Consider the following 57671-nt stretch of genomic DNA (forward strand, 5'->3'; position numbering starts at 1 on the left):
ACTTGGGTGTCATCAAAGGCCCTCTAGAAACCTTGGGACTAGAGAGTGAATATGACATCTTGGTGAAAGCTGAAGGTGGTGGTTTGACCGGACAAGCTGATTCTATTCGTTTGGGTGTAGCTCGTGCTTTATGCCAACTAGATCCAGATAACCGTTCACCTTTAAAAACAGAAGGTTACCTAACCCGCGATCCTAGAGCTAAAGAACGGAAGAAATACGGTTTACACAAAGCTCGCAAAGCACCTCAGTACTCAAAACGTTAGGGCATGGGGCATTGGGCATTGGGCATTGGGCATTGGGCATTGGGCATTGGGCATTTTTAATTATCTAGCCCCTAGCCCCTAGTCTCTAGTCCCTGCCATCATCTGAAAGTTATAATTGATATAGATTCACCACAAAAGGAACAATGGCTAAATCTGATATTCATCCCAAGTGGTATCCAGAAGCAAAAGTTTACTGCAACGGTCAAGTAGTGATGACTGTTGGCTCTACTAAGCCAGAACTGCACGTAGATGTTTGGTCTGGAAACCATCCTTTTTACACCGGCACTCAGAAGATTATTGATACTGAGGGTCGAGTAGAACGCTTCTTGCGTAAGTACGGTATGAGCAGCACTCAAAGCGCTGGCGACTCAAACAAAAAGTAGCGGGTTGGCTCTGCGGTTAACGACGACCCTGCAATCAGCTGGGTCGATTGTCATTTAATGCTTGAGCCAATTTGTTATTTTAAGGAGCGATCGCACTCATCATGGCTGAATCATACCTGCTGGACAAACTAAAATCTGTTGAACAAACTTTTAATGAATTAACTCGTCGTCTTGGTGACCCCGATACCGCGAGAAATCCTGACGAGTTTCAACAAATTGCTAAATCTCGTTCTTCTTTGGAAGAGGTAGTTAATACCTATGAAACTTGGAAAGTAGCTCAAGAAGATTTGATCGGAGCGCGTCAGGTTTACAAAGAATCGGCGAGCGATCCGGAGTTGCAAGAAATGGCAGCGCTGGAAGTAGACGAACTAGAACAAAAAATAGAATATTTAGAGAACCGCTTAAAAATATTATTGCTACCCCGCGATCCCAACGATGATAAAAACATCATGTTGGAAATTCGTGCTGGTACTGGCGGCGATGAAGCGAGTATTTGGGCTGGCGATTTACTGCGGATGTACTCTCGCTACGCTGACAGCCAAGGTTGGAGAGTGAAACTAGTGAGCGAGTCACTAGGGGAAATGGGCGGTTTTAAAGAAGTAATCCTGGAAATTCAGGGTGAGAGTGTTTACAGTAAGCTGAAGTTTGAAGCCGGAGTCCATCGGGTGCAGCGCGTACCAGCAACAGAAGCAGGCGGAAGGGTTCACACTTCTACAGCCACAGTCGCTATCATGCCAGAAGTGGATGATGTGGAAATCCACATTGACCCTAAGGATATTGAAATGACTACGGCTCGTTCTGGTGGCGCTGGTGGACAAAACGTCAACAAGGTGGAAACTGCTGTTGACTTGATGCACAAACCTACCGGAATTCGGATTTTCTGTACAGAAGAACGCAGCCAGTTGCAAAACAAAGAACGGGCGATGCAAATTTTGCGGGCGAAACTGTATGAAATGAAGTTACGGGAACAACAAGAAGCTGTAACTTCGATGCGGCGATCGCAAGTTGGTACAGGATCGCGATCGGAAAAAATTCGCACCTACAATTATAAAGACAACCGCGTTACCGATCACCGTCTGGGACAAAACTATTCTCTTAACCCTGTATTGGAAGGCGATTTAGAATCAGTTATACAATCTTGTATCTCTCAAGACCAGCAGGAACGTTTGGCAGAGTTAGCGGCTTCTGGTGCTACAAGCTAATTGTTCGTTTGATAATTTATCTTCAACCGCTTGTTGTGATGTTATTTTTAACACCGATAAGCGGTTTTCTAATGCAGTAGAAATTGCCTCTACCATTTCCTGAAAATATTGATAGTAAAGAAATTCATGCTTCAGAATATGATTTAATATTTTCCAATCACTCAGTGTTTGGCAGGTATCAATTAATTTTTCTACTTCCTGTTGCCAACGCTGAAAAATTCTGTAGCTGAAAAAGCTGCTGCAAATATTACCTTTTTCATCCCAATAGGAAATACAAACTTGATGCTTCAGGGAATGGATTTTCTTGATTTGCTTCACCTTGTAGCCTTTAGCGTTTAAAGCTGCTTTCGCCTCAGGATGAGAAATAAACCATTGTTCTGGTTTAATTTTATTAGACCTAATCAGGCTGTGACCTTTACGGCGATAGGAGTTAATTTTGCGCGGACTACACAACATAATGCACCTTTTAAGCAAGTAACAGTCATGGCACAAATTTACTATTGGCGTTATCTCAATATTTAAAGGAAAATTGTTATATTAAAACTTAAACTTTAATATACTATTGACAACTATCAATGTCAATTGAAAATTAAAATTGTAAAGATTGCTGATTAAACTTGTAAATAACGCAGTTGAATAGCTAAACAAGCAGTGAACATTGAAAGCAGAGAAAAACTGATTGAAATTATCAAATTAGCTCGTGGTTCCATGAGTCAGCGAGCATTTGGCAAGCTTTTGGGAGTTTCGGCTACTGCTGTTCAATTGTGGGAAAAGGGTGTAAACGTTCCAGATACAGAGTATTTAGCGAAAATAGCAGCTAGAGCAGGCTATACATTAGAAGAATTACTCGGTTGCTTAGATGGCAAACCAATACCAGAAACTTCAGATTTAAGTTTGATTTTGAGACAAATCAAGCACATGCCTCTTAACCAAGTGGCGCAAATTGTTCAGGCGGCGGCTGATAGACTGGCTGCTGTAGCCCAAGCGTCTGAAGATGAAGCCAAAGCTAGTTGAACCAATCCATAACATGATTTTGCGCGGCTTACGCAACATGATGCACCTTTTTCCCCTAATTTGACCAAAGAGGCGGAGGGGCAGGGGGCAGGGAGCAGGGGGAGCAGTCCCCTGTCCTGGAGCCGTGGAGCGGAGCGGAACACGGGTATGAAGCCCCGCCCTTGTTTGTTCGCTCTTACTGGGGCGGAGTCTGAGCTTCTGTTCCAAGTCTTCCCCCTTGCCCCCTGCTCCCCTGCTTCTTGTGACAGCTTGCAGTCTGTAACGAATTTCCGCGATAAAATGGATGAGTATCGTTAATTTAGACAATTTTATATTTAAACTTGTAATTGTAAAGCCTAGATTTAATTTACCGTTGGCAAGTAAACTTGTAAATGCCTAAATGCCTAAATTAAATATTTATTTATCGCTGAGAATAAACTAGTCAATTCAGGGGAAAAATACTACAGCAGTGGATTTAGAAGCTAGAAAGAAACTGATTGAAGTCGTGAAAATGGCTCGTGGCTCGATGAGTCAAAGAGCTTTTGGTAAACTTCTGGGCGTTTCGGCTACTGCGGTGCAATTGTGGGAAAAAGGCGAGTCGATTCCAGATACACAAAATTTAGCCAACATTGCAGCGAGAGCAGGCTATACGATGGAGGAATTGCTGAACTACCTTGGTCTTAAGCCAGTGTCAGAATCCTCTGATGTAAATCAGATTGTCAAGTACATCAAATCTATGCCGTTAAGCGAAGTCGCCATTATTGGCAGAGTAGTAATGGATAGATTAGCAGCAGCTGCGGAAGCTTCGGTAGATGAAGTTAAAGCAAGTTAAATAGTTAGTTGAATGTTTGTGAGCGATCGCGCTTCTGTTTACAAGTAAACTTGTAATTTTATTGACATGAATATACGAAAATATTAAATTTTATTACAAATAAATAATAATAAATACAAATTTTATCAAAGTCTTGCTTTTTATTTGTTGTGCATAAGATAGCACTGGTGGAGAGAAAAGTAAGCCAGCATTGGGTGTGGAAACCTCTGGAATTAATTGAGATAATGTGAAAAAATTTTATTTTTTTGAGGTGTATTTATGTCACTACCTAATGAACCTTCAGCTTGGCAAGTAGAATCAAGCGATGCTTTTGTACCAGTTTATTATAAAGGTGATTTAGCTGGGTTTTTCAAAAAAGAATATGCTCATGACATTATTAAGTTTTTAAATGAGGAAGAAGTTTTAAAAAAAGCACTGAAATTGGCTTGTATTGATTTAGTTAAAGAAACTAATGGTGATAGCAAAGAAGTAAGCAATTTGATCAAAAAATATATCAAAATGAGTAGGCGTCCCAAGTACGGAACGAGAGCGATCGCGCTTTTATTAGCTGAAAGACAAAAGGCGCTTGATTTGAGTAGTCAGGAGTTTGCTAAATTCTGCGATACATTTAAACTTTCACCAGATGCACTCAATAATATTTATGCTGGCGAAGCTATTGAAGATAATTTATTAGCACCGCTTTCTAGGATACTAGGTATAACAAAAGAACAGTTACTAGAAGTGCGGGATGGTTCAAAAGAATAAGGGACTTACAACTAAAAAAATATACTAACACTTTTTAGGCAGAGGGGCAGGGGGCAGGGAGCAGGGGGAAAAATAAAAATATTTTCTCTCAGAACTTCTACATATCATATTGGTAGAATCTTGTGAAAACTGACATTATATTTTATCGGCTATTTCTTGAAATACCGAGTATTTTCTTTGAACTGATTAGCAATCATCCTGAGGAAGCCAACAATTATCAGTTTGCATCCGTTGAAATTAAACAAACTTCATTTCGGATTGATGGTGTATTTTTACCTGTAGAAACCATTGATAAACCGATTTACTTCGTTGAAGTGCAATTTCAACAAGATGACGAAATTTACTCAAGACTGATAGCAGAAATATGTTTATACCTGCGTCAGAACAAACCCCAAAATGATTGGAATGCTGTAGTTTTATATCCGAACAGGAATGTAGATACAGGAGATATAAAACACTATCGGGAATTTTTTGATAGTCAAAGAGTAAGAAGAATTTATCTCGATGAATTAGGTGATAATGCAACATTACCAATTGGCATAGCTACTGTTAAATTAGTAATTGAAGACAAAGATATAGCTATTAACCAAGCAAGGGAGTTGATCGCCAGAACTAGACAAGAGACAAACTCTCAATTACAGCAACAATTATTACAATTAATAGAGACTATTTTGGTTTATAAATTCCCCAATATGAGTCGGGAGGAAATTGAAGCAATGTTTAGCTTGAGCGAGTTAAAACAAACTAGATTTTATCAGGAAGCTTTTCAGGAAGGGAAGGAAGAAGGCATAGCACAAGGTGAGCGGACTGGTAAGTTAAAAGCAATAATACCAATGTTGTCTGCTGGGTTGACTGTAGAGCAAATAGCTCAAGCTTTGGAATTGAGTGTAGAGGAAGTTAGCCAGATAGTACAGCAACAGGCTTCTAATTCCACAAGCAGCGAAGCATAGCAGCAGAATTTGAATAATAGGGTAGACGAATGTCGAAATGGGGGCTGTAATTTAGGTATATATAACTTAATTAGATGTGAGTGTGACAATCTCAGACTCTTTTTTTATCATTGCTGAAAATTTCCCTGACGAAATATTAATTAAATTTTGTTAAGATTGACACGGCAATAACTCTTCATCCCCCAACTACCCATCCCCTACCTGAGAGAAACTTGATGCTGCGACTAGAACATATTAGTAAAATTTACCCTACAGGTGAAGTTCTTAAGGACATCAACTGGGAAGTCAAACCAGGCGATCGCATCGGCTTAGTCGGTGTCAATGGTGCAGGTAAATCTACCCAGCTAAAAATTATATCTGGGGAAATGGAACCCACATCAGGCGAAATCATTCGTCCTGCGAGTTTACATATAGCTTACCTGAACCAAGAATTTGAAGTTGACCCCAGTCGGACTGTCAGAGAAGAATTTTGGACTGTATTTAAAGAAGCGAATCAAGTACAGCTTTCCATCGCTGAGGTGACAAGAGAGATGGAAACTGCGACTCCAGAGGAACTGGATAAATTAATCCACAAATTAGACAAATTACAGCGTCAATTTGAAGCCTTAGATGGTTATGGTTTAGAATCACGCATCGGGAAAATCTTACCAGAAATGGGATTTGAACAAGAAGATGGCGATCGCCTCGTTAGCGCCTTCTCTGGTGGTTGGCAGATGCGGATGAGTTTGGGTAAAATTCTGTTGCAAAAACCCGATTTATTGCTACTGGACGAACCGACTAACCATTTAGACTTAGAAACTATTGAATGGTTAGAAAATTACCTCAGAAGTCTGACAACGCCAATGGTCATAGTTTCCCATGACCGGGAGTTTCTTGACCGTCTCTGTAACCAAATTGTGGAAACTGAACGCGGTGTTTCTACTAGTTACCTGGGTAATTATTCTGCATATTTGCTACAAAAAGCGGAAAATGAAGCAGCACAACTAAGTGCTTACGAACGCCAGCAAAAAGAAATCGAAAAACAACAAACATTTGTTGATAGATTCCGCGCTAGTGCTACCCGCAGTACCCAAGCCAAAAGTCGCGAAAAACAACTAGAAAAAATTGAACGGATTGAAGCACCAACCGCAGGGGTAAGAACTCTGCATTTCCGCTTCCCCGATGCACCTCGTAGCGGTAGAGAAGTGGTGAATATTAAAGAGTTGACTCATATCTATGATGATAAAATCTTGTTTTTAGGCGCGAATCTCTTTATTGAAAGAGGCGATCGCATTGCTTTCTTAGGCCCCAACGGTGCAGGTAAATCTACCCTATTACGGGTAATTATGGGTATGGAGCCACCTACAGAAGGTACTGTGAAATTAGGCGATCATAATGTAATTCCGGGTTACTTTGAGCAAAATCAAGCAGAAGCTTTAGATTTACAAAAGACAGTCATGGAAACAATTCACGATGAAGTTCCTGACTGGAAAAATGAAGAAGTGCGCACCTTATTAGGACGTTTCTTATTTACTGGAGACACAGTATTTAAACAAGTTGGTGCATTAAGCGGTGGCGAAAAGGCGCGTCTAGCTTTAGCGAAAATGCTCTTACGTCCAGCGAACTTACTCATATTAGATGAGCCGACAAACCATTTAGATATTCCAGCAAAAGAAATGTTGGAAGAAGCACTGCAAAATTATGAGGGTACGGCGATTGTTGTCTCTCACGACCGTTATTTTATCTCCCAAGTAGCGAATAAAATTGTGGAAATTCGCGATGGTGAATTCCGCGTCTACTTAGGCGATTATCATTACTATCTGGATAAAATTGCTGAAGAAAAAGAACAAGCCAAGTTAGAGGCGATCGCAGCTGAAAAGGCTGCTAAGAAAGCCGCTAAAGCCGCTAAAGCCTCAGCAAAACGTAAATAAGCAGGTCGTAGCAGTCAAATTTAAATCGGGTGCGTGATGCTAAAATTCCTTGGTTGACAAGGATTAATACCCAAGTTTAAGCATTACGCACTACTGCTATTTAAAGATTTATTAACCAGGAATTAACACACACTTGCAGAAATACCGCTCAATCTGCAACATCTATGATAAAACCCAAGTTAGAGACTAACTACTGACGGTACACAAAAGCTTTTTTGGCATAAATAGCCCCACACAATTATCACAAATAATACGCAAAAGTTACTAAAGTTAAAAAAAATCTAAAAAATACTGAAACTTTTCATAAAAGAAGTTAATAAGCAGAAATCCTCTTGCAGTGGTGATTAGCAGTGGTATCATTCGGGTATTACAAAAAGTAAAGGGCAATTTTACTATGACCAAAGCACCTGTTGCTCCTGTGGTGCTAGTCATTTTAGACGGATGGGGCTACTGCGAGGAGAAGCGTGGAAACGCGATTGTTAATGCGAAAACTCCAGTCATGGATAGCTTATGGGCAGCTTATCCACACACCCTCATCCGCACCTCAGGAAAAGCCGTAGGGTTGCCAGATGGACAAATGGGCAACTCGGAAGTTGGTCATTTGAACATTGGCGCTGGACGGGTAGTACCGCAAGAATTGGTACGCATCTCCGATGCGGTGGAAGACGGTTCTATCAAGCTCAACCCAGCACTTGTCAAAATTTGCCAGGAAGTGCGCGATCGCAATGGCAAGCTGCATATAGTCGGTCTGTGTTCCGAGGGTGGCGTACATTCCCATCTCACCCACGTAGCAGGTCTACTAGAGTTAGCTAAGGATCGGCAAGTTTCCCAAGTTTGTATCCACGCCATTACCGATGGTCGTGACACCACACCGACCCAAGGTATCAAAGCAATTGGGCAATTGCAAGAATACATAGACCGCATAGGTATTGGGCAGATAGTCACCCTGAGCGGTCGCTACTACGCGATGGATCGCGATCATCGTTGGGATCGAGTTAAACGTGCCTATGACGTAATGACCCAAGATGAGGTGACTGACAATCGCCAAGCTGTAGAAGTCTTACAAGCATCCTACGCTGCCGGAGTCACAGACGAGTTCATCAACCCCACACGCATTGCTTCTGGCGCAATTGCAGCCGGGGATGGAGTCATTTTCTTCAACTTCCGCCCCGATCGCGCTAGACAACTCACTCAAGCTTTTGTTAGCCCAGAATTTACAGGCTTTGAAAGACAGCTGATTCAACCCCTAGCCTTTGCTACTTTTACTCAGTACGATCCAGATTTAAAAGTAGCGATCGCCTTTGAGCCGCAAAATCTCACCAATATTTTGGGAGAAGTCATAGCTAATCAGGGTTTAAAGCAGTTCCGCACCGCAGAAACAGAAAAATACGCCCACGTTACCTACTTTTTCAATGGCGGTCTAGAAGAACCTTTTGCAGGCGAAGATCGGGAACTCGTAAGCAGTCCAATGGTAGCAACTTACGACAAAGCCCCAGCCATGTCAGCAGAAGCAGTCACAGATGTAGCGATCGCCGCGATTGAAAAATGTATCTACTCGTTAGTTGTGATTAACTATGCCAACCCGGACATGGTAGGACATACGGGTCAGATAGAAGCTACGATAGAAGCAATTGAAAAAGTTGATCGCTGTTTGGGTCGCCTACTTGCTAGCATTACTAAAGTTGGTGGGACAACAATTATTACTGCCGATCACGGTAATGCTGAGTACATGCTAGATGATGCGGGTAATCCTTGGACAGCCCACACCACCAACCCTGTACCTTTAATTCTGTTGGAAGGAGAAAAAGTCAAAATCCCTGGACATGGTACAAACGTCGAACTGCGAAGCGATGGCAAGCTAGCCGACATTGCACCAACTATTCTTGAGATTTTACAACTACCTCAACCATCAGAAATGACAGGGCGATCGCTAGTAGTCCCAGCCGGATATGATGTGCAACGCAGTCGTACCCCTGCCCAAGTAGGTTTGTAAACAAGATAACAGTTAACATTTAACTGTTAGCTTCACCCTGACACTTTTGTTTTGAAATTGACTATCTATTTAGATTGCTACCATGACAGTTTCTAATATTGTTCAAGGAATTTGGGCACTTTCCGCCGTTGGTTTAATCGTCTTAGTTTTGCTGCATAGTCCCAAAGGAGATGGTATTGGAGCCATTGGCGGACAAGCTCAACTATTTAGCAGCACCAAAAGTGCAGAAAACACCTTAAACCGAATTACTTGGGCATTAACAGTAATTTTTCTCGGTTTAACAGTAGTTTTAAGCGCCGGCTGGCTACCTAAGTAAGCATAGGGAATAGGGATATGGGGCAAAAAATCCAATACCCAACACCCAACCCCCAGAAAAATTTATTTCTACGACAGTTACTAGCAGTTCTTACCTTAGCCATAGGCACAGGGCTGCTAGTTATTTTTACTCATCTTCCTGCTACCGCCTCATTTCCTTCACCAAAACCCCATCCTCTACCGCCAACCTTAGCCCAATGGCAAGATAATACCAACAGTGGCGATTATTTTGGAGAAATTACACCCACTCAAGTTGGTTATTTAGTTTGGTCGCAGTTTCCCATTAAAGTTTACGTAGAAACGCCAACAACAATTAACAGCCAGCAAGCGCAAGCTTGGGTTAACAGCGTCTTACAAGCTGTGCAAGAATGGAATGCTTATTTACCTTTATTAATAGTAGAAAAACCAGAGGTTGCAGATATTAAAATTTTGCGCAAAGCACCACCTCTGCAAATTTCCCCTACTGATAAAATTCCCCGTGCGCGTTCAGCTTTAACAACCTACGAGTTATATACCAACAACAAAGTTTTATTGCATCGCTTCACTATATTATTGAGTCCTAGCCAGACTGGTAATTATGTCCTAGCCGCAGCGCGTCACGAACTCGGCCACGCCTTGGGAATTTGGGGTCATAGTCCGCTACAAACTGATGCTTTATACTTTTCTCAAGTACGCCAACCGCCGCCGATTTCTGCTAGAGATGTGAATACCTTGAAACGGGTTTATGAACAGCCAACTAGTTTGGGGTGGTCTTTGGTAGAGAATTAAATTAATAATAAAAAGATGTGGGTAGGGGTTTAGCAATGCTAAACCCTATAAAAAATCTATATGTATCGCGATTTTATTGAATTGGTATGACTAACTTAAACGTACAGATACCTGAATCTTTGTATAAACAAATTGAAGCCTTAGCAATTAGAGAAAATATGTCCATTGAAAAGCTTGTAGCGATCGCTTTATCTGCACAAGTTTCTGCATGGTTGACTAATGGCTATTTAGAAGAAAAAGCCAAAAGCGATAGTTGGCAGAAATTCCAGCAAGTTTTGAATAAAGTCCCTAATGTAGAGCCAGAAGAATACGATAAATTTTAGAGACTTAATATATAATCAACGACAAGATATGCATTAAATTTCCACCTATCTAAGAGTCATATACTAATGTGAAATTTATTCTTTATTACGATAGACCATAATGTGTTTTTACTATAGTAGCAAGTAATTGTATAAGTACACCAACTGTTATTGTACCTCCTTTTTCTTTCACTGTGTCCATAGCTTTTTTCCACATAGTCTCACTACGGGCAGTTACAGCAAAATCATGACCAGAGGATGTCAAGTTTCTCAATACAGCTTGAGGACTTTGACTAAGGGTATTGGTAGTAATATTTCCTACGGCAAGACCAGCATCAATTATTAAATATGCATGGTAATCAATTTGTTCTTGAGAATAGTTTTCTATTTTGATAACTGTAGGTGCAAATCCATGAGCAGAGTCTTCTATCAAAAGAATGATTTTACGAATTAACTCTAAATCTTGTTTCATATAATCTATTTTTTGTATTTAGTTTCTCTACAAAAACCTCATTGCAGCTACTGGAAAGATTCCCAGAGATAATTATTAATCTATAGGATATTTTTTATAATTTTTGATAGATGTTGTCTTCTCCATATTTGCAAGCTAAATCTTGCTTTTAAATTAGGTGGGTTGAATTAAACCTAAGATGAGTTAACGTAGCGTAATCCATGCTTTTAAAGGGTTTAAGGCTTTGTGAAGGTGCGATCGCATTTTACAAAGAATTGTGCTTTCCTACTTATTATAATACGCTACAATGTAAATTTTATCACATTGCTTTTTATATGGAATGGACAAAACTCTTAGTAGACCAACAAAATGATTTTATTCAAAGGCTGAAATCTGGTCATCTGCTTCATTGTGAAATAGAAGGACAAAATAGTGAGTTAACAGTCATTTCAGGCGAGAGATTAAAAAAACTAAGGGACTTTTGCTGGGAGATGGTGAAAAAGTATAAGCCAGACGACCCAAAAAAGTACTTTATTAATAATCTAAAAGGAAAGCTCGGTGAAGAAGTTGTAAAATCCCGTTTAACTAATTTCGTGACTGAAGTAGATTATGAAAAACGAATCGGCGGCGATGGAAAAATTGATTTTACATTGACTTCTCAGCCAAATATTGGCATCCAGGTAAAAGCACGTCAAGGCGATATTAATCAAGTCAAGTGGTTAATTAGCAAAGAAGAAGTTGATAAAAATGCTGTTTTAGTTTGTATCTTAATTCAAGAAGAAGTAAACGAATCACAGAATACATACAACCTGATTTTATCAGGATTTTTGCCAACAAATATGATTCAGTTCAGTGAAGGTAATAATTTTGCCTCATATGGTATAGATGAATTGCTATACTGTGGTGGTTTATATAGTTACTTACAAAGTTTAATACCTTCCCCACGTGAAAATGTTCAAAGTGGCTCTTGTGAAAGCGAAATTACTAGATATAATTCAGCTTTGGAAACATTAATATCATCTATTATTAATCAACTTCTTCAACATGAAGACTTCATTGAAAAATCTCAAAATATTATAGTAGCTGAAATGATTGGACAGGAAGCAACAGCTTATGATAGACACGACGGTTTAATAGATGGCTATGTGACATACTACCAACCTGCTCAAGCATTTTTTAAAATTGAAGATGGTGATTTTTATACCTTGGAATGGACAATTGCTTTTAAAGTAACCGGAACGGCAGATATTGGCTACGTTACTAGCGATGGCGAAGATGGGTATAACTCCGTTTTAGCTTTCTGCGAAGGCAACGTTAATATTAAATTTACAGATGATTTTCGGGACTACTTTCTCTTAAACGACAGCATAGAAGAAATAATTGAAGACGTGTTTTCAAGTATCGAATTTCAAGCAGAAATTGATTTAATTTCTTTCGATTAAATTCGCACTTTTATAGTACTTTATAAATCAAATAAACAAATCACAGTCAACCCTAAAGAATTCGCCCAAAGCTTGAGCTTGAGCTTTACTGATTTCTTGCTGACCATTAATCACTGCCGAAACAACAGCTTGAGAACCAAGAATACCAACCAAATCTGATTCTGTTATATCCCTTTGCTCCATCAAAAACGCAATATAGAATCAGGCTGAGAAGCTTTCCCAGGCAAATAGTATTCTTGTTCAAACTTTTCAATTAAAATAATTAGCAACTCATAAAGCTCATCCTCTTCTGGGCTTCGGTTAGAGCGGTGCATTAATTCTTCTACAATAGCTAAAGCTTTTTTATTCTCTTCTTCATTCCTAATCAGTTTTGGCTGATACTGCACTAATAAATTTTTATATTTATCTGAATTAAAAGTAAGGGTCATTTTTATCGGAAAAAGTTAGGTTTAAAACCTCGCCCCTAGTGGGCGAAAAAATCCTTGTTTCGCAAGGTAGGTAGAAACCCCACCCCTTGTGGGTGGCTGTCTTTAATTTTGAATTTTGAATTTTGAATTTTGAATTGATTCATACCAATTTAAATAATCTTTGCGACACATCAAAATATTCTAGAGGGCATGGCAGTGCCAGTGCCCCTACAATCTGTCGCATTCTTTTTTCCAATTGGTATTACATTTAATTTGCTCAGGTTCTAGCGGTTTATTCACAGACAAGCACAGGCGGTCAAATTCGCGCAATGTAGTCCGATCAATAAGTCCAGCCTTATGCAACCCTTTAGCTGTTTTGTGAACAGCTTCAAGAATTAGTGATTTCTTATTCGGCATTGTAAATCACCTTTCTCACTTCACCTTCGGGCTTGGTTGTTTCGATATCCTGTAGCGTTTAAGGAAAAAGTACTGATTAGCTGCACTATTCTATCCTCTCAGATGCAGTGCAGCTAACCAAAATTTATATCAGAACCTTTACTTACAATCTATGAGTTAGGGGTAAAGGTCGCTGTAGTAGAACTTCGCGATACAATTGTTCCAACTGAGTAATATTATCAGTGAGGGTATAGCGTTCCAATACACGCTTTCTGGCTTTCTGTCCCAACACAGTTGTTAACTCAGGATGATCTTGGAATAGTGGTAAGAGGGTTTTTAATTGCGATCGCACTGTCTTAGTATTTAAAACTACACCTGCACCTTTCTCTAAAACTTCCCCATCAGCACCCACATCTGTAGCTAAACAAGCCAAACCACAAGCCATTGCTTCTAACAGCGATAAAGATAGCCCTTCTACCAGCGAAGGTAAAATAAATACATCCGCTCCCTGTAAAATCTCGATGCGGCGGTTTTCATCAGCTATAAATCCTAGCCAAATAATCCCTTCTTCTGCACCATAAAACGGCTGTAAAGAAGATTTCAAAGGGCCATCGCCAACAATCAACAGCTTACTATCTGCTTCCATTTCCGACTGCTTCCAAGCACGCAGCAGGGGTTCGACGTTTTTCTCTGGTGCTATCCTTCCTTGATAGACAAATAAGCGTTCGGCTTGAAATTCTGCTTTGACTTGAGAACTTCCGGGAGCATATTTACTGGTATCAACTCCGTTAGGAATGACAGCAACTTTTTCTTCCCGCACGCCCATCCGCCCTAATAAATCTCGCTGAATTTGGGAAAATACAATCACGCGATCGTAGTTCACCAAAAAAGGTGCGTATAGCTGATAGGCCAAAAGTTGAGTTCCGGAGATCAGTTTTGCCCCTTTACCTGCAAATGGTGTGTGGAAAGTAGCGATGAGGGGCAAATTCAATTGCTCGCAAATTTCTGGAAGAATAAAGTCCAGGGGAGATAAAGTCAAAGAAGCGTGGACGATATCTGGTTTAATTTCCCGCAACGACTCAGTTAATACTTTGGTTGCTTTAAATGTGGGAATTGTGTAAACCTGAGACTTATAAAGGAAGGGTAAGGAAACTTCTTGAAATTTGGGCCAGTTATCAGGTTCAGATTCTTCTTGGGCAAAGTGGAGAAAGCTAACTTCATGCCCTCGGTCTAGCAAGGCATTTGTAATTTCTCGACTATAGGTTACATTGCCACAAAATGGTGATTTTTTTCCAATCCAGGCTATACGCATTCTTTATTTAGTTATAGGAAGAGCGGGTTTAGTATTTAGTTATTTTTCCTTTATGCTTGCGCTTTTATCTTGTTGTCATCACTGGCTGGTTAGCAGTCATCAAACCTCATATTTTCTCCCGATCAAATAGGTAAATTCTTAGCTTGCTTCAATTCGGAATGGAATAAAGATAACATTCAAAACTTAACAAAGTTCTCAATCTTTCGCTTCGATGTTGGCACTTCCAAATAGCAACAATGTCTATTTATCGCTTTAGTTATGCTATGGAGAATTTGTTAATAGATATGAGTTAATAAAAACCCCTTAAGCCAGGATTCACAATGCTCCCTAGTTATGCCTATGGTAATTTATGGCTGAGTTCAGTCTATCACGAAAACTTCAGCTTGCAGTAAATGATTAAGGATCTCAAATTAATGATTAATAACTACCGATGAGCGTTATACCAGGTAAAGATACCTCCAAAAAAGACGATTACAGCTAATGCCAAAAACACAGCTTGTAAGCCGATAAAGGTTTCTGCAACCCCAGCTAATGCTAAAGGTAATGAAAGGGCGATATTAATGACATTATTTTGCAGACCAAAAACTTTACCCCGCATGTCTGGTGGGGTTTCTGTTTGGATTGTGGTTTGCATCGGAATGCCAACGAGTGCGCCAAAAACACCCAACATTGCTACTAACAAAAGTACGATCCAGAGGTTGGTTGTAAATATGGATAAACCAATCAGCGCTGCGGCCATACCCAAACAACCACAAAGACTTAAGGCAGTATAAGAGAAGCGTTGACCAAACTGACCAAGAATTGTCGCTCCTCCAGCAATCCCGACACCACCAGCTGCTAATAAAAAGCCAAATTGCGAGGCTTTCATGTTAGGAATTATTTCTGCCATGCGCACAGCTAAAACAGTTAGGGCAGCAAAGATAGAAAATAATATGATTAATTGCACTAAAGCGCTACGTACACGATGATTGTCTTTGAGATAACGCAATCCATCGCGTAAATCAGCAAAAACATGGGGAAATTCGGTGGCGGCGTCGTGGGGTTTTTCTTTAGTTACCAAGAAACTCAAAATAATGCCCGCGATCGCATAACTCCCACCGACTAAAATTTCCTTACCTAATCCACCATGTCCACCTATTTGTAACCACAGTTGATCCGCGATCGCTAATAGTGGTTCTCCAACAGCAAAACCCACAATCACCGAGGCCATCATGGTTGTGGTGTACAGGGAATTAGCCGAAAGTAAATGCTGTTCTTCCACTACTAAGGGAATGGCTGTTTGTTCGGCTGGGGCAAAAAACTGTGTCAGGGTGGAAACTAAAAAAGTCACGCCTAAAATGATCAAAAACCCGACTGGCAAAACTCCTACTGGTTTCCAATCATGGGTAAACCATAACAGCAAGGGAATCACTAACACCAAAATCCCTCGCCAAACATTCGTGGCTACTAGCACCGTCTTTTTTGACCAACGATCTACAAATACACCAGCTAAGGAACCAAATAGCACGGCGGGAATGGTAAACGCCATCATTAAAGCGGATACCCAACCACTAATGCTTTGATGACTCGCTTGAAACTGGGTATTGATCAAGGCAATCATCAGTACCAGATAAACTTTATCTGCTAGCTGGCAAAAAACTTGACCGCCCCAAAGTGCTAGGAAATTTGGGTTTTTTAATACAGGTAAAAACCCCTTTTGGGGAAGATTATCTGAGGCTTCATCTTTACCTGAATCATTACCATTGACATCTGGCGGTTCTTGTGCAGGGGTGATGGGTGCTTGCCCATTCACCTCAGTTTTGGTTGATGTATCTTCTTCATTGATGACATCAGGTGTTGATTTTTCCGACAGCCAATTTTTATTGTTTTGGGAAATTTCCTGCGGGGAAAGATCCTGGTTGTGGATTTGACTCGGCCGAGGTTTGGGAACAGCACTCAAGTGGCTGGGTGCTGTAGAATCTGATGCTCTATTCTGTTTTTTGGCGTAACTCGGTGACAAAGGTAGGATTTTTGTATCCAAATCAGACGGTTGCATCATGGTTGGCAGCAAAGTAAGAATCGATTAAAGTGGCGGAGCGAATTTGACGACCTAAATGATACTGAGCATACTGGCGCAGGATTTGCTCAACAGATAACCAGCCGTCATCTTTAGCGGCATTTATATGCATTATCTCTGGTTGTGACAGCTGCTGGAGTAGATAAAGTTCTCTCGCATTTAAACGCTGAGAAATTACTGGTAGCTCTTGCTGATGTACAACTGTTTGGTAGGTAGAAGTGTCAGAGTTAGGGGAAGTTGAGGTTGTGGGGGCTTTCCCTGAAGAATTAGTTTGTCTCTCCCGTTGTTTTTCTTTTCGCAACTCTTCCCAAGTCGCCAAACCAACTATTCCCCCAGCAGCAATACTAAATCCAACTTGCCAGTGGGGGTCTGTAAAATTTGGTACTAGTTGACGTTGCGTCAAAGCACAAACTTGCACCTGTGGTGTCAACCCTGCCAAAGCTAAAAGGTGAAATACTCCATGAGCCAGATGTGCTAGAACACCTGCTTCGTTCTGAGACAAAGTTTCCAAACGATTGAGATGTTCGTTGAGCAACTCATAAAGTTCTGCTTGGGGTTGTTCGCTCAAAGCTTGACAGAGGACAATTTCTGCTAGATATTGACTGGCAGCTAATTTACCTAAATCTTTTGTCAACCCTGGATAGGTTTTTACTGTTTGTGCTTGTGTAATTTTATCAAGCGATCGCCCTTTGGCAATCAGTAGTTCATTGACGACAAACATGCCACTCCTACCACCCAGGCTAGAATTGTGCTTGCGTGCCCCAGGGGCAACAGCTCGGATTAAACCGAACTCAGGTGTCAAAATTGTTACTATTTTATCTGATTCGCCTAGTGCCTGGGTTTTCAGATTAATTCCCGTTACTTGATAAGTTCTAGTCATTAGTCATTAGTCATAGTCATTAGTCATCAGCCATAGTCATTAGTCATTAGTTGAGTAAATAAAGACAAATGACAAAACAACAAATGACTATTCAACCTTTTCCAGGTTATCTCGCTGGCGGATTAAATCAACACCACGAGATGTGCCCAATCTAGTAGCACCCGCCAAGATTAATTCTATGGCTTGATTAACGGTGCGAATACCGCCTGAGGCCTTAATTCCTACCCTTTCGCGGGCAATCTCCTTCAACAGACGTACATCAGAAATAGTTGCACCCCCATTCCAGCCTGTACTGGTTTTTAAGAATGCAGCCCCAGCTTCCATAGCTATTTCTGCTGCTATTTTTTTCTCTGCATCTGTTAACAGATTGGTTTCTAAAATTACCTTCACTGTTTGCCCAGTTTCTTCACAAATCTCCGCAATTTCCCGGTGGACGGCTTCAGTTTTACCAGCTTTTAACCAACCCAAGTTGATGACTACATCAAGTTCAGTGGCTCCATTTTCCACTGCTTCTTGGGCTTCATAAAGCTTAACAACTGAAGTAGTTGCCCCAGTCGGAAAGCCGATGACTGTACAGACTTTGGGATTTTTACCATGAAGGAGTTCTGCGGCTTGCTTAACATAGGTAGGGTGCAAGCAAACCGCCGCAAAGTGAAATCTATCTGCTTCTTCACACCATTGCTCAACCTGCTCTGGAGTAGCCGTTGGCGTTAACAGGGCATGATCGATAAATGGCGCAATATCAATGTCTGGATAGTCTGCTGCCATCGTGCCTTTTGCCAATTATTGATTATTAATCTTTATAAAAAATTAAAACATTTCTTATATATATATTAAACCACATTTATTACGAGTTTATCCCGAAAAACAGGCTACTGCATAGGTTTTAGATGAGAGCTTTACAGGTAGCCTGAAATTACCTACGTAGTTATAGCATTTTAGCTAGGGGCTAGGGGCTAGGGATTAGAGAAGAGATTAATGGTTATAAGTCGTAGTCAGGACTTTAGCGATCAAAACTTTACGATGAACTACTAGCTGTTAAAAAATCAAGAATAGTTTGCGCTAAGGCTTTTGATGCTAAATATGGTACGCCATTACCAATAGTTTTAAACATATTTGTGAGTGACATATTCTCTGGAAGGGCAAAATTTGCAGGTAAAGATTGAATGGCTAAAGCTTCAGCTACAGAAATTCTTCTAACCTTGTAGGGATGTAAATGTACTTCATTATTGCCATAACAAGCAGTTGGTGAATAGCGCCATCTGTGTAGGCGTTTAAAAGACTTTTTAGAATCATCTCCCTCAGCAACTGTAGCAAATTTTGTTATCCCCCCTCTAGGTTGAAAATAATGTTTAGCATTGGGATGTTGCAATACATCATTTTTTCTAAACCAGTATTCAACTGTAAGTTCTTGAGGAATATTCTCAGGACAATTAATTATAGAGTTTTCTTGAAATGGTTCGCACTTTCGCCAAGGATAGGCAAAAACTTTCTCTTGAGGATATAAAATGTAATTCTTCCAAAGAAATACATCTGTAAGTGTTACATTATCATTAATTATTTTTTTAATTAAGCTATTTCTGAAGCCAATTAAAATAATTCTTTCCCTATCCTGTGGTACACCATATTCAATAGCATTAATTAAGCGTTCCGTTAATATATAACCTGCGTTTTGTAATTTTAATTTTAAAGAGTCAAAAAATAAACGATGTTTTTTCGTGCGCCATAAACCTTTAACATTCTCAAATAAAAAGAAATCTGGTAAATGACGACAAATTAATTCAATATAAGCAGCAGAAAGTTTACCATTATCTCCCAAATAACCTTTATTTTTACCGCCAATTGAAAAATCTGGACAAGGAGGCCCGCCAATAAAGCCAATAAGATTATAAGATTTACGGCAATCTTGGACTAATTCTCTCAGTCGTTTAGCTGGTAATTCTTCTAAAAGTTTGCTTACATCTGCATCTTCCCCTTGATAATATCCATATTCAGGTAACGGTAGATTGAGAATTTGCCTAGAATAGCGGTATGCGGCGATAAATGGGGCAAATATTTCATTGACATAAACAATATTAAAACCGCTATTTTCAAAACCTAAATCGAGAAAACCTGAACCAGAAAAGAAAGAGAATATACAAGGCTGAAGGCTCATTTTATGAATACATAATTCAGAAATAAATAAATTTTTATTTAATATCATGAATAATATATTTTATTTAATAACATAACATACAAATAATGTCATATGCTTAAAGCATATATATAAATTATTAGCAGACTATGGTTTGATTAATATATAGCTAAATAAATCTATAATCCAATACAGTTCAGTTAGCGTTGAAAACATTAAACTTTGTAGGTTGGGTTGAGGAACGAAACCCAACATTTCCGGGGTTTTGTTGGGTTTCACTTCGTTCAACCCAACCTACGATGATCCTTAACTGAACCGTATTGATCTATAATCAACAATCAAATAAAAAGCAATAACTATGAGTTACTAATTAATGATATCTTTATACATTTATCCTAGCTGGCTTGTCCCAGTCGAACAAATTAGAAATAAAAGTGAAATTATCACCTTTATTCAACAGATAGCCCAGCAATAATTAGATAGAATTTTGTTAAAATATGTCTTTTGCTGTAATGTGCTTTATATATTATGAATTGATATTAAGTAAAAATTTCCAAATATTATGAATATGTCTGAACCTTTCGTTGACATTGACGCAATTTTTAATCTTGCTATGAAAGAAACCGAAGAATTGATGAAACTTGGCTTTGATATTAGCGATCCTTGTGCTGTCACATCATTAGAATGGTATGCCAATAAATATCCAGAAATTGCAGAAAGGTGTAATAATGCCTTGCTAGAACTAATTGACAAACAAGCTGCAACTACTCCTGCATTGGTTGGTGCTGCTTACTCTGACAATGATTTAGATGCTTTTTAAGTAATCACTCAGATCATCTGTGGTTGAACAATATTTAGTGATATTAAAATTAATTTGCACGCAAAGACGCTCATAATAACTTTGCGCCTTTGCGTGAAATTATCCGACAGCCTTCTCAACAGCAACTTCCGGTAACAAACGCTTGACACCTTGCTTAACAAAACCTTGCAGAAAAGCCATCTGCTGATTTTGCTGGAAGACATTTTGTAAAGTTTGCCGCAATTTCTCTAAATTCAAGTTATTACCAGAATCTAAAGCTATTTCTTGTTGTTGGAAATACTCTACTAAACTTAACCCAGCTACTCTGGTAAGATAAGCTGCGCTGACTCCCTGTACTACACCACCAGCGACAAAGGTAACGGCGTTACTTTTGAGTACAGTACTTACAGCTTTTGTGGAAAGTTCGACTAAACCCAGTTTCAGCATTAAACTTCCCATTGTTCCAGCTACGGTTTGCGCCTGTTCCAAAGAGAATTTCTGCTGATAAATATTACCCAAATCCATTACCATTTGGGCATTAATCGCCGCAGTGGCTAAAACATCAAGTGCGGGAACTGGGTTAGCAAAAGCAGCAGCCGCAGCTATCCATTGATATTGTTCTATAGTTGGGGTAGCGCGATCGCGTCTGACTCCATTTACCCAGTTTTTCGCCTCAGCTTTGAGTAACTTAGCTTTTCTCCATGTCGTCGCCCAAACTAACTTCTGAGCTTGCTGAGTCACAATTTTGCTGAGTTGCTGTGTTAACTGCTGGATATCTGCTGCTGGTTGTTCTAACCATTCTTGTACAGAACCGTCACTCTCATGCTTCCTGACTTTGATAGCAAGGGGAGACACAGCTGTTGCAACTAAATTTCCTTGTGTCCGTTGTTGTAATGACAGCAAAATACTAGCACGTTCATCTGGTAAATACTGGTCTTGCTTGTTGAAAACCAACATTACAGGTTGATTGGCTGCTTTTAGCTGCTGTAAAGTCTGAAATTCCGAATCTGTTAAGTCACCGTTGGTGAGAAACAGAACAAAATCAGATGTTTCTACTTCTGTGACAACATCGGTTTCTGAATTATCGCTAGCTTTGATAAATAATGGTGCTGTCTCGTAGAAGCTGAATTTCTGCTTGATTGTTGCTTGCCAATTAGACTTTAAAACTTCTATCAAGGTGGTTTTACCCACCGATTTACCACCAGTAACAGCTAGTTTAATTTCTTGGCGATCTAAATCTAAGAGTAATTGGTTAACTTGTTCTCGTAGGTAGCCTATAGCTGGATGATTTTCTGATTCTTGTACCAGTTGGTTAATTACGACTTCAGCTTGAGCGATCGCATTTTCTACATCGGCTCTTTCTACAAGCTTAATATCAAATTGCTCCACCCTAGCTTGCGGGCGATTTTTTTGGAATAACCACAATCCCCCACCAATAGCTAAAGCACTCAATAAACCAAACTCGCTAACTTGCACTATAGAATCGTGCCAACTATCTAACATCCACAGAGAAAAGGACAATCCCAATCCTCCCACTAAAATTGGTCGTTGTAACTTCACAACCGTTACTCTCCGAGCTTTTTGGATGGTTTCTACTCCAGAATAGATCAAAACCCTGTTTGTCCGAGTCACACAGGCGAACAAACACAATTTTCTTTACTTAGTGCTTGTAAAATTAATTCCCAAGCATCGCGATATTTTGCAGAACGAGGTTTACGCTGTCGTTTTTCAGTTTCCACAAGATGAATTTCGCTACCATAGCCGATGAAGACATCGATTGGGAAGATATAAAACAGGTCAAGTTGTTCTATATATATTAGGGCAAAATCAAAATCGGTTGGCTTATATGCTTCTCTTAGCATTAGCCGACGATTTGTTTTGGTACGGCGATTATCTACAACATAATTACCAGAAGGCTGATCGAACCAAGCATATTTGACTTGAATTTTGATTACAGTTCCTTCTACATCAAATGCTAAATCGTAAGGTAGCCTGTCGCCTATAGGTTTTAAAACTCCCCAACCCCGCTTTAAGGCGTGAAGAACAGCAGCTTGTTCGGCAATATCTCCTTTGAGCTTTGTGTCCATGTACTCGTAACGCACAATAACTAAAACAAAACCCCGCAAACAATAAAGCTTGCAGGGTCTTATTTTGTTGTTAATTTGGTGGCGGGAAGTGGATTTGAACCACTGACCTTCGGGTTATGCTTACCATCTACAGCTTTCGCTGCCCAGATTTACTGGTTTGTGGTCTGGACTGTCCCTTCACCCTCGTCTTTATCGTTAGGGTGCCTGCCTTCCAGTCTCTACACCTTCTCTATTTCTAGAGCTTGGTTCGGGATTACCACGCTAATGGCTTCCCCGAGTTTGACAGGTAAACGCACGTAAGTTTCTTTACGTACCGCCCAATGCAAAATCAACTGATAAGCGTTTAGTTAACTTTGCTTGTTGAGCCCGACGAGCTACCAGGCTGCTCTATCCCGCGTCGCTTGTTCACTTTTTTAGTATAAACCTAAAGTTTAGATTTTGGCAACTACAAAAGCGATAATTCTCCGACAACTTCTAAACGCTTGTATTTTCCTAAGATCATAAACTTCTCAGATAAGCTTTCGGCAACGCTGGGAGTAATCCAGCCCATTTGTTGCAGTAAGTGAATGGCAACTGCGTATTTTGCCCGCTTGCTTCCATCCATAACTTTAATTGCTAATCCCATGCCTTCCCCTAATCGGCCAATGCACTGTACTCCTTCTGCACCAGCTTTACTTACCAATTCCCCAGGAGTTAAGCGCATGAGTTCGGTATCAAATTCCCCATCTCCCGCTACCATTGTTGGGTGATGAGTCATAGCTCTGACAATCCGCTCCATATCTAAAGTTTTCCCGGAGGCTAGCAAGGCATAAAGCGAACCCATCTGACCCAGTTGCATCAAGTAAGTGGGTGCGCCACAATCATCATGAACGCCAATAAATTCCTCAGATGGCATTCGCAGCAATTCTGCTACCTTGCTGAGAATTAGCTGTTGGACTGGGTGTTTGCGTTCTAGGTAATTATTTAAAGGCCAATGGCGTTGCTGACATACGGCTAACATTCCCGCATGTTTCCCAGAGCAATTGTATTCTAGAGGACTCCGCTTACCTTCAGGAACCGGACATTGGAGGGTGCTGGGGTCAAGATCGGCTCGCCACAGGATATTAAATACCTGTCTGACTTGCTCTATGCTACCTTTATGGGAACTAGTGATGATAGCTAAGTCGCGATCGCTGAGATCGTAACGTTCTAAAGTACCTGTAGATGTGACTGCTAGGGCTTGAAATGGTTTTAGTGCTGAACGGACAAATGTAGCCGTTTCCGCATTCCCAGCAACGGATAAAACCCGTCCCCGTTCGTCGCAGACAACAGCTTGGACTATGTGCCTCGATTCAATAATTCCTTCCCGGAGCAACCTGACTTCCAAGGCTGCGGCTTGAGTTCGCTTTCCCATTGTCATGGGTTAAAATTTATCTCTTATTGTTATTTTTTATGATTTGTCAGTTGTCAAAGACGCGATTGATGGCGTCAGTTGTCAGAGACGCGATTAATCGCGTCTGTACAATCGTCAGTTGTCTGTTGTCAGTTGTCTGATGACAAATGACTAATGACAAATGACTAATGACGAGTTATAACAAATGCCAAACTATACTACCAGCAACAAACATTCCTGCCAAGCCAGCAAAGGTTAGTTGCAAGCGCCGGAGAATGGGTTTGATTTCGTAGGTGGCGATTAAGCGATCGCGGTTTAATATTTCCTCTGGTTTAATCCAAGTTTGACCGTCATACCATCCAGACTCTTCATAAAATACTGCGCGGCTAGTTAGGCGATCGCTTACGTAATACCAACCTAAGTACAAACGTACCAGTAGGAGGATAACGCCAATACTTGCGCCTGCTGCACCGCAAAGAAGAAACTGGCCAATCTGCTTATGTGGTGGAAAACTAGCTGCGGCTACGGGGCCAGCTATAATCCAGGAGAAACTCCAAAGCATGAGCATTTTGGTGATATGTTGCCGCCAATTTAGGGCACAATCACTAAATAGCCAAGATGTTCTTAATTGTTCGTACTCATTGAGTGGTTGTTGTTCAGTCGGAACTGGGCAATTAGAAACCGAGGATCTTATCATGTTGGCTTACCCCCACCGTCGTCGGCTGTTGGAAGTTCTAAACGTTCAGCATGAGACCAGAATGCTTCTAAATTATAAAACTCCCGCTCCTTCGGCATCATGATGTGGACAATCACTTCGCCATAATCTTGCAATACCCAACTTCCTTCGGCTTTACCCGCAGTGCGCAAAGGATTTCGTTGCAAATCTGTTGCTACTTGTTCTTCTATAGCTTCAGCGATCGCTCTCACTTGGACGCGAGAATAGCCTGTCATCACCACAAAATAATCTGCTAAGTACGATACATCTCCTACTCTTAGCAATAAAATTTCCCCAGCTTTGCGGTCTGATGCAGCTTCGGCTATAGTTATCGCTAATTTTCTGGCTTCATCGGTTTCGGTCTGTGGGCTAGTGATCGCGCTTTTTTTCAAAGATACGGACTGTATAGGAAAATCTCCTTGGTAAAATTCAGACATTAACCCTCAGGTGCTTTATGCCTTTTGTTACATCTTTTTACAATTTTTCACAACCCATTAGCTTGTAGCTGTTTAAATTGTTTTTTTTGCATCCTAACAAAAAAAAGGTCTGTTTGGATTTTGAACTCAGTAAGCAACCCTGTGTTGCTGAGTTAGCTCAGGGACTAGAAAGCATGATTTCACCTAAATCGCTCGTGAGAATAGAGACAGACTCAATATGGTTAGTTACTGAGCAAGTTTATACTGCAAGCAATTAGTCGCGAATTACATTTATAATTCAAAATGTATTATAATTATAACTACATGTTGTATACTATTCCTCTTCTCATAGGAAGAAAGCATAGAGAAATCATACTTACTACAGAGCATCTGACACAATCAATAAAAACTCCACCCATAAAGGGATAGGATATTAGACTACTTTCAAAAAACAACTCACAACTGACAATTGTACAGACAAGGGTTATCGCGTCTCTGACAAAGGAAACGAAATAAAAATTGAGGTTATTAACAGTCCCAGATAAATAGTCAATTGACTATGGACTATTGACAACCTCAATTTAATTATCACCATATCGTCAGCTTGATTGCTGATAGTTAGGGAGCATCCCAAATGTGCAAAAACGCCCTCACCCTATAAGGGTGGGGCTAGAAATACGAAGCCTGCCTTCGCAGGCTATCAAACTTTTAGCCTGCGAAGGCAGGCTTTGTTGGTATAGCAATACCCTTCTAGGGTATTGCGTCAAAATTGGGATGCTCCCGATAGTTACTATCGCTACATACTGTTGTGGCAATTTTAAACTTCTTGATTCGAGATTGTTGTTGCATTAATTACTGGCTCGTCTACCATAAGAGATTCGCATAATGACTCATAGTTATTTAAAGCTTGCTCAAATGCATATTGTTCCACAGCATATTGACGGCTTTTATAACCAAAATTTTTGACTTTTTTGGGATTTTGATACAAGTCTAAAATTGCATTTGCTAAAGCTTGAGGATCTTCTGGAGGGACAACAAAGCCACCACCACTTTGCTTAATTGCTTTAGCAGCAGTACCATTTTCCGGTACAGAAGCAATTAATGCTCGTCCACTAGCAAGTAATACTTGTATTTTTGACGGCATATTGAAAGATATCACATTTTTCTTTTGCACTACTAACCCCACATCTGCAGCCGCTAACATTTGTGGTAATTTTTCTCTGGGTTGAAAGGGTATCAATAAAACGTTGTCTGCTCCGAAATTTAGACATTCTTGTTGTAACCTACGTAACCCTTTCGCCTCCCCTGCGATCGCAAATACAATATCTGGGATATGGCGTAACATCGCAGCAGCTTTCACCACTGTTTCTAAGCCTTGAGTAAGTGCAATATTTCCTGAATAGAGAACTACAAATTTATTTTGAAGATTGTGTGTGGCGCGAAATTGATTATTTTCTTGAGGTAAAGGACGAATAAAATTCACATCTACCCAGTTAGGAATAGAGACAATTTTGCTAGCTGGTACACCCTTTTTGAGCAAATTATCGATGAAACCATCAGCAATCACGCTAATTTTAGTAGCGCTGTGATAAGCAAACTTTTCTAACTGTGTAAATAGCTCGATGAGTAATTTATTTTTCAGTATTCCTAAGTGAATAGCCGCTTCTGGTAAAATATCTTGCAGATTTAAAATTACAGGACAGTTATATAACAAACCTAAAAGGGAAGCTGGCAAGCAAACAGGTAATGATGGCGATGTAGAAATAATTACATCAGGTCGCCAGCCTAACAGTGCAGGTACAAAACTAGTGACGACAAAACTAGCATCTAACAATATTCGATCGAGTAACTTAGGTTCTGGACGAACCCAGACATAACTGCGTTGAATTTCCACTCCGTTTTTATATTCTGTATGAAACAACTTACCCCGGTAGTTAGAGTAGATTTGACGTTCCGGGTAGTTTGGCATAGCTGTAACTACACGCACCTGATGTCCCCGCTTTACCAGTCCCTCTGCTAGTTCCGTCATTAGCGGAGCAATACCAATAGGTTCTGGATAGTAGTTGTAGGAATAAATCAAAATCCGCATAAAAATTAGTCAGAGTTATCTGGTTTTTTATTGAAAAACAATATTTATTCCCAAGATTTTTTGAACTTCTGACACACCCTAATTCATTGTCCCTTTAGTCTGTTTTTCTGTCATTGATTTTTCTATGAAGATTAAGTAAACTTTGATATACTTACTTAAGTAAGAATTAAATTAACTGTAAATAATTACATCTATAAAGAAGAATCTAAGGAAGTAGAATTACTTACGTATAATTCTGGTTTTTTATCTTGATTGGACAGCACAATATTCAAGTTCTCAGATTAAATACTGAAAGTTAGAGAATTTGGGATAAAAATTTGCGAGTTCGCTCTTGTTGAGGCTGGTTGAAAAAGGAATCTGGTGTGCCTGATTCGATCAGAAAACCACTATCCATGAGGATTACCCTATCAGCAACTTCACGAGCAAATCCTACTTCATGGGTGACTACAACCATTGTCATTCCTTCCCTGGCGAGATTGCGCATCACATCCAAAACTTCTCGAACCATTTCGGGATCTAAAGCTGAGGTCGGTTCATCAAATAGCATGATTTTAGGCTGCATAGCTAAAGCACGAGCGATCGCTACCCGTTGTTGCTGTCCCCCAGATAACTGTCCGGGATATTTATGGGCTTGTTCTAAAATTCCCACTCTTTCTAGCAGTTGCATAGCTAAATCTTGGGCTTTCGCCTTCGTCCAGCGACGCACCCAAATAGGAGCCAAAGTAATATTTTGCAGTACTGTTAAATGGGGAAATAAATTAAATTGTTGAAATACCATTCCCACTTCTTTGCGAATTGCGTCAATATTGCGCAAATCATTGCTAAGGGTAATACCATCGATAATAATTTTGCCTTTTTGATATTCTTCTAAGGCATTAAATGTGCGGATAAAGGTAGATTTACCAGAGCCAGAAGGCCCCATTAAGACAACGACTTCGCCACGATTGACTGTTAAGCTCACACCTTGGAGTGCATGAAATTTCCCATACCATTTATGAACATCTTCGGCAATAATGATGGGATTTGATGTTGATTGTGCCATGAAAATTTACCTTAAATAACTAATTCCTATTTGATATGTGAACTAAGGGGAAAAGGGGCAAAAGGGAAGGGAAGGGGGACAAGGAAGATAAGTATTTATGAATTATTTAGGATTGCTATATTAACTATTGACCATTGACCATTGAACAGACAAGGGTTATCGCGTCTCTAACAATTGACTATTGACTAATTTGCTTTTCTAAGCGTCGAGAAGCTAGAGACATCGAGTAACAAAATACCCAATAAATTGAGCCAATAAATAAATAAACCTCTGCATATCTGCCAATAAATTGTGGTTGTGCCAAAATTGAACGGGAAATTCCTGTTAGTTCTACTAATCCTACTAAAGATAAAAGTGAGGTATCTTTAAATAAACCGATAAATTGACCAACAATTGCGGGAATTACAGCCCGTAAAGCTTGAGGTAGTATAATTAATATAGTCACTAACAGAGAATTCAAGCCTAATGCTTTTGCGGCTTCTACTTGTCCCCGCCATACAGCCTGAAGTCCGCCACGCACGTTTTCTGCCATATAAGCCGCGCTAAATAAAACGAGTCCGGTAATTGCGCGTACTACTCGATCTAAACGTAAATCAACTGGTAAAAATAATGGGAGCATTACCTGAGCGAGAAACAAAATTCCAATTAGAGGTAGTCCTCGAATTATTTCAATATAGAGAATTGAAAACCAACGAATGATTGGTAAATTGCTAGTACGTCCTAAAGCTAGTAAAACTCCAATGGGGAAAGAAAGAACAATACTAACTGCTGCCATTAACAAGGTAAGTAGTAAACCATTCCACGAATTTGTAGATACAGATTGCCAGCCTAATCCACCACCAATTAACCAAATAATCAGACTAAAAGATAATAACCATGTTAAGGAAAGCCAAGGCAATATTATTTTAGGAAATTTTCTGCCTATTCCGAATCCGATAGCTAACAAAATAGAAATTAATAGTAACCAACTTCGGGATGTCAAATCCCCTGGTAAACCCATTAAAAATCCAGCAATTATAAAAGTATAAACTGCAATTTGACGCTTTGTTAAATGCTGTTTACTAGAAAATACACCCCATGTTATTGCAGTTAAAGTGGACGCGATCGCCAATACAATCCACACGCGCCAATATAAGGATTGGGGAAATCTACCAACTAAGAATAAACGTAAGTTAACTTGAACTACTGTCCATTGTGCTTGGGTAGTTGTCCAAATAATAATGCTTTTGGCTAACCAAATTAGGAATGCTATACAGATAATAGTCAGTAAGCTGTTGTACCAAGTATTAAAAAGATTTTTACGCAGCCACAATAGTTGAGGATTAGTCATTTATCAGAGACGCGATTAATCGCGTCTGTACAGTTGTCAATTGTCAATTTTCTCTCTTATCCCGTTATCTTTCTTGAATTTGTACTATGCGGTTGAACAAATTCATGACTACGGAAATTGTTAAACTGAGGGTGAGGTAGGTAAGCATAATTAGTAACATGACTTCTACGGCACGCCCAGTTTGGTTAAAGGTGGTGGAGGCGACAAAATAAATATCGGGGTAGCCAATAGCGATCGCTAAACTGGAATTTTTGGTCAAGTTGAGATATTGGCTGGTTAGCGGTGGGATGATTACCCGCAAGGCTTGGGGAAACACCACCAACCGCATGACTAACCCTGGTTTTAAACCAAGCGATCGCGCAGCTTCCCACTGTCCTTTAGGTACTGATTGAATCCCAGCGCGGACAATTTCGGCTATAAATGCGCCTGTATAAAAAGTTAAACCCAGTAGTAAAGCAGAAAACTCTGGAGATAAAGTGAACCAAGGAAATTCTGCACCATTTTGGCTCAGGTAAATCAACCCCCAGAGAGAGATTTTATTTTCAACTTTGGGGAAACCAAGAAATACCGCAAAGTACCAAAACAGTAATTGCAGCAGTAACGGAGTATTGCGAAAAATTTCTACGTAAACTAGGCTGATATTTCTGACTAACCAATTATCAGAAAGTCGTGCAATTCCTGCACTAACTCCAACAATTGTTGTCAGCAAAATTCCGATAATTGCTATGCGCAATGAGTTAATTAGCCCAACCCATAAGGCTTGACTATAGCTATCAGTTGGTTTGTAAGCAATTAAAGTTTCACCAATATCAAAAGATGCTTGTTGCTGGAGAAAATTAAACCCAAACTGAATACCGAGTTGCTGTAAATTGCGGTTGAGGTTACTCCAGAGAATTGTGACTACAAATGCTGCTAAAAATACAGCGATTAATTGTCCTGCAATTCGCCAAAAACGGCGATCGCGCCACAATAATTTGAAATTTGTCATTTGTCAGAGACGCGATGAATCGCGTCTGTACAATGGTCTTTTGTCATGAGTTCTGGATGTGGGTTTATCTGATCCTGCGATTAACGGAAAGGTGGAGAATAGAGTAATCCGTTTTTTGACCACAGTTGATTTTGACCGCGTGCTAAATTGAGTTTTGTTTTCGGGCCGAGATTGCGATCGTAAACTTCGCTATAGTTGCCAACATGCTTGATGATTCTGGCTGCAAAGTCGTTGGTTAACCCCAGACTTTCACCCAGGTTTCCTTCTGTTCCTAAAAACCGCTTAATATCTGGATCGCTACTAGTGGCAAATTGTGCGAGATTTTGAGAATTAATCCCTAATTCTTCAGCTTTAATTAGGGAATAAACTACCCATTTGACAGTATCCGCCCATTTTGTGTCTCCTTTGGCGACTGCTGGTGCTAATGGTTCGGATGAAATGACTTCATCAAGAATTACATTGTCTTCTGGTTTGGGTAGAAGCGATCGCCGCGCCACTAACGCAGAGCGATCGGCTGTAATTCCATCACAACGTCCTTGTGCATAGGTCGCAAAGGTAACGTTAACATCCTCAAACACTACGGGTTTATAAGTAATACCCCGTTTGCGCATTTGGTCGGCTAAATTTTGTTCAGTAGTCGTTCCAGTTTGCACGCAGATAGCTTTATCTTTTAAGTCAGCTAATGATTTTACACCGCTACTTTTGCGGATCATAATCGCTTGACCATCATAAAAAACCACAGGTGCAAATTCCAGACCGACAGAGGTTGTACGGCTCAATGTCCATGTGGTGTTGCGGCTGAGAATATCTACTTCCCCAGTTTGTAAGGCTGTAAACCGTTCTTTGGCGCTGAGATTGCGAAATTCCACTGCATCGGGGTTGTCAAATAAAGCTGCTGCGACGGCGCGACAGACATCAACGTCAATTCCGCTATATTTTCCATCAGTTCCGACAAAACTAAATCCTGGAACTTCACCACTCACACCACAAATTAGCTGACCCCGGTTTTTTACCGTATCCCAGCGATTTTTAACTGTTGGTGCTGCTTGCGGACTAGTGGTGCTATTTGCATTGTTATTTGCATTTTGGGATTCGCCACCACAAGCACTAATGGCAAAGATAAGAGGTGCGATCGCTAAAATTAAAGCTGATTTACCCATAAAAGTTGTGGACATTTACATGATAAAATGTGTTTACTACTACAATTGTTCTGTAAAACTCAGTAGATGTTTGTAATATAAAACTTTTTGGTATCCTGTATTAAAAATTTAGCTAATACAAACATATTTTTTGATAAAAAATCTAAAATTGGCACAAATCAAAAGCAGTATTATGGGGCTTTTAATCAGCAAAAAATAATTATTTAACTATGTCGAAAAGCTATAACTTTGAACTTCTACTCAGCATCAACTAGATAATATAAGACTTAGGCACAGTCTATCAATTCCTGTGTAGACTCTCTAAATTCTTGGCATACTTGGAGTCTAGGCGGTTCAATAAATTCAGTATTTTTGAAATTCTTGCGTAAATCCTGTAATCAACAAAAGCTGAATTGCATAATTCTAGGAAAGCAGAAGTAGCTGTACTAACTTAGGCAGATGCCACTAGCAGGTTAAACTAGGTTTGGTAACAGCTGCTCCAGCATTCCTTATGAGGCTATTATGGGAGCTCATCTGAAACAGATTGCTAAATATTTAGACAACCTTGGTTGGGATTATCGTGTTGATGACGAAGAAGAGCGGATTATCACAGGTGTGGAAGCCGATCACCTAGAAGACTTCCTGATAGTTGTGCAATTGGATGAGGAAGGCAAATTTTTTCGGGTATTTGCGCCTCAAGTGATCGCAGGAGTTCAAGAGCATCCTTATAAGGGAGCTATTCTACAAACCATGTTGGCGATTTCTTGGGAAACCAAAATGCTGCAATGGGAATATGACCCATCAGATGGCGAAATCCGTGCGATTATCGAGTTTCCCTTAGAAGACTCCATCCTCACAGAGAAACAATTTAACCGTTGTTTGAGCGGCTTAATTCAAATTGTTGATAGCATCGCCATGCCAAGGTTAAAAGAGGTCATGGAAACAGGTAAAGACCCTGGTAATATCGAACTGGGCGAAAGACTGTTACTGAGTATTCAAGAAGAGGCTCCCGGATTATTAGAAATCCTTGAAAAAGCAATGGAAGCCAGAAAAAAGCGCGGAAGTTTTCCTAACGAGTGAGGCGGATTATCACTGAAATAGCTATACTCCAAAGTGATACCCTCACTATATACTGAATTTTTCTAGGGCTGGATTTTATGACATCCTATGCAACCTCCTCTGCCAAAGCAGAAATGAGTGAACTTCGGCGTTTAAAAGGCTTACTACCGCCAGAATTGCAGAGCTGGGTCACCGTTGAAGGCACAACTGAGGTCAATCCACCCCTGATCCGTAGCGAAGAAATTGGTAAAGACCAAGTAGAAATTCAAATTGACTTGGTGAAATGGGACAGCCTAGCTATGGATCAGCGTAATCTGCTGTTTTGGCACGAAGTCGCCCGCATTCAAAATGACACAATTCCCAAAGATGGTTGGGAAATGGCAGCATTAGCTATTGGTTTAGGTGGTGCTGTCGGTGAGTTGTGGGTACAGGATGGATTGTTACTAGTTTTAGCATTAGCACTTTGCGGTGTTTCTGGTTGGCGTTTATACCAAAAAAATAATGGAGAAAAGCAACTAAAAGAATTAGTTGATGCTGACGAAAAAGCGATCGCACTAGCAACTCGCTTTGGTTACAGTCTCCCGAATGCTTATAAAAGTTTGGGTAGTGCTTTAAAAACTTTAATTGATACCACCGCTAGCAAACGCCAGCGCTCAAAATATGAAGCAAGACTTTCTGCCCTCAAACGCAGTGCCAATAAAGCAAAAACTAAATCTAGACCTGTAGATGAAGGTGGATTTTAATCAGTGTTTCCACCCGCTTCCTAGTTGCTTGTGTAACTAGGGAGCAGGGGAGGGAAGGGGACAAGGAGGGCAAACAATTCAAAATTCAAAATTCAAAATTCAAAATTAAGAATTCTATTTGACTGTTGACTGTTGACTGTTGACCAATGCCCCATGCCCAATGCCCCATGCCCTTTTACAACTGATTCAACATTTTATGAGTTTGCGGCACAACACGAACGTGATGCACAAACTTTTTCATTAGAGCTTGCCACTTCAAAACCTGTTCTGGTAAAGGGGCAACTATAGGTTTATTTGCCAATTTCTCCCAGTCAGCCAAAGGTGTGACAGGTTGTAAAAAAACCGGGATTTCAGGACTCACATCTGCCACTAATAAAGCTGAACGCTCCAATTCGGTAGGCTCTGTGTTTTCGGAAATAATTATCTTGACAAAAACATCTAAATGTGAGTCATAACCTAATTTAAGGCATTGAGCGTGTTCTTGCCAATAGCTTTCACCGCTAACACTAGGTAGCTTAAAATCCATGCCTACGGAATCTAGGTAGGGTAAGAGCATAGCTAACTGTTCTGGGCGATGACCTCCAGTCTCTAGATATATGGGCAGATTGGTGAGCGATCGCACCTGGGGGAGAAATGAAGCCAAAAAAGGCGCATGAAGCAAAGGTTCGCCCCCAGTTAAGCTGATGCTATCGTGTAGAAAAGGAATATTTTGCCGTTCAACCCATTGTAATAAAGTGGGTAGGGAGACAGGATTAGAATGCACTTCAAAATCCCGTAAGCCTGGGGTTTGCTCTATATTACAGGTGTCTGGTGCATTCCAAGTATGGGCGCTATCGCAAAAGTGACAGCGTAAATCACAAAAAGCAAAGCGAATAAAAATCTGCCTTGTCCCGACATTGAGTCCTTCCCCTTGAATAGCAGAAAAGACCTCTATCAGACGTGCAGTAGGATTAACCGTAGTTTTAGAAGTCATGGGATGATAGCCAGGCGATCGCGCTGCGTCTTCACAACAGCAAGTAAGCTTTTTTAGTCTCTTGTTCTATTGTGAATCTTCGCAGCCATCTACAGTTTCTACCAAGTCACCCGCAATTAGTCCTGATTTCTACTAATTACAGGTGATGATAGATAATTACATGAGGACAAAATTAATGTTTTGCAGCTTACATTTACCCAGCAATTAAAGTGCAGAGCTTCATGACTAGCCAACTTCAAGAGGTCGATTTTCTCGTTACTTATTTAAATGAAATAGCAATAGTGCAAGTACCTATCCGATTGACTGTGCTTGAAGGCGTAGAATTCAAGCAAACTTGCCAAAAGTTAATTCAGGAAAATGCACAAATTAAGCAAATAATCATCGACTTTCACCAAACTACTTTTATGGATAGTAGTGGTTTAGGTGCTTTAGTCAGTAATTTCAAAACCGCCAAGGAAAAACAAGTATTATTTATACTACGTAATGTAACTCCTCCAGTAATGGCAGTCCTCAACCTCACAGGATTGGATCGAGTTTTTCCCATTGAAGCCTTGGATATATTAGCGCAAAAAGAACAACATAGTCTGCCAAGTACTCAGGTATCGTCTGCGCGTCAGGTTGAGCAGCTACCTACTACTCATCCTTCTGTAGCATCTTGGATGAAACGGTTGATTGATATAGTGGGAGCGCTCTTCGGTTTAGTAATTACAGGATTTTTGCTGATTCCCATTGCCATTGCTATTACAATTGACGATCCCGGCCCCATTTTCTTTAGTCAAACCCGTTGTGGTTGGATGGGGAAGCGGTTTGAAATTTGGAAATTTCGCTCCATGTGCGTGGATGCAGAAGCCAAAAAATCCCAAGTAAAAAACCAAGTACAAGGTGCTTTTTTTAAGAATGAAAGCGATCCTAGAGTGACAAAGGTAGGGCGCTTTTTACGGCGTACTAGTCTCGATGAATTACCACAATTTTGGAACGTTCTTCAAGGTGATATGAGTTTAGTTGGTACTCGACCACCTACACCTGATGAAGTAGAACGCTATGAAGTACCAGAGTGGCAACGTTTAGATGTTAAACCTGGGATGACAGGCGAATGGCAAGTAAATGGCAGGTCAAAAGTACGTAGTTTTGAAGATGTAATTCGCTTGGATTTACAGTATCAAAAAAATTGGAGTTTACTGTATGATCTGAAGCTAATTTTTAAAACTGTAGCTATTCTTTTTAATAAAAACAGTGGTGCAGTTTAAGAAATTAGTTGCATTTCAAATTTTTGGGTAACTCATAAATCACGCAATTAATCTGTGTGCCTCAGTTGAATTTACTATGAGGTACACAGATTTTTTATTAATTATTTATTTTTTTCATTAAATTAAAGATGAAAAACTAAAATACGAGATTACAAGTTAGTGATGTAAAGATAATTGTAAACAATGTTTTGTGGCCTTATTTCTGCCATTCTCAAATAGCTATCTACCAAAATATTGCTGATATAAATTACAGCTTATCATTACTTGATTATTTTGCATATTCACCAGCCCCATACTATGTAACTTAAAAGCCTGTACTTGCTCTAACTCTATTGGCGCTTTTGCTTTTAGTAACTGCTCAAAAGCTATTGCTAGTTCTGGGTGCTGTTGTAAATACCACAAGTGTTGATGGAGATATTCACTATAAATTCCTGTATCAGAAGCTGCAGTTTGCATCAGTTGTTCCCAAGTTAAATCTTGGTGTGCTAAATGATAAAAAGCCATACGCAATAAATAAGGATGACCGCCTACCAGCCACATGAGTTCGGCTAAATCGCCTATGGAGATATTAAGTTGATGACGCTGCGCTAAATCTTGCACTTGCTCCCAGCTAAATGAGCGTAACTGAACTGAAAAACCTACCGAAAATGGGGATTTATGGATAGTTGATGGAATATAAAATTCTGTAGAGTTGCTGACTATTATTCTGAGTTTTTTCCATATATCATTATCTTTAGCTTCCTCATACCAAGAACGCAATAGAGAGAGAAAGTCCTGAGCAACTTCGGGATAATCAAAAATTTGGTTTACTTCATCTAAAGCCAAAACTAAAGGATTTTCAATTTGCAGGAGTAAATATTCTTGTAAATAAATTGTACAGTTTGCTTTACTACCCAAATCATCATCCCAGTAATCACTTAGCCTATTTGTTAGCTTAAGTTTATGGGTAATGTTGGCACACATCCAGCGCAATAATTTATTGATATCAGTCAAAATTTTTTTATCTGCTTGTAAAAGATTTAAGCTAACAGTTTGATAGCCTAACATAGATGCATGAGCGATAATCCTGACCATGAAAGAGGTTTTGCCCATCTGTCTTGGTGATTTAATCTGAATCAGAGAGCCTGGATGGATTATCTCTTGATAACATCGATTTTCATTAGGGATACGCTCAATATAAAACGCAGAAGTTAACGAAACATAACCTTTTGGTGTTTCTAAATCGATAGGTTTTTGATGAATTACTGTTGTTAATTTTGTCAGGGAAGAAAGTGATTGGGAATGATTTAGAAATGAAAAATCTACAAGATTTTGTGTATGAATAGACTGAAATTGTCCGCTATAATAAGGCTCCAGTCGCTTTCGCAATTTTTCAATTAGTTTTTGACATCTAGTAGAGCTTTGATTGGCTTGTCGCCTTTCTACGACAGTTCTAATATTAGTTTTATTAACTTTTTCCCCTATAACTTCTGAGAGTAGTTTCCATAATTGTGGGGCTACAGTTTGTTTAATATAACTTGCAGAATACTGGAACTCTTCAGCAATCTGGTTATAAGTCTTTCTTTGACCATCCCAAGATTCTTGTAAGACAGCCTTTTGGATAGCCGTTAAAGATTTTCCTGTTTTAGCATAAACTAATTGTTCAACAAATTTTAATCCTCCTGCGATGTTTTTCATAGTGACTTTAGATACTGAGTAACTAGCATAATTTATACTAGTCTATTCGCTTTTTTACTGGATGAAAATTGCGATCGCATTCTTCTTAGTTTTTGGCTAACTTCCCTGGAAAGCTGAAAATAAAAAATTGCTGTCTCTTACCAAGGAAGAAACAGCAGTCAGAATCAGAGGTTGGCGAGAATCGAATGTATGACACTATACCTTAGCTAGAGATTTTAATCGTTGTTTTTGATTCAGCCGAGAAACAGCAGCTAAAGCAGCAAAAGCAACTACACCTAAAGCGGAACTAGACTCAGGCACTCTTTTGGGTGGAGCAGCAGTAATTTTAGCGTAAAGGTAAGCTGAGTTACTACCACCTTCTTGGGAAATGAAATTATTTACAGGGGTACCAGTGGCAGACTGGCTGAATCCTACAAGTTGTAAGGTATAGTCTAAACCCGCAAGACTAAAGGTGTTTACGTTCTTGGGAGTAGAGAAGGTAATTTTATCAGAGCAGACGGTAACGCTGTAATAAGGGCAATCACTAACTCTGCCTACGTTTGGCGTTTCGTCAATATTAAAGCTAAAGTTAAAAGTTTGTGATGTTATGGGCAAACCGCTAAAGTTTAAGTTGATTCCTAGATCTACTTTTGAGGCGGCTGTTCCTGAAGCGATCGCTTTATTATAGTGTGTCAGCGTACCAACTTTAAATACCTGATCGATATTGAAATTTAATGAGCCAACTCCTTTAAATCCTAATCCACTCTGACCATTGCCTACATCCTGTCCCCAACGTATTTGTTTTTCTGTATATACAGTTTGATATTTGATATTAGTTCCACCGACAGGATTACTCCAATTAGCAGAAGAACTTGTTAGAGATAAAGCATTAGCTGAAGAAGCAAAAAATCCTAATGCGGTGGTAGCGGTAATCGCAATAGAGAATTTTATCAGAAGATTTAAGGTTGCCATAGAACTAATGATTGGAAAAAGGTAAAGGTTAATAATGGATCTGATTGCCCACAAGAATTTCTGGTTGTTATAGCTTTGTGTAATTGAACTTACAGCAACGCAAAAATAGCTAACTCTGACTAGTCCTTGTCCTCAGTATGTCAACGGATATAGCCTAGGTAAATATACAAATGTTCGTATCTTGTTATATTGCAATAGCTAAAAGTTGCTTTTATTAAGTCTTTAATCCAGCTATTGCTAACTTTTTATAGTCATTAATAAAAAAATTGACAAATTAAAATATATATGCATTAAATACAGTGTCTACAAAAACGAAATAATGTCAATATATATAAATTATGGTCTTTTTTCGCAGATAAGTGTCTGGCTACTAAATGCTAGCTAAGATAGCACTCAACGAATGTGTCTACCCATAGAGGAATACAGTGATTTCTTATGAGATACTGAAGCGATCGCATTTTTTGAGGTGAGAGTGCGATCGCCTGAATAGTTCTTTAGTAAACCTACTTCGATTAAAAGCAGGGAGTTAGTTGAAGCTATGTGTCTTCAGCCAGCATTGATTCTTTAACTGCTTGCACTAACTCTTCTTCTGTACATTTATACAAATCTCGCAGGCGGAATACTTGCCATACTTCCATTTTCGGCGTTGTTCTCCCTTTTTCCCAATTGCGAATTGAAGATTCCGCGCAGTCTAGTTCTTTCGCGACATCTAAGACTGTAAGCCCTGCACGATCTCTCAAGGCTCTTAAATCCATAGCTGACTAGACCTTTGATCTGATTTTAAACCGTTAATATTTAACGTTAAGTATTGACAATATATATTAGTTTGCACTTTAATCATCATTGAAGAGGCGTTAGTGCATCCCCGGCAAGAGACTCGCTAACGCCCTTCACTAAACTCCTTATGGATAAATTAATCATGCCACAAAACAACCAACACAACGATTTCTCGTCAGAAACTCAGGCGAAGGCATATCAAGAACGTCTGAATCCTTGGGCTATTACTCGGTTACTTCCAGATATGCAAAGGGTAACTGTTGCGAGATTTCGCACTCGTTCTGATGCTGACGGTCATTTGCAACGTTTACGTCAACTTATACCTGACGCTAGCTTTATGGTGGTTTTTGACTATCAGCGTGAGGAAGTTGTGATTTAAAGAATGAGCGATCGCATTTCCTGATGTGAGAGTGCGATCGCTACATAAGTAGAAGGTGTTAAATATCTCAATGAAGACTCAATTATTCGCCAGAAACTAGAAAATACCAATTTAGAAGATATTGCAGTTTGTTCAGTTGTCAAGCTAGAGTTGTTTTATGGAGCAATGAGAAGTGATAATCCCGATAAAGTATGGGCAAAAGTCAAGCGATTTTTAGAAGTATTTATTTCTTTACCACTAGATGATATTTCCGCTTTAAATGCAGGTAGGATTCGCGCTCAATTAGCTAATGCTGGTACTCCTATTGGCTATAATGATTTATTAATTGCTGCTATTGCACTGTCGCATGATTTAATTTTAGTGACTCATAATACTAAAGAATTTGTCAGAGTTGAAGGGTTAAAAATAGAAGATTGGGAAATCGCATAATATAATTTAATAAAAAACTATAAATTTTTACTACACAAGCAAAGCATTTATAAAATTAATTTTTGAATGTATATATTTGAAAGCGATCGCATTTTTTGAGGTGAGAGTGCGATCGCTACAGCAGTATAAGATAATTCAAAAAAATAATTATTTAATTCTAAAATTCCAAGTTTTGATAGCTAAATCAACATACCAACCTAAATTATCAGGTGTTTTTTTCTCATAAGATTTCCACCACTGATAAATATCTTCATCAATGGGTGGTTTCATACCTTTGAGTAGATAAAGAAATAAATGAAATGTATTCAGAGAACCTAGTGAAGCTTGTGATAGATAATGATTAGGCTTAGTCCAGATTGACATACCATGTCTGTTAAATGATGAGCAGACATGATTTTCAGGTTTATTTTTGAGATCGATTGTAGTTTTGGTACATACTAACCAATCCACAATTGAATTTTCCGAAAAAGGGTTGCTATCTTTTGCTAAAATAAATCCATATCTGGCTACAGGTATTTTTATATTTGTTTTTACATTGGTAGGCAACCACAGAAATAAGTATATGCCTTTACCAGTATTTGTTATTTCTGCTATTTTTTTATGATTTTCTCCTTCACCAGTTCCGTATAGTACTTTTCTATAAGTAGCACTAACCATTTCTTTTACGTTTGGCTGCGCCATTAGCAATGCTCGTAAATTTGTAAAATCGTATTTACATTCTTGAGGTAATTTGCTTCTAAAATTGGAAGTAAACGCTGGTAATGCTCTATTATATAACTCATGGTCAGTGGCATTTTTAGGTAAGCCAAAAATAGGGTAAGGAATATCGTATACACGATGATCTATTTTAAATAGACCTGAGTGATTGTGAAGCTCTAGACTGAATTCATAAAAATATATATTGTCCTCAAATTTGGAGGATTCTTTATCTGTATAATTATCTTCATGAAAAATCGGTGCGATCGCTATTAAATTTACTGGTAAAGAGTAATCTATGATATCTTCAAAAGGCATCTCTAATAAAAGAGCTTTTCGATAACGAATTAATTGAGAAACTAGCCCTCTGTCTTCTTCATTTTTTAACTCTATGATAACTGGTTGTTTGGAAATTTTATGACAACATAATAAATCACATCGTTGCATTTTAATGCTAAACTGTCGCTTGACTAAAATCAAATCAGTAAATATTTTTTCAAAATTTTCTTCGATATAATCTTCCAAATCTATCTCTGATTGAAAGCGTAACTTCCCACCTGCATATATTAATTTACGATTATTTTTATCTGAGGCTTTATTAAATGATTTCAGGTTATTTGTTAAATGTTTCGCTTTGAGGTATGTCATAGTATTTATAGAGTTTTTTTCTAAATAAAAGATGCTTAGATATATACTTACTAAATTTAAATAATTTAATACCTAAATAATAATTTAATACATCTAAAAACCCAGATAAACATATCCAAAATAGTTGCAAATTACAATATATTTTCCAGTGCAATTACTGAATTATCTCCCTTGCAAATAACTTCTATTTACTCATAAGTAAATCCAAATTGCTGAAAAATTAGCAAAATATATGCAGGAGATACAATTTCCGCATATTATATCTATAGGAACTATTCCTGATTGACTTTTTACTTCACGAGTATATAAGCAATCAATTCTCAAATTTTTTAGTGTCACTGATAATATTCTATTTGAGGTAAGCGATGATACCCTGCTATTAAATTAATCTCTGCTCATCCTCAAGGGATTAACATCTTTTTAACTTCATCTAAAGACACTGAATGGCTGTCTTTCTCTTCCTGTTTAGCTTCGCGTAAATCTCTTAAATCTTCTAACAATTCTTGAATTTTCAAAAATTCTTCGTATGGCAAAACCGCAAATTCTCTTTGCCCATTTTTTGAAATAAATGTAGGATGTAATTCAATCATTTTAAACCTATCTTTTTATTTTAAGCAACAGCAAACTCAGTCAATTTACGAGTTTCTGGAGAGTGAAAGGCTAAAACAATATCTTCTTTCGGTACACCTTCCCTTAATAACTCAGTAGCGATTCCTTCCTCAGTCCAATCTTCCTCAATGTAAATCTTCTCATTTTTAATGCGAACATAAACAGTAATTGCAGTAATTTTTTTCTCGTCATGCCAACCAACTTGAAACCAAATATATTGATCTCTTTGTTCATCCAAAGCTAAGACACTATCAACTCCAGAAGGATTAGGAGTTTGTGATGCTAATTGTTCATATTCTGTGAGAATTTTTTTGATTAAATTCCGATAATTTGCTAGTTTATCCATTTAACAATCTCCTCGGTTTTCAAATCAACAATAATTAGAAGTAAATTAGTCTCTTCAATTACTAATGAAATTGCTTTTTGCTGAAAAAATGATTGATAAATAGCTTTACTAATCCCTAAATAAATTTTAGTTTCGGGCACAACAGCTTTTAATAAAGTACGATAAATAATATATTGACCTAAAGCTGTTTCAAATTCACGCATCGGTGAACGACTAATAAAACTTTTGATTTCTACAATAATTTGTTGTCCATTACGTTCAACTTCTAAAGTTCTATCAGCAAGTAAATCAGCAAATAACTGAATTTTTTCATATTTAATGGTATAAGGATCAGCCGTAATCGTCCAGCCATCTTTAATTAAGGCATTTTTAACCGCATCATGGTAGATATCTTTTACTGGCATTGTTACCCTGTTAATAACAGTCAGGTGGGCATTACACCCACCTAATAAAACTATACTAACAAAGCCTGCTGTTCCTTAGAAATCACGCGCCCTTCATCCTCAAAACCGGCGATTTGATCGAAGTTCAAATAACGATACAAATTGTCAGCAAAAGGATTAATCTTCTTCGCCACAATATCCAGATATTCCTGTACTGTGGGAATGCGTCCTAATAATGCACAAACTGCGGCTAATTCTGCAGAGCCTAAATACACTCTTGCACCTTTACCCATGCGATTATTAAAGTTGCGGGTAGAGGTAGAAAATACAGTTGTGCCATCAGCAACTCGCGCCTGATTTCCCATGCATAAACTGCATCCTGGCATTTCTGTTCTCGCACCAGCCGCACCAAATACGCTATATACACCTTCTTCTTTTAATTGGTTTTCGTCCATGCGGGTGGGTGGTGCTATCCACAGGCGTGTTTTTACTTCACCTGCGCCTTCTAAAACTTTCGCTGTTGCCCGATAATGACCGATATTTGTCATACAAGAACCAACGAATACTTCTTGCACCGGATCGTTAGCAACTTCCGATAATAATTTAACATTATCGGGGTCATTGGGAGCGGCTACAATTGGTTCTTTGATTTCGTTCAAATCAATTTCAATGATTTCGGCATACTCTGCATCTGCATCGGCTTCCAGTAATATGGGATTGGCTAACCATTCTTCCATTTTGGCGACACGACGCATGATAGTACGCTCATCGTGATAACCTCTGGCTACCATGTTCTTTAACAGCGCAATGTTAGAACGCAGATATTCGGAAATTGTTTCTGTACTCAGTTTAATTGTGCAACCTGCACAGGAACGTTCTGCTGATGCATCTGTTAATTCAAAGGCTTGTTCTACTTTTAAATCTGGTAAGCCTTCCATTTCTAAAATTCGCCCAGAGAAGACGTTTTTCTTGTTCTCTTTCTCTACTGTTAACAATCCTTTTTGAATGGCGACGTAGGGAATAGCGTTAACAATATCTCTGAGGGTAATTCCTGGTTGTAATTCTCCTTTGAATCTTACCAAAACTGATTCTGGCATATCCAAAGGCATGACACCTAAAGCTGCTGCAAAAGCTACTAACCCGGAACCTGCGGGGAAGGAAATTCCTAAAGGAAAGCGGGTGTGAGAATCGCCACCAGTTCCGACGGTATCGGGTAACAGCATCCGGTTTAGCCAAGAGTGAATGATACCATCACCAGGACGTAGGGCAACGCCACCACGTTGGGCGAAAAAGTCTGGTAAGTCGTGGTGGGTTTTGATATCAACAGGTTTGGGATAAGCTGCAGTGTGACAGAAACTCTGCATTACCAAATCAGCACTGAAGCCAAGACAGGCGAGTTCTTTTAATTCGTCGCGGGTCATGGGGCCTGTGGTATCTTGGGAACCAACGGTAGTCATGATCGGTTCGCAAGATGTACCAGGGCGCACACCGGGTAATCCGCAAGCTTTCCCTACCATTTTCTGGGCGAGGGTGTAGCCTTTACCTGTATCTTCTGGTGCTTGGGGACGAATAAATAAGGTGCTGGGTTCTAAACCTAATGCTTGGCGGGTTTTGTCGGTGAGGGTACGCCCAATTAACAAAGGTATACGTCCACCTGCACGGACTTCATCAAGAATTGTATCGGGTTTGAGGGTGAAGGTAGAAATTACTTCGCCGGCTTCGTTGGTAATTTCGCCTTTGTAGGGATGGATGGTAATTACATCACCTGTTTCTAACTTGGTGACATCGCACTGAATTGGCAAAGCACCAGCATCTTCAGCTGTATTAAAGAAAATAGGCGCGATCGCACCACCTAAAATATATCCCCCTGCGCGCTTGTTGGGAACGAAGGGAATATCATTACCCATGTGCCACAATACGGAGTTAATAGCAGATTTCCGCGATGAACCGGTACCTACTACATCACCAACATAAGCCACAGGATGTCCTTTTTGCTTTAACTCGGCAATGGTGTTTAAGCTTCCCGGTTGCCGTGACTCTAGCATGGCTAAGGCGTGTAGGGGAATATCCGGGCGCGTGGTAGCGTGGGTAGCGGGGGATAAGTCATCGGTGTTGGTTTCCCCAGGTACTTTGAAGACTGTAACGGTAATTGCTTTGGGGAGTTGGGGACGAATGGTAAACCACTCAGCTTCTGCCCATGAATCTATCACGCGCTTGGCAAAGGGATTGGTTTTAGATAGTTCCAAAACATCATGGAAAGCATCATACACCAACAGAATTTTGCTGAGGGCGTTGGCGGCGTATGCGGCGATGGGTTCCTTTCCTTGTCCCCCCATTACCAAAGGGGTTTCGGAAGAGTCGGAGACAGAAACGGTAGGAGTTTGCAGCAATTCAATTAAAGCTTGGACATTGTAGCCGCCTACCATCGTTCCTAGTAATTCTACCGCCTGGATACGGGAAATTAAAGGGCTTTTGGTTTCACCTTTAGCGATCGCAGTTAAAAACCCCGCTTTCACATAAGCAGCTGCATCAACTCCAGGGGGTACGCGATCGCGCAATAAATGCAATAATGTATCTTCTTCCCCTGGTGGCGGATTTTTGAGCAATTCACATAATTCTGATGTTTGCTTTGCATCCAATGGTAGGGGAGGAATACCGAGTTGGGCGCGTTCTACAACATGCTGACGGTATTGTTCTAACATTTTTGTATTCTCCATTGGGATGTTCTACTCTTAATTATGAAATATTTTTTGGCAAGATTTGGCTATCAAAGTTTACTCCATTTTTATAGCTGAATGCCCTACTTATAATTGGGTGTTAGCAATTTTTTCTCATACTTAAAGTATAGTTTAATTCCAAATTGACATAAAGATATCTGAACTGTCACAACTGAATATTATTTAACGATTAATTGTTACCATGATATCGGTAACAGGCTATGGCCAAAACAATTGTCAATTCGCAATTCATATTTCTCAAGGAAAATGTACGATCTCATTGGGCAATTGTTAATTAATGGTTTTCAAACCCTGACTGATTTGATAATTGCAAATTGCGTAGCTTGCTTCGCGAAGGGTAATGTAAATTGCCAATTGTCATGACAATTTTTGCTAAAATTTATTATGGAAGTTCAACCACAGGATATTAGAAATTATTTAAGTAGTGATGGTAAAGATATTTTTTCTGAGTGGTTTGACTCTCTGCGTGATAGAAGAGCAAAGGCTAAAATAAGAGCAAGACTTGACCGAGTAGAGGAGGGTAATTTAGGTGATTATAAATCAGTTGGTGATGGTGTTTTTGAACTGAAAATAGACTATGCTTCTGGCTACCGTATATACTTTGGTCAGGAAGGTTCAGCAATTATTATTCTTTTGTGTGGTGGCGATAAAAGCACCCAGGATAAAGATATTACTAAAGCCAAGAAATATTGGCAAGACTATAGGAGTAGAGATGATGCCTAGAAGTACAAGCTATCACGAAAAACTGATACAAGACCTTCAAAATCCCCTAGAAGCAGCAGCTTATATTGAGGTTGTTTTAGAAGAAGGCGATCCGAAAATGATGAGTAAAGCACTGAAAAATATTATAGAAGCGCAAGGTGGAGTTGATCGTCTGTCTGCACAAGTCAAGGAACGATACAATAAACTTGACCAGATGCTATTAGATCAAGGCGAAATTGAGTTTTACAGTCTAAACTCTTTGTTGGATGCTTTAGGGTTACATTTAGCAGTAACAGTAAAGCCATAATTTGCAATTCGCAATTCGCAATACCGCAAGCGGTGAATCCTGCGGATACGCTATGCGTTCACGTAACGTTCTCGGAGAGTAGGTTAAGGCCAACGCAATTCGCAGTTTATAATTGATGAAGCTCTTCAACCAAAGCAGTTTCAGGATTATTCGATATCCTTCACTCATCAACTCAATTGGAAAAATAGCTCATTCGATGATCCTAGTAATTACGCACCGAACACAAAAATCCCCACAAGGGTGGTCAAAAGTCAAAAGTCAATGGTCAAAATTCAGCTTTTTGGACTATGGACTATTGACCATTGACAAAAAGCATGAAAATATCTGACACTGCGTAAGTCCTAGATCCTTAACTAAATCGTCTTGGGTTATGGAGTTATGGCGATCGCTCCTTGGTGGGAAGTCAAAAGTTTATTGAATATCTGCAATATTGTTAACTAATTCAGATACAATAATAAATTTGTCTGTTGCATCCGATTTTTTAGTATATGTCCAAAACATACACCGTTGAAGTTATCCATCAAGGTGAGAGCCACACTTTACAAGTCCCGGAAACCGAAACTATCTTATCTGTAGCTGATGCTGCTGGTTTAGAATTACCTAGTTCTTGTCATGCAGGTGTTTGTACAACTTGTGCGGGTAAAATTATTTCTGGAACTGTCGATCAAAAGGATGGTATGGGCGTAAGTCCAGAGTTACAAAAACAAGGTTACGTGTTGCTTTGTGTAGCTAGACCTCTTTCTGATATCAAAGTGGAAACAGAACAAGAAGATACACTTTATCAACTGCAATTTGGCAAAGACTAATTTAAGAATGAAGTATTAAGGCTAAAGGATGAAAAATTGACAGAAATTGCTCTTTTAATACTTCATCCTTTATGCTGATATCAGTTATTCTAGAAACACAGTTCGCAAGAATAAGCAACAATGACTACCCATTTTATTACCGCAGAAATCGACCTCCAAGAAACTCCCACAGAGTTAGAGCAAGCGATCGCCGCCGAATTGCAAAAACAAGGCGAACCTTTACGATGGGCGATTACTGCTGTGGATACAGAACAACAAAAGGCTACTGTGGAAGCTGTTGTCACTACAGCCAGTGCAGAGTAATTACTAATTCGTAATTCGTAATTCGTAATTTACACAACAGTATAAGACCCTTAGTTTATCCATCGAGAGGTCAAACACATGGTTATGAATGGTTCAAATCCCGCGTGTCTGACAGCATAGGAAAATAATTACGAATTACGAATCATCAATTACGAACTATTTTATGCAACGTCCATATACTGCTATTTTAATTGTACCAACTGGCGTTGGCGCAGCAATCGGCGGTTATGCCGGGGATGCTTTACCAGTAGCCAGAGTTATCTCACAGGTGTGCGATCGCCTAATCACCCATCCCAATGTCCTCAACGGTGCAAGTTTGTACTGGAATCTACCCAATACTTTCTATGTGGAAGGTTACGGACTTGACAAATTTGCCGCAGGATGCTGGGGTTTGCGTCCCGTCCATAAAAATAAAATAGGTTTGCTTTTAGACCAGGGTATAGAACCAGAATTAAAGCTGCGACACTTGCAAGCAGCCGACGCAGCCAGAGCGACACTAGGCTTAACCCTGACAGGTTATGTAATTACGGATACGCCATTAAATATAGAATTACGCAAATCACCATCTGGGATTAGTTGGGGAACCATTGGTAACCCCGATAGTTTATTAAGAGCAGCAGAAGTATTAATTAAACAAGCAGGTGCAGATGCGATCGCAGTAGTCGCCCGTTTCCCCGATAATATGGAAACCGAAGCAGTCGAAAACTACCGCCAAGGTAAAGGCGTAGATCCCCTAGCAGGTGCAGAAGCCGTTATTAGCCATTTAATCGTGCGTAGCTTTCAAATACCCTGCGCCCATTCTCCCGCATTAGCTGCCGCACCACCAGAGGCAAATTTATCTCCCCGTTCCGCCGCCGAAGAATTAGGCTATACTTTTTTACCGTGCGTACTTGTCGGTTTAAGTCGCGCACCGCAATTTATCATAGAGAAAGGAACGAGCAAATATCTACCAGAAGATATTTGGGCAGAGCAAATTGATGCTGCAATAATACCAGCAACCGCTTGTGGTAATAGTGCAATTCTCAGCTTAAATCACAGTCGATGCCAAATTATCACAGTTGCGGAAAATCAAACTCAAATCCAAGTTCCTCCTCAACCCTTAGGGATTAAATCCATCCAGGTAAACTCCTATTTAGAAGCAGTCGGTGTATTAGCCGCACATAAAGCAGGCGTCGATCCTCATATTCTCCATCCACAAATCAATTCTTTAAACCAACTGAATTATTAGTCAACAGTCAATAGTCAACAGTCAATAGTCAACAGTCAACAGTCAACAGTCAAATAAAATTCTTAATTTTGAATTTTGAATTTTGAATTTTGAATTTTAAATTGTTTGTCCCCCTTCCCTTCCCCTAAACACCCGTGGTTGAACAACAAAAACAAGAACCAGAAATTCCTTACCTAACACGCATCCAAGTACTAGGAGCGATGGGAGCGACTGCTATCATTTTGTGGATAGTCGCCAAGCTGTGGTTGCGCTTTGGTGAAGTGTCGATATTTCCTTGGCGTTGGCATGAAAAAGATTTACTCTTAGGGGTGGGGTTGGGATTAATTATCACTACTTTGAGTGGTTTAACTTATCGCTTGATCCCCGCCTATCGTAAAAGTGCAGATTATTACTTAGATTTGGTACTCAAACCTTTAGTTTTACCAGATATTATTTGGCTGGGATTGCTACCAGGATTAAGTGAAGAATTATTATTCCGAGGCGTGATGATTCCCGCTTTAGGTGCGGATCATGTAGCTGTTATCGTCTCTAGCCTTTGTTTTGGTGTATTGCATCTGAGTGGTTCCCAACAATGGCCTTACGTATTGTGGGCAACCATCGTCGGTTTAATGTTAGGATACAGCGCAATATTGAGTGGGAACTTATTAGTACCAATTATTGCCCATATTATCACTAATTTGATTTCTAGTTATATGTGGAAATTGCGCAAAGCGTAAACAAAATAATAGGACTTACGCACCGAACACAAAAACCCTCACAAGGGTGGTCAAAAGTCAAAAGTCAATGGTCAAAATTCAGGTTTTTGGACTATGGACTATTGACCATTGACAAAAAGCATGAAAAATATCTGACACTGCGTAAGTCCTAAATAATTAACTAAAACTGTTGATATTTTCCCTCAAAAATGTAGTGATGAGCAATGTCCACCACTACATTTTTTTAACTTTTAAACATGATTGAGGAGAAGCGATCGCCTTTGTGCCGCTAGTGCGATCGCCTGTGGTAAAATTCGATGTTCCTCAATTTGAATCCTGGCATGGAGCGTGTCTGCCGTATCATCTACTAAAATTGGCACTGCTGCTTGCATAATGATAGGGCCGCTGTCTACTTCCAGACAAACTAAATGCACCGTACAACCAGTAATTTTTACCCCCGCAGCTAAAGCCTGTTCTACTGCATGGATACCCTTGAAACTTGGTAATAAGCTGGGATGAATATTAATAATTTGTTCGGGAAAAGCATCAATTAAAACTGGTGTTAACAGCCGCATCCAGCCAGCTAAAATTACCCATTCCACATCATAGTTTTGTAAAGTTTGTACAAGTACCCCATCAAACTTTTCTCGGTTTTTATAATCGCGGTGATTCAATAATATTGCTTCTACACCCCGATTTTTAGCTTTAATTGCCGCTTTAGCATCAGGGTTATTGTAAATTAAAACTTGAATTTGCGCGTTCAGATTTTCTGTATCAATAGCTTGAGCCACCGCCTCAAAATTGCTGCCATTTCCTGAAGCGAGAATACCTAATTTTATAGGCGTGGTAGATGCTAATTGATGATGAGAAATAGAGGGAGAAATTAAACTAGTCGTAGCAGTATCAACAACAGAACAATCGCTCATAAGTTAAGGTCAATAATTTGGATATTTTCTGGTAATTTGGGATTATCAGAAACTTTAGTAAATAAAGTTGCTGTACCAGAAAAAGCTGTAGGTCTAGGTTTACCTGGATCGGTATTATCTAATTGCACTCTTAACTGACCGTTAGCAGTAAATTCAAAAATTGTGAGTGCCTTTTTTTGCTCCTGGGAAATAATCACATCAAGATGCATTGGTTGTGGAGTCGGGTTAATACTATACCCAAATTCCACAGCCATCGGCTTTTGGGAATTAGGGGAAAGAATATATAATTTACCATCTGGCGAGAACACAAAGGTAAGTATTAACTCAGATCCAGGATCTTTGCTTTCCCATTGACCTATTATTTGCTGTGCAATTGGGTTAGTTGGCTGATTTGTCGCTGGTGCAGTTGGAGTTGGTGCTGGTGCTGGTGTTGTTTGAGCTAGCACAGCCTTGTTCAAAGTCATTGATAATGCTATAAGTAGGCAGTTAGTCAGCATTGTGCTAGCGATCGCAAATCTGCCAAAGTAGGGGAAAATTTGAGGCATCCGTTTAAGCCAAATCGATTGACAGGATCTTAGCAGTACCTCTTGAGAGAATCACACCCCACCGCATTTCACTGCCAAAATAGTCATGACTAAATCCCGTTCCCATCAAACCCAGCTGCTAGATAATGATACAGTCGCCGCTTGGATTTTTCTCACACCAGCCCTGATTTTACTAGGTTTATTTATCATTTGGCCGATCGCCTATTTGTTTTACCTCAGTTTCACAGCTGGTAGTTTTACCTCCAAAGGAACTTATCTTGTAGGCTTAAAAAATTACTGGCGCTTGCTATTCAATGCCGATTTTTGGCAAGTCTTGGGTAACACTGCTTACTTTACCATTGCCACAGTCATTCCCAGTCTAATCATTCCTCTAGGGTTAGCAGTATTATTAAACCGTTCTTTGGCTTTACGGGGTGTCCTGCGCAGCGCCTATTTTTTACCTTCAATTATTTCTCTTGTCGCTGCTGGCTTAGGATTTCGCTGGCTATTCCAAACCACTGGCCCCGTAAACAGCTTTTTAAATATCTTTGGTATCCCATCTATTCCTTGGTTAGGTGACACATTTTGGGCTATGCCAGTACTTATTTTATTAAGTATTTGGAAACAACTCGGCTTTAATATGGTCGTATTTCTAGCCGGATTGCAAGCCATACCCCCCAGCCGTTACGAAGCCGCCGAACTCGATGGTGCAAACGGTTGGCAACAATTTTGGCATATTACCCTTCCCGGATTGCGATCGACTTTAATATTTGCAATTGTTACCACAGCAATATTTACCTTACGCAGTTTTGAGCAAGTTTACGTAATTACAGGTGGCGGCCCTCTGAATACCACAAATTTGCTAGTTTATTACATTTATCAAGAAGCTTTTGGTCAATTTGATTTTGGTTATGCGGCTGCTGCTGCAACAGTACTACTAGCCGTCACCTTAGTATTTGTGTATTTGCAATTGCGAACCTGGGGTGAAGAATCTTAAAGACGTTTTTGTCATCACTCTCACACCCAGAACAAAAATGTTAAATTTATTAAAAGCAACCAAATAATTTTCGCTAAACTATAGTTAAACTATCATGTACAGCAACTAAAAATTACTTGTCGCCCAGTTGCCAAAATAGCTATATAACTGGTTGTCAAATTTAAGTGAAATTAATGATAGTAAAATTACCAGTATATTAGGTCAGGAAAATTCTAACTTTAGGAACTCTTCAAAGGTTTTCCAGCAAAAATGACCTGGCATAAATCAATTTTCCATCACAATAATGGAGTGAGAGTATAAAACTACTCACCATCATTCGTGCAGCGAGTTGACAGTGCATGAGCTACTGCTTAAATCCTACTTGTTCTCATCCAGAAAATTTGGCAACTAGCCGAAGGTGTCAGTCTTGTGGCTCACAACTACTATTAAACAATCGCTATCAGGTGGTTAAACCATTAGGTCAGGGGGGCTTTGGTGCAACCTTTTTAGCCCAAGATCAAGGCTTACCTGGAGAACCCAGTTGTGTAATCAAGCAGCTACGTCCCTCAGCCACCGCACCACATGTTTTACAAATGGCGCGGGAACTGTTTGAGCGAGAAGCCAGAACCTTAGGTAAAATTGGTACCCATCCTCAAATCCCCAGGTTACTAGACTACTTTGAAGCCCAACAGCAATTTTATTTAGTTCAAGAATATATTGGTGGTGCTACTCTTCAGCAGGAAGTACAACGTAATGGTAGCTTTACAGAAGCTGGAGTCAAGCAATTTTTAAGCGAAATCTTGCCATTGCTGCAGTATATTCACGACCAAAAGGTAATTCATCGCGATATTAAACCAGCTAACTTGATTCGCCGTACTCAAGATTCCCGCATGGTACTAATTGACTTTGGTGCAGTTAAAAACCAAGTCACTCAAGGTTTTCCCGGCCAATCCGAGCAAACAGCATTAACTGCTTATGCAATTGGGACTCCAGGTTTTGCACCCCCAGAGCAAATGGCGATGCGTCCAGTTTTCGCTAGTGATGTCTACGCACTAGGGGTAACTTGTATTTATTTATTGAGTGGTAAAACACCTAAAGATATAGAATACAATCCCTCCACAGGGGAAATGATTTGGGAGCCACTGGTACAAGTGAGCGATCATTTAGCGAGCGTGTTGCGGAAAATGTTGGAAGTGTCAGTCCGCAATCGCTACAAGTCAGCCCAAGAAGTACTCAGAGGGTTGGAAATGGAACCCTATCTAGATAGTTTAGCTAAGGGACTGCTGGTTAAATCAGATGGCTCTGTGAAAGAGCAGACACATAACCGTATGGCAGATTCGGCAATTTTGTCCAACAATCCTGCCAGCAATCCCAATAATCTAGGAGTAGCCAATGTAGCAGCCGCTATTAGAGCTAGACGAGCTAAATCTTCAGAAAGCCTGGGATTGCAGCATCGGGGAACGCGCTCAGGGGTGGTAATGGCAAAACCCACAATGATGGAGAGTAACAATAGTAATAACTCGTTAAATCAAAATCCTAAAGTAGTACGAAAATTAAGTACTCAAGATTTACTAACCGCCTATGTTAAAGGCAGAAGGGATTTTGCTTTACACAATTTAAAAATGCTCAACCTGCAAGGTGCTGATTTATCAGGAACAAATTTCCATTCTGCGCAATTGCAAAAAACTAACCTTCAGGGCGCTAATCTCCACGACAGTGACTTTGGTAGAGCTAGTCTAAATGAGGCTAATCTGCGAGATGCGAACCTCAGCAAAGCTTACTTTAGCAACGCTGATTTAGAAGGTGCAGATTTACGCGGCGCTGACCTTAGCTATGCTTATCTCAGCAATGCTAATCTTCGCGGTGCTAATCTTTGTGGTGCTAATCTCACAGGTGCCAAAATTACCGATGAGCAACTGGTAGTAGCAAAAACAAATTGGATGACAGTCCGCCCTAATGGCAAAAGAGGTTTATTGTAATTTCCGGTTCTTCAGATCAGTCGCTCAGATTTCTTTACTCAACATTAGTAGCTAAAAGGTTGGTGAAAAAACCTAGTGCTGATGATATGACGATTATCTTTGCAACAGCTATTTGCTCTATCTAAAATTTTTGAGCAACGGTATCGCTAATACATACGTTATTTCACTTAATAGTGAGAAATTTTAATAAAATTTTTATATTTATAATCTGTTACATTTTACTAAAGATAATTTACAATAAAAAATAAACTGAAACAATAATTTTTCATAAAAGATTCTGATGAAATGTATTTATTTTTATTTACACAAGAAAACTGTTACCTAAAAAACGATCAACTTAACGCCCTAAGCTACCTCTGTTTTTAATTAGTAGCGATAAGTAAATTGTTCACTGATAGTAGGCTGAGAAGAAATATTAATGACCGAAATCAGCAAATCACATTTTTTGCCAATTAAAGGCTTATCTATGCAGGCTGAGTTGCAAGAGAAAGAACTAGAACGGCGATTAAGTTTATTTCAAGTATTTCTCAAATTATATGAACAACATCGCAACGTTCTAGATGACTTCCTGCAATTAGAAAACCTAGCTCAAACATCATCAGCAGTAAATAAAATTTACGTCCAAGGTGTTGTAGAGGGTTCTACAGTTTATATCATTACTAATCTGTGTGACCAAAAAACTCAAGCTTTGCAACAACCCCAGGGAATTTGGACTATAGGTAAAGATGAGAGCAATGGTATATCAATTGCCGATCCATATCTATCCCATCGCCATGCGGCTATTCAATATATTGACAATCAAGGCTTCTACTTGATTGACTTTAACAGTGCAAATGGTTCATTTATCAACGGTGAACCAGTTTACCAGCCGACGAAACTTAATGATGGCGATCGCATTCGTTTAGGAATGATAACTTTTGATTTTTTTGTGAATCAAACTCGCTCCACTCTACCCACAGTGGCTGTAGAGTTACTGATGCAGCTTGTACCCGCAAGGAATGAGAATTCACTAAATTTACTTAATTCCAGCAGCTACCAAAAAAATTATAAAATTCAGTCTCTGAACGGTACTTTACAAATTACTAAAGGCTCATACTTAATTGATGATTTAAAATATGAGCAATCTCACTTTACTGAAGAGGAAAAGTCTGAGATTTTAGATCGCTTTTTTAGCAAACATAAGTCTGATATTCTTTAAATTCAAGGCAAAATGAGTCCGTTGTCATACCAATTTAAAAAAAGAATGCGATAAATTGTAGGGGCATGGGAATGCCCACTTGTGTCAACTTAAGCTCAAAACCTTTCTCTATCTCGTTTCCAGCCGGAGGCTGGAAATGCGTATTCGTGGGCTGCTGCGTCGGAAGCTGATAAATTGAGGCGGAGCCTCAAGATAATAGCTCCCACGCAGAGCATGGGAGCTAGATAGAATTAGGGTTTCACGTTAAGTTGACACCAATGGGGAATGCCATGCCCTCTAAAATATATTGATGTGCCGCTTTAGTGGCTAAGAATTTATCAAAACTAGTAGTCTGACAATCTAACTTTGATGTGTGAAGAAACGAACCGCGAAGGCATGAAGGGCACGAAGAAAGAGGTAAAGAAGAGAATTAAAAAATGATTCACCTAGCAAAGATGACTTGTCAAAGTACTAGTATGGGATATATAGGTAAATTAACTATATATCCCATATTTTTGCGTTTATTCTTCTTCTTCTAAATCTTCTTCTTCCTCTTCATCGCTTACCTTAGTGACAGAGTTAGCAGAAACAACTGCACCTTTGTCTAGCTTTTCACGAACTAACTGCTTAATTTGTGCAGCAAAGTCTGGTTTTTCTTCTAGGTATTTGATGGCGTTGTCCCGACCTTGAGAAATATTTTCGCCATTGAAGCTATACCAAGCACCTTTACGGAGCAAAATGCCTGTTTCTTCAGCTAGGTCAACAAGACAACCTATAGTAGAAACTCCTTTGCCAAAAATAATGTCAAATTCCGCAATTCTAAAGGGTGGTGCTACTTTATTTTTTGCTACCTTGACTTTGACGCGGTTACCAAATTCATCTGTACCTTTTTTCAAGGTTTGAATCCGACGAATATCTAAGCGTACCGAGGCGTAGAATTTTAAGGCATTACCACCTGTTGTGGTTTCTGGACTACCATAGGTAACGCCGATTTTTTGCCTCAATTGGTTGATAAAAATTACTGTGCAGCCAGATTTACCAATATTACCAGTAATTTTCCGGAGAGCTTGGCTCATTAATCGGGCTTGCAGACCAACGTGAGCATCTCCCATATCGCCTTCAATTTCGGCTCTGGGTACTAGGGCGGCTACGGAGTCAATGACTACAATGTCAACCGCCGCAGAGCGAACCAATTGATCGACAATTTCTAAAGCGGCTTCACCTGTATCTGGCTGGGAAACCAAAAGATTTTCAATATCTACACCTAAGGCGGCAGCATAGGTGGGGTCGAGAGCGTGTTCTGCGTCCACAAAGGCAGCAATACCACCTTCTCTTTGCACTTCTGCGATCGCATGTAGTGCTACTGTGGTTTTACCGGAGCTTTCCGGCCCATAAATCTCAATCACCCGACCTTTGGGTAAACCTCCACCCAATGCTAAATCCAAGGTGAGTGCGCCTGTGGAAATTGTCTCTACCCGCATCCGAGTAGCATCCCCTAAGCGCATGATTGCTCCTTTACCAAAGCTGCGCTCAATCTGGTTGAGTACAATATTCAGCGCTTTTTGCTTGCCAGAAGTATCGGTATTGATAGCCATTCCTGCCTCTAACTAAATATATGGATTTAAGGACTTTTGGGATTGGAGTCTGAGTAGAACAGATATACTATTTTAGCCAGAAAATTCTGGAATTAGAACTTTTTAAACAAGAAAGTATGACAAGATCGTAACTCGAACTGATACATTGACGTTGAACATGACCCTCATACTTTATTTTGGCTTGTACAGGCCTAGTTTGGGGAACTCAGATCGTTATCACTTTCAAGTCGCTACAAATATAGCAGTTCTCGGTTGAATACAATACAGCCTAGAACACCGTAGCAAAAAGATTCTTTTTTCAGCAGCTACTACAATAGCTGATAGATTTAGGCAAAATTCAATACATAGAATACAGGAGGCAGTGCCTTGTAGCCTTCTGCCTCCTGTATTCTGGAAATTAAGGACTAAATTCCTGATTTACGTGCCTTTTGCGGCAAATTACCTACATGAAGATTTAGCTTTTTGTTTAGAGAAATTTTTGCGATATAACAGGTACATCCCTGCTAACAATGAACCAGCAACGGTTGAGGGTTCGGGTACATTGTTTTTTGGGGGAGAATTAGGTTTTTGTCCATAACTTACTCTGGCATAAATCTCATGTTCAATGCCAAACTGATTCTGTGCAAAATCATCTTCCAGAGCAGAAATACTAGTCTGAGGTGGACGGGGAAATATTGGTTTGCCAAAGCCGCCGATCTCAAATATAAATGAATCTAAATTATAGATAAATTCAGTTGTGGGTAATGGTGTAGCAAATTCAACACGGTCTGCGTAGGCTACGTCTTTCAGTTCTTGAATATTTTTTGGCTTTGCTGGATTGGGTGTGTTTACTAAATTAAAATTTACTTGTAACAATTTATTTACTGGTTTTTGGCTATCGCCAAAAGATAGAGCCAGATTTAAAGTTACATTTTTGACATTTGTGTCTGCGTAGTTGATAGCGTTAAAGTATTTTAAAGTACCTATTTTCGTCCAAGAGCCTTGATCTGCTGAAAAGGAATTTCCCGTAAATGTCAGTTCATTAGCTTTCTTGGTAGCCGAAATTTTAGCTACTGTACCCCAGCTAAATTTGTTTGTACCTACACCCT

The 57671-nt window shown here is 39.6% G+C and carries 60 protein-coding genes (2 of these 60 running past the window's edge); 28 read left to right on the top strand and 32 right to left on the bottom strand.

Annotation, left to right across the window (positions count from 1 at the left end):
* From rpsI to prfA, 3 genes are all read left to right on the top strand, one after another.
* On the top strand, positions 1 to 263 hold the 3' portion of the coding sequence (gene rpsI, locus H6G08_RS07030) for a 30S ribosomal protein S9 (protein ID WP_190539943.1). It extends 157 nt beyond the left edge of the window; the window shows 263 of its 420 coding nt (coding positions 158-420); the start codon falls outside the window, past its left edge; the stop codon is at positions 261 to 263.
* A gap of 143 nt (positions 264 to 406) precedes the next feature.
* Positions 407 to 646: a 50S ribosomal protein L31 gene (rpmE, locus tag H6G08_RS07035; protein WP_190539946.1), complete on the top strand. Its 240-nt coding sequence runs from the start codon at positions 407 to 409 to the stop codon at positions 644 to 646.
* Between the two features lie 101 nt (positions 647 to 747).
* Positions 748 to 1848, top strand: a complete 1101-nt coding sequence (prfA, locus tag H6G08_RS07040; RefSeq protein ID WP_190539948.1) for a peptide chain release factor 1 — start codon at positions 748 to 750, stop codon at positions 1846 to 1848.
* Here prfA and H6G08_RS07045 read toward each other — a convergent pair.
* Positions 1822 to 2304: a hypothetical protein gene (locus H6G08_RS07045; RefSeq protein ID WP_190539950.1), complete on the bottom strand. Its 483-nt coding sequence runs from the start codon at positions 2302 to 2304 to the stop codon at positions 1822 to 1824. The two genes, prfA and H6G08_RS07045, sit on opposite strands and share 27 nt — an antisense overlap.
* A 195-nt stretch (positions 2305 to 2499) precedes the next feature.
* Between H6G08_RS07045 and H6G08_RS07050 the strand changes: the two genes are divergently transcribed.
* The 9 genes from H6G08_RS07050 to H6G08_RS07090 all read left to right on the top strand — a co-directional run bounded on the left by H6G08_RS07050 (position 2500) and on the right by H6G08_RS07090 (position 10676).
* On the top strand, positions 2500 to 2862 hold the full coding sequence (locus H6G08_RS07050) for a helix-turn-helix domain-containing protein (protein WP_096643322.1): 363 nt from the start codon (positions 2500 to 2502) through the stop codon (positions 2860 to 2862).
* Between the two features lie 448 nt (positions 2863 to 3310).
* Positions 3311 to 3673, top strand: coding sequence for a helix-turn-helix domain-containing protein (locus tag H6G08_RS07055; protein ID WP_190539952.1), 363 nt, complete (start codon positions 3311 to 3313; stop codon positions 3671 to 3673).
* A gap of 258 nt (positions 3674 to 3931) precedes the next feature.
* Complete coding sequence (locus tag H6G08_RS07060; RefSeq protein ID WP_190539954.1) at positions 3932 to 4417, top strand: hypothetical protein; 486 nt, start codon at positions 3932 to 3934, stop codon at positions 4415 to 4417.
* Positions 4418 to 4539: 122 nt separating this feature from the next.
* A complete protein-coding gene (locus H6G08_RS07065; protein ID WP_190539956.1) occupies positions 4540 to 5367 on the top strand; it encodes an Rpn family recombination-promoting nuclease/putative transposase in 828 nt (275 codons plus the stop codon).
* Positions 5368 to 5582: 215 nt separating this feature from the next.
* On the top strand, positions 5583 to 7277 hold the full coding sequence (locus tag H6G08_RS07070) for an ABC-F family ATP-binding cassette domain-containing protein (protein ID WP_190539957.1): 1695 nt from the start codon (positions 5583 to 5585) through the stop codon (positions 7275 to 7277).
* A gap of 394 nt (positions 7278 to 7671) precedes the next feature.
* A complete protein-coding gene (gpmI, locus tag H6G08_RS07075) occupies positions 7672 to 9270 on the top strand; it encodes a 2,3-bisphosphoglycerate-independent phosphoglycerate mutase (protein WP_190539959.1) in 1599 nt (532 codons plus the stop codon).
* 82 nt (positions 9271 to 9352) lie between these two features.
* Entirely contained in the window at positions 9353 to 9586 is a 234-nt protein-coding gene (gene secG, locus H6G08_RS07080) for a preprotein translocase subunit SecG (RefSeq protein ID WP_086762869.1), read from the top strand.
* Positions 9587 to 9603: 17 nt separating this feature from the next.
* Positions 9604 to 10353 carry a peptidase gene (locus H6G08_RS07085; protein ID WP_190539961.1) on the top strand — a complete coding sequence of 250 codons (750 nt, stop codon included), beginning with the start codon at positions 9604 to 9606 and terminating at the stop codon, positions 10351 to 10353.
* Positions 10354 to 10439: 86 nt separating this feature from the next.
* Positions 10440 to 10676: a ribbon-helix-helix protein, CopG family gene (locus tag H6G08_RS07090; RefSeq protein ID WP_190539963.1), complete on the top strand. Its 237-nt coding sequence runs from the start codon at positions 10440 to 10442 to the stop codon at positions 10674 to 10676.
* A gap of 85 nt (positions 10677 to 10761) precedes the next feature.
* On the opposite strand, the gene H6G08_RS07095 is transcribed toward H6G08_RS07090, so the two are convergent.
* On the bottom strand, positions 10762 to 11127 hold the full coding sequence (locus H6G08_RS07095; RefSeq protein WP_190539965.1) for a DUF2513 domain-containing protein: 366 nt from the start codon (positions 11125 to 11127) through the stop codon (positions 10762 to 10764).
* 314 nt (positions 11128 to 11441) lie between these two features.
* On the opposite strand from H6G08_RS07095, the gene H6G08_RS38655 reads away from it, so the two are divergent.
* Positions 11442 to 12548 (top strand): hypothetical protein, encoded by a 1107-nt coding sequence (locus tag H6G08_RS38655; RefSeq protein ID WP_390625583.1) that lies wholly within the window; start codon positions 11442 to 11444, stop codon positions 12546 to 12548.
* Between the two features lie 182 nt (positions 12549 to 12730).
* On the opposite strand, the gene H6G08_RS38490 is transcribed toward H6G08_RS38655, so the two are convergent.
* The 6 genes from H6G08_RS38490 to H6G08_RS07130 form a co-directional block, all read right to left on the bottom strand.
* Positions 12731 to 12976 (bottom strand): hypothetical protein, encoded by a 246-nt coding sequence (locus tag H6G08_RS38490; protein WP_313941466.1) that lies wholly within the window; start codon positions 12974 to 12976, stop codon positions 12731 to 12733.
* A 538-nt stretch (positions 12977 to 13514) separates the two neighbouring features.
* Positions 13515 to 14663, bottom strand: coding sequence for a glycosyltransferase family 4 protein (locus H6G08_RS07110; RefSeq protein ID WP_190539967.1), 1149 nt, complete (start codon positions 14661 to 14663; stop codon positions 13515 to 13517).
* Between the two features lie 424 nt (positions 14664 to 15087).
* The gene (locus tag H6G08_RS07115; protein ID WP_390625584.1) at positions 15088 to 16701 is read right to left on the bottom strand and encodes an MFS transporter; all 1614 of its coding nucleotides are present in this window, start codon (positions 16699 to 16701) and stop codon (positions 15088 to 15090) included.
* On the bottom strand, positions 16685 to 17599 hold the full coding sequence (gene recO, locus H6G08_RS07120; protein WP_190539969.1) for a DNA repair protein RecO: 915 nt from the start codon (positions 17597 to 17599) through the stop codon (positions 16685 to 16687). The genes H6G08_RS07115 and recO overlap by 17 nt, the downstream gene beginning before the upstream one ends.
* Before the next feature lie 87 nt (positions 17600 to 17686).
* Positions 17687 to 18367 (bottom strand): deoxyribose-phosphate aldolase, encoded by a 681-nt coding sequence (deoC, locus tag H6G08_RS07125; protein WP_190539971.1) that lies wholly within the window; start codon positions 18365 to 18367, stop codon positions 17687 to 17689.
* A 250-nt stretch (positions 18368 to 18617) separates the two neighbouring features.
* Entirely contained in the window at positions 18618 to 19754 is a 1137-nt protein-coding gene (locus tag H6G08_RS07130; RefSeq protein WP_190539973.1) for a DNA cytosine methyltransferase, read from the bottom strand.
* Between the two features lie 547 nt (positions 19755 to 20301).
* On the opposite strand from H6G08_RS07130, the gene H6G08_RS07135 reads away from it, so the two are divergent.
* On the top strand, positions 20302 to 20553 hold the full coding sequence (locus tag H6G08_RS07135) for a hypothetical protein (RefSeq protein WP_242046088.1): 252 nt from the start codon (positions 20302 to 20304) through the stop codon (positions 20551 to 20553).
* Positions 20554 to 20652: 99 nt separating this feature from the next.
* Here H6G08_RS07135 and H6G08_RS07140 read toward each other — a convergent pair whose 3' ends face one another.
* The 10 genes from H6G08_RS07140 to H6G08_RS07185 form a co-directional block, all read right to left on the bottom strand.
* Positions 20653 to 22143: a YcjF family protein gene (locus H6G08_RS07140; protein ID WP_422614289.1), complete on the bottom strand. Its 1491-nt coding sequence runs from the start codon at positions 22141 to 22143 to the stop codon at positions 20653 to 20655.
* Between the two features lie 17 nt (positions 22144 to 22160).
* A complete protein-coding gene (locus tag H6G08_RS07145) occupies positions 22161 to 22619 on the bottom strand; it encodes a group I intron-associated PD-(D/E)XK endonuclease (RefSeq protein ID WP_190539975.1) in 459 nt (152 codons plus the stop codon).
* 445 nt (positions 22620 to 23064) lie between these two features.
* Positions 23065 to 24018 carry an asparaginase gene (locus H6G08_RS07150; RefSeq protein ID WP_190539977.1) on the bottom strand — a complete coding sequence of 318 codons (954 nt, stop codon included), beginning with the start codon at positions 24016 to 24018 and terminating at the stop codon, positions 23065 to 23067.
* 169 nt (positions 24019 to 24187) lie between these two features.
* Positions 24188 to 24688, bottom strand: a complete 501-nt coding sequence (locus tag H6G08_RS07155) for a CGLD27 family protein (RefSeq protein WP_190539979.1) — start codon at positions 24686 to 24688, stop codon at positions 24188 to 24190.
* Complete coding sequence (gene rsfS, locus H6G08_RS07160; RefSeq protein ID WP_190539981.1) at positions 24685 to 25143, bottom strand: ribosome silencing factor; 459 nt, start codon at positions 25141 to 25143, stop codon at positions 24685 to 24687. Before rsfS ends, H6G08_RS07155 begins: the two co-directional genes overlap by 4 nt.
* Before the next feature lie 796 nt (positions 25144 to 25939).
* The gene (locus tag H6G08_RS07165; protein WP_190539983.1) at positions 25940 to 27211 is read right to left on the bottom strand and encodes a glycosyltransferase family 4 protein; all 1272 of its coding nucleotides are present in this window, start codon (positions 27209 to 27211) and stop codon (positions 25940 to 25942) included.
* 295 nt (positions 27212 to 27506) lie between these two features.
* Positions 27507 to 28253 (bottom strand): amino acid ABC transporter ATP-binding protein, encoded by a 747-nt coding sequence (locus H6G08_RS07170; protein WP_190539985.1) that lies wholly within the window; start codon positions 28251 to 28253, stop codon positions 27507 to 27509.
* Positions 28254 to 28431: 178 nt separating this feature from the next.
* Complete coding sequence (locus H6G08_RS07175) at positions 28432 to 29583, bottom strand: amino acid ABC transporter permease (RefSeq protein WP_190539987.1); 1152 nt, start codon at positions 29581 to 29583, stop codon at positions 28432 to 28434.
* A 64-nt stretch (positions 29584 to 29647) separates the two neighbouring features.
* Positions 29648 to 30571: an amino acid ABC transporter permease gene (locus H6G08_RS07180; protein ID WP_190539989.1), complete on the bottom strand. Its 924-nt coding sequence runs from the start codon at positions 30569 to 30571 to the stop codon at positions 29648 to 29650.
* 80 nt (positions 30572 to 30651) lie between these two features.
* Positions 30652 to 31731, bottom strand: coding sequence for an amino acid ABC transporter substrate-binding protein (locus H6G08_RS07185; RefSeq protein ID WP_190540056.1), 1080 nt, complete (start codon positions 31729 to 31731; stop codon positions 30652 to 30654).
* Between the two features lie 501 nt (positions 31732 to 32232).
* Here H6G08_RS07185 and H6G08_RS07190 point away from each other — a divergent pair.
* Positions 32233 to 32790 (top strand): type III secretion system chaperone family protein, encoded by a 558-nt coding sequence (locus tag H6G08_RS07190; RefSeq protein ID WP_190539990.1) that lies wholly within the window; start codon positions 32233 to 32235, stop codon positions 32788 to 32790.
* Positions 32791 to 32867: 77 nt separating this feature from the next.
* Positions 32868 to 33512 carry a DUF3318 domain-containing protein gene (locus H6G08_RS07195; protein WP_190539992.1) on the top strand — a complete coding sequence of 215 codons (645 nt, stop codon included), beginning with the start codon at positions 32868 to 32870 and terminating at the stop codon, positions 33510 to 33512.
* Between the two features lie 175 nt (positions 33513 to 33687).
* On the opposite strand, the gene H6G08_RS07200 is transcribed toward H6G08_RS07195, so the two are convergent.
* Complete coding sequence (locus H6G08_RS07200) at positions 33688 to 34485, bottom strand: 7-carboxy-7-deazaguanine synthase QueE (protein ID WP_190539994.1); 798 nt, start codon at positions 34483 to 34485, stop codon at positions 33688 to 33690.
* Positions 34486 to 34706: 221 nt separating this feature from the next.
* On the opposite strand from H6G08_RS07200, the gene H6G08_RS07205 reads away from it, so the two are divergent.
* Positions 34707 to 35732, top strand: coding sequence for an anti-sigma factor antagonist (locus H6G08_RS07205; protein WP_190539996.1), 1026 nt, complete (start codon positions 34707 to 34709; stop codon positions 35730 to 35732).
* A 219-nt stretch (positions 35733 to 35951) separates the two neighbouring features.
* Here H6G08_RS07205 and H6G08_RS07210 read toward each other — a convergent pair whose 3' ends face one another.
* From H6G08_RS07210 to H6G08_RS07220, 3 genes are all read right to left on the bottom strand, one after another.
* Positions 35952 to 37409, bottom strand: coding sequence for an AAA-like domain-containing protein (locus H6G08_RS07210; RefSeq protein ID WP_190539998.1), 1458 nt, complete (start codon positions 37407 to 37409; stop codon positions 35952 to 35954).
* Between the two features lie 195 nt (positions 37410 to 37604).
* Positions 37605 to 38360, bottom strand: coding sequence for a THxN family PEP-CTERM protein (locus H6G08_RS07215; protein ID WP_190540000.1), 756 nt, complete (start codon positions 38358 to 38360; stop codon positions 37605 to 37607).
* Between the two features lie 536 nt (positions 38361 to 38896).
* A complete protein-coding gene (locus tag H6G08_RS07220) occupies positions 38897 to 39115 on the bottom strand; it encodes a helix-turn-helix transcriptional regulator (protein WP_190540002.1) in 219 nt (72 codons plus the stop codon).
* Positions 39116 to 39279: 164 nt separating this feature from the next.
* Between H6G08_RS07220 and H6G08_RS07225 the strand changes: the two genes are divergently transcribed.
* The gene (locus H6G08_RS07225; protein ID WP_190540004.1) at positions 39280 to 39516 is read left to right on the top strand and encodes an SPOR domain-containing protein; all 237 of its coding nucleotides are present in this window, start codon (positions 39280 to 39282) and stop codon (positions 39514 to 39516) included.
* Here H6G08_RS07225 and H6G08_RS38495 read toward each other — a convergent pair.
* Positions 39513 to 39659 carry a hypothetical protein gene (locus H6G08_RS38495; RefSeq protein ID WP_190540006.1) on the bottom strand — a complete coding sequence of 49 codons (147 nt, stop codon included), beginning with the start codon at positions 39657 to 39659 and terminating at the stop codon, positions 39513 to 39515. The genes H6G08_RS07225 and H6G08_RS38495 overlap by 4 nt on opposite strands.
* Here H6G08_RS38495 and H6G08_RS07235 point away from each other — a divergent pair.
* A complete protein-coding gene (locus H6G08_RS07235) occupies positions 39637 to 39945 on the top strand; it encodes a PIN domain-containing protein (RefSeq protein WP_313941494.1) in 309 nt (102 codons plus the stop codon). The genes H6G08_RS38495 and H6G08_RS07235 overlap by 23 nt on opposite strands.
* A 147-nt stretch (positions 39946 to 40092) precedes the next feature.
* Here the strand turns inward: H6G08_RS07235 and H6G08_RS07240 are convergent, their stop codons facing one another.
* From H6G08_RS07240 to acnB, 5 genes are all read right to left on the bottom strand, one after another.
* Positions 40093 to 41289 carry a PDDEXK family nuclease gene (locus tag H6G08_RS07240; RefSeq protein ID WP_190540008.1) on the bottom strand — a complete coding sequence of 399 codons (1197 nt, stop codon included), beginning with the start codon at positions 41287 to 41289 and terminating at the stop codon, positions 40093 to 40095.
* Between the two features lie 401 nt (positions 41290 to 41690).
* Positions 41691 to 41879, bottom strand: a complete 189-nt coding sequence (locus H6G08_RS07245) for a type II toxin-antitoxin system Phd/YefM family antitoxin (RefSeq protein ID WP_190540010.1) — start codon at positions 41877 to 41879, stop codon at positions 41691 to 41693.
* A gap of 20 nt (positions 41880 to 41899) precedes the next feature.
* Positions 41900 to 42244, bottom strand: a complete 345-nt coding sequence (locus H6G08_RS07250) for a XisI protein (protein WP_190540011.1) — start codon at positions 42242 to 42244, stop codon at positions 41900 to 41902.
* The gene (locus tag H6G08_RS07255; protein WP_190540013.1) at positions 42232 to 42648 is read right to left on the bottom strand and encodes a XisH family protein; all 417 of its coding nucleotides are present in this window, start codon (positions 42646 to 42648) and stop codon (positions 42232 to 42234) included. Before H6G08_RS07255 ends, H6G08_RS07250 begins: the two co-directional genes overlap by 13 nt.
* 50 nt (positions 42649 to 42698) lie before the next feature.
* Positions 42699 to 45329, bottom strand: a complete 2631-nt coding sequence (acnB, locus tag H6G08_RS07260; RefSeq protein WP_190540060.1) for a bifunctional aconitate hydratase 2/2-methylisocitrate dehydratase — start codon at positions 45327 to 45329, stop codon at positions 42699 to 42701.
* 420 nt (positions 45330 to 45749) lie between these two features.
* On the opposite strand from acnB, the gene H6G08_RS07265 reads away from it, so the two are divergent.
* The 6 genes from H6G08_RS07265 to H6G08_RS07290 all read left to right on the top strand — a co-directional run bounded on the left by H6G08_RS07265 (position 45750) and on the right by H6G08_RS07290 (position 49427).
* Positions 45750 to 46088 (top strand): type II toxin-antitoxin system RelE/ParE family toxin, encoded by a 339-nt coding sequence (locus H6G08_RS07265; RefSeq protein WP_190540015.1) that lies wholly within the window; start codon positions 45750 to 45752, stop codon positions 46086 to 46088.
* Positions 46081 to 46374 carry a helix-turn-helix domain-containing transcriptional regulator gene (locus tag H6G08_RS07270; protein WP_190540017.1) on the top strand — a complete coding sequence of 98 codons (294 nt, stop codon included), beginning with the start codon at positions 46081 to 46083 and terminating at the stop codon, positions 46372 to 46374. The genes H6G08_RS07265 and H6G08_RS07270 overlap by 8 nt, the downstream gene beginning before the upstream one ends.
* A 488-nt stretch (positions 46375 to 46862) precedes the next feature.
* Positions 46863 to 47180, top strand: coding sequence for a 2Fe-2S iron-sulfur cluster-binding protein (locus H6G08_RS07275; protein WP_190540018.1), 318 nt, complete (start codon positions 46863 to 46865; stop codon positions 47178 to 47180).
* Between the two features lie 120 nt (positions 47181 to 47300).
* On the top strand, positions 47301 to 47483 hold the full coding sequence (locus tag H6G08_RS07280) for a DUF8621 family protein (RefSeq protein ID WP_096643360.1): 183 nt from the start codon (positions 47301 to 47303) through the stop codon (positions 47481 to 47483).
* 163 nt (positions 47484 to 47646) lie between these two features.
* Complete coding sequence (locus tag H6G08_RS07285) at positions 47647 to 48711, top strand: DUF3326 domain-containing protein (RefSeq protein ID WP_190540020.1); 1065 nt, start codon at positions 47647 to 47649, stop codon at positions 48709 to 48711.
* A 134-nt stretch (positions 48712 to 48845) separates the two neighbouring features.
* Positions 48846 to 49427, top strand: a complete 582-nt coding sequence (locus H6G08_RS07290; RefSeq protein WP_096643361.1) for a CPBP family intramembrane glutamic endopeptidase — start codon at positions 48846 to 48848, stop codon at positions 49425 to 49427.
* 230 nt (positions 49428 to 49657) lie between these two features.
* On the opposite strand, the gene purN is transcribed toward H6G08_RS07290, so the two are convergent.
* The gene (gene purN, locus H6G08_RS07295; protein WP_190540022.1) at positions 49658 to 50332 is read right to left on the bottom strand and encodes a phosphoribosylglycinamide formyltransferase; all 675 of its coding nucleotides are present in this window, start codon (positions 50330 to 50332) and stop codon (positions 49658 to 49660) included.
* Positions 50329 to 50877: a hypothetical protein gene (locus H6G08_RS07300; RefSeq protein ID WP_190540023.1), complete on the bottom strand. Its 549-nt coding sequence runs from the start codon at positions 50875 to 50877 to the stop codon at positions 50329 to 50331. The genes purN and H6G08_RS07300 overlap by 4 nt, the downstream gene beginning before the upstream one ends.
* A gap of 85 nt (positions 50878 to 50962) precedes the next feature.
* On the opposite strand from H6G08_RS07300, the gene H6G08_RS07305 reads away from it, so the two are divergent.
* From H6G08_RS07305 to H6G08_RS07315, 3 genes are all read left to right on the top strand, one after another.
* Positions 50963 to 51853 carry a carbohydrate ABC transporter permease gene (locus H6G08_RS07305; protein WP_190540025.1) on the top strand — a complete coding sequence of 297 codons (891 nt, stop codon included), beginning with the start codon at positions 50963 to 50965 and terminating at the stop codon, positions 51851 to 51853.
* Positions 51854 to 52191: 338 nt separating this feature from the next.
* Positions 52192 to 53811, top strand: coding sequence for a serine/threonine-protein kinase (locus H6G08_RS07310; protein WP_190540027.1), 1620 nt, complete (start codon positions 52192 to 52194; stop codon positions 53809 to 53811).
* A gap of 418 nt (positions 53812 to 54229) precedes the next feature.
* Complete coding sequence (locus H6G08_RS07315; RefSeq protein ID WP_190540029.1) at positions 54230 to 55009, top strand: FHA domain-containing protein; 780 nt, start codon at positions 54230 to 54232, stop codon at positions 55007 to 55009.
* 500 nt (positions 55010 to 55509) lie between these two features.
* Here the strand turns inward: H6G08_RS07315 and recA are convergent, their stop codons facing one another.
* Together recA and H6G08_RS07325 are read right to left on the bottom strand one after the other, a co-directional pair.
* Entirely contained in the window at positions 55510 to 56583 is a 1074-nt protein-coding gene (gene recA / locus H6G08_RS07320; RefSeq protein ID WP_190540031.1) for a recombinase RecA, read from the bottom strand.
* A gap of 438 nt (positions 56584 to 57021) precedes the next feature.
* Positions 57022 to 57671, bottom strand: partial view of a choice-of-anchor K domain-containing protein gene (locus H6G08_RS07325; protein ID WP_390625587.1) — the 3' portion only. The gene runs 196 nt beyond the window's last position; the window shows 650 of its 846 coding nt (coding positions 197-846); its start codon lies off the right edge, out of view — the gene reads right to left on this strand; its stop codon occupies positions 57022 to 57024.

Origin of the sequence: Calothrix anomala FACHB-343 (assembly GCF_014696435.1) — a bacterium.
In the GTDB taxonomy this organism is placed as follows: Bacteria; Cyanobacteriota; Cyanobacteriia; order Cyanobacteriales; family Nostocaceae; genus Aulosira; species Aulosira anomala_A.

Excerpts from the sequence above, each read along its gene's own strand:
- rpmE (WP_190539946.1), top strand. The coding sequence starts at position 407 with ATGGCTAAATCTGATATTCATCCCAAGTGGTATCCAGAAGCAAAAGTT.
- prfA (WP_190539948.1), top strand. The coding sequence starts at position 748 with ATGGCTGAATCATACCTGCTGGACAAACTAAAATCTGTTGAACAAACT.
- H6G08_RS07045 (WP_190539950.1), bottom strand. The coding sequence starts at position 2,304 with ATGTTGTGTAGTCCGCGCAAAATTAACTCCTATCGCCGTAAAGGTCAC.
- H6G08_RS07060 (WP_190539954.1), top strand. The coding sequence starts at position 3,932 with ATGTCACTACCTAATGAACCTTCAGCTTGGCAAGTAGAATCAAGCGAT.
- H6G08_RS07070 (WP_190539957.1), top strand. The coding sequence starts at position 5,583 with ATGCTGCGACTAGAACATATTAGTAAAATTTACCCTACAGGTGAAGTT.
- gpmI (WP_190539959.1), top strand. The coding sequence starts at position 7,672 with ATGACCAAAGCACCTGTTGCTCCTGTGGTGCTAGTCATTTTAGACGGA.
- secG (WP_086762869.1), top strand. The coding sequence starts at position 9,353 with ATGACAGTTTCTAATATTGTTCAAGGAATTTGGGCACTTTCCGCCGTT.
- H6G08_RS07085 (WP_190539961.1), top strand. The coding sequence starts at position 9,604 with ATGGGGCAAAAAATCCAATACCCAACACCCAACCCCCAGAAAAATTTA.
- H6G08_RS07090 (WP_190539963.1), top strand. The coding sequence starts at position 10,440 with ATGACTAACTTAAACGTACAGATACCTGAATCTTTGTATAAACAAATT.
- H6G08_RS07095 (WP_190539965.1), bottom strand. The coding sequence starts at position 11,127 with ATGAAACAAGATTTAGAGTTAATTCGTAAAATCATTCTTTTGATAGAA.
- H6G08_RS38655 (WP_390625583.1), top strand. The coding sequence starts at position 11,442 with ATGGAATGGACAAAACTCTTAGTAGACCAACAAAATGATTTTATTCAA.
- H6G08_RS38490 (WP_313941466.1), bottom strand. The coding sequence starts at position 12,976 with ATGACCCTTACTTTTAATTCAGATAAATATAAAAATTTATTAGTGCAG.
- H6G08_RS07110 (WP_190539967.1), bottom strand. The coding sequence starts at position 14,663 with ATGCGTATAGCCTGGATTGGAAAAAAATCACCATTTTGTGGCAATGTA.
- H6G08_RS07115 (WP_390625584.1), bottom strand. The coding sequence starts at position 16,701 with ATGATGCAACCGTCTGATTTGGATACAAAAATCCTACCTTTGTCACCG.
- recO (WP_190539969.1), bottom strand. The coding sequence starts at position 17,599 with ATGACTAGAACTTATCAAGTAACGGGAATTAATCTGAAAACCCAGGCA.
- deoC (WP_190539971.1), bottom strand. The coding sequence starts at position 18,367 with ATGGCAGCAGACTATCCAGACATTGATATTGCGCCATTTATCGATCAT.
- H6G08_RS07130 (WP_190539973.1), bottom strand. The coding sequence starts at position 19,754 with ATGAGCCTTCAGCCTTGTATATTCTCTTTCTTTTCTGGTTCAGGTTTT.
- H6G08_RS07135 (WP_242046088.1), top strand. The coding sequence starts at position 20,302 with ATGTCTGAACCTTTCGTTGACATTGACGCAATTTTTAATCTTGCTATG.
- H6G08_RS07145 (WP_190539975.1), bottom strand. The coding sequence starts at position 22,619 with ATGGACACAAAGCTCAAAGGAGATATTGCCGAACAAGCTGCTGTTCTT.
- H6G08_RS07150 (WP_190539977.1), bottom strand. The coding sequence starts at position 24,018 with ATGACAATGGGAAAGCGAACTCAAGCCGCAGCCTTGGAAGTCAGGTTG.
- H6G08_RS07155 (WP_190539979.1), bottom strand. The coding sequence starts at position 24,688 with ATGATAAGATCCTCGGTTTCTAATTGCCCAGTTCCGACTGAACAACAA.
- rsfS (WP_190539981.1), bottom strand. The coding sequence starts at position 25,143 with ATGTCTGAATTTTACCAAGGAGATTTTCCTATACAGTCCGTATCTTTG.
- H6G08_RS07165 (WP_190539983.1), bottom strand. The coding sequence starts at position 27,211 with ATGCGGATTTTGATTTATTCCTACAACTACTATCCAGAACCTATTGGT.
- H6G08_RS07170 (WP_190539985.1), bottom strand. The coding sequence starts at position 28,253 with ATGGCACAATCAACATCAAATCCCATCATTATTGCCGAAGATGTTCAT.
- H6G08_RS07175 (WP_190539987.1), bottom strand. The coding sequence starts at position 29,583 with ATGACTAATCCTCAACTATTGTGGCTGCGTAAAAATCTTTTTAATACT.
- H6G08_RS07180 (WP_190539989.1), bottom strand. The coding sequence starts at position 30,571 with ATGACAAATTTCAAATTATTGTGGCGCGATCGCCGTTTTTGGCGAATT.
- H6G08_RS07185 (WP_190540056.1), bottom strand. The coding sequence starts at position 31,731 with ATGGGTAAATCAGCTTTAATTTTAGCGATCGCACCTCTTATCTTTGCC.
- H6G08_RS07190 (WP_190539990.1), top strand. The coding sequence starts at position 32,233 with ATGGGAGCTCATCTGAAACAGATTGCTAAATATTTAGACAACCTTGGT.
- H6G08_RS07195 (WP_190539992.1), top strand. The coding sequence starts at position 32,868 with ATGACATCCTATGCAACCTCCTCTGCCAAAGCAGAAATGAGTGAACTT.
- H6G08_RS07200 (WP_190539994.1), bottom strand. The coding sequence starts at position 34,485 with ATGACTTCTAAAACTACGGTTAATCCTACTGCACGTCTGATAGAGGTC.
- H6G08_RS07205 (WP_190539996.1), top strand. The coding sequence starts at position 34,707 with ATGACTAGCCAACTTCAAGAGGTCGATTTTCTCGTTACTTATTTAAAT.
- H6G08_RS07210 (WP_190539998.1), bottom strand. The coding sequence starts at position 37,409 with ATGAAAAACATCGCAGGAGGATTAAAATTTGTTGAACAATTAGTTTAT.
- H6G08_RS07215 (WP_190540000.1), bottom strand. The coding sequence starts at position 38,360 with ATGGCAACCTTAAATCTTCTGATAAAATTCTCTATTGCGATTACCGCT.
- H6G08_RS07220 (WP_190540002.1), bottom strand. The coding sequence starts at position 39,115 with ATGGATTTAAGAGCCTTGAGAGATCGTGCAGGGCTTACAGTCTTAGAT.
- H6G08_RS07225 (WP_190540004.1), top strand. The coding sequence starts at position 39,280 with ATGCCACAAAACAACCAACACAACGATTTCTCGTCAGAAACTCAGGCG.
- H6G08_RS07240 (WP_190540008.1), bottom strand. The coding sequence starts at position 41,289 with ATGACATACCTCAAAGCGAAACATTTAACAAATAACCTGAAATCATTT.
- H6G08_RS07245 (WP_190540010.1), bottom strand. The coding sequence starts at position 41,879 with ATGATTGAATTACATCCTACATTTATTTCAAAAAATGGGCAAAGAGAA.
- H6G08_RS07250 (WP_190540011.1), bottom strand. The coding sequence starts at position 42,244 with ATGGATAAACTAGCAAATTATCGGAATTTAATCAAAAAAATTCTCACA.
- H6G08_RS07255 (WP_190540013.1), bottom strand. The coding sequence starts at position 42,648 with ATGCCAGTAAAAGATATCTACCATGATGCGGTTAAAAATGCCTTAATT.
- acnB (WP_190540060.1), bottom strand. The coding sequence starts at position 45,329 with ATGTTAGAACAATACCGTCAGCATGTTGTAGAACGCGCCCAACTCGGT.
- H6G08_RS07265 (WP_190540015.1), top strand. The coding sequence starts at position 45,750 with ATGGAAGTTCAACCACAGGATATTAGAAATTATTTAAGTAGTGATGGT.
- H6G08_RS07270 (WP_190540017.1), top strand. The coding sequence starts at position 46,081 with ATGCCTAGAAGTACAAGCTATCACGAAAAACTGATACAAGACCTTCAA.
- H6G08_RS07275 (WP_190540018.1), top strand. The coding sequence starts at position 46,863 with ATGTCCAAAACATACACCGTTGAAGTTATCCATCAAGGTGAGAGCCAC.
- H6G08_RS07280 (WP_096643360.1), top strand. The coding sequence starts at position 47,301 with ATGACTACCCATTTTATTACCGCAGAAATCGACCTCCAAGAAACTCCC.
- H6G08_RS07285 (WP_190540020.1), top strand. The coding sequence starts at position 47,647 with ATGCAACGTCCATATACTGCTATTTTAATTGTACCAACTGGCGTTGGC.
- purN (WP_190540022.1), bottom strand. The coding sequence starts at position 50,332 with ATGAGCGATTGTTCTGTTGTTGATACTGCTACGACTAGTTTAATTTCT.
- H6G08_RS07300 (WP_190540023.1), bottom strand. The coding sequence starts at position 50,877 with ATGCCTCAAATTTTCCCCTACTTTGGCAGATTTGCGATCGCTAGCACA.
- H6G08_RS07305 (WP_190540025.1), top strand. The coding sequence starts at position 50,963 with ATGACTAAATCCCGTTCCCATCAAACCCAGCTGCTAGATAATGATACA.
- H6G08_RS07310 (WP_190540027.1), top strand. The coding sequence starts at position 52,192 with ATGAGCTACTGCTTAAATCCTACTTGTTCTCATCCAGAAAATTTGGCA.
- H6G08_RS07315 (WP_190540029.1), top strand. The coding sequence starts at position 54,230 with ATGACCGAAATCAGCAAATCACATTTTTTGCCAATTAAAGGCTTATCT.
- recA (WP_190540031.1), bottom strand. The coding sequence starts at position 56,583 with ATGGCTATCAATACCGATACTTCTGGCAAGCAAAAAGCGCTGAATATT.